The sequence below is a fragment of the Streptomyces sp. Ru62 genome (assembly GCF_002920615.1).
In the GTDB taxonomy this organism is placed as follows: Bacteria; Actinomycetota; Actinomycetes; order Streptomycetales; family Streptomycetaceae; genus Streptomyces.
Genome location: NZ_PQSU01000003.1, coordinates 173,015 through 230,685 on the forward strand (window position 1 = coordinate 173,015; position 57,671 = coordinate 230,685).

The 57,671-nt window shown below is 72.9% G+C and carries 44 protein-coding genes (2 of these 44 running past the window's edge); 23 read left to right on the plus strand and 21 right to left on the minus strand.

Annotated features, from left to right (window positions below):
* A protein-coding gene (locus C3492_RS05325; RefSeq protein ID WP_103810556.1) for a hypothetical protein crosses the window boundary here: on the minus strand, nt 1-233 show its beginning. 775 nt of this gene lie to the left of the window's left edge; the window shows 233 of its 1,008 coding nt (coding positions 1-233); the start codon lies at nt 231-233; its stop codon lies off the left edge, out of view.
* A gap of 250 nt (nt 234-483) precedes the next feature.
* Between C3492_RS05325 and C3492_RS05330 the strand changes: the two genes are divergently transcribed.
* Both C3492_RS05330 and C3492_RS05335 read left to right on the plus strand, forming a co-directional pair.
* Nucleotides 484-1,089 carry a TetR/AcrR family transcriptional regulator gene (locus C3492_RS05330; RefSeq protein WP_103810557.1) on the plus strand — a complete coding sequence of 202 codons (606 nt, stop codon included), beginning with the start codon at nt 484-486 and terminating at the stop codon, nt 1,087-1,089.
* Complete coding sequence (locus C3492_RS05335) at nt 1,086-2,099, plus strand: DMT family transporter (protein WP_258055505.1); 1,014 nt, start codon at nt 1,086-1,088, stop codon at nt 2,097-2,099. Before C3492_RS05330 ends, C3492_RS05335 begins: the two co-directional genes overlap by 4 nt.
* Before the next feature lie 123 nt (nt 2,100-2,222).
* Here the strand turns inward: C3492_RS05335 and C3492_RS05340 are convergent, their stop codons facing one another.
* Nucleotides 2,223-2,462, minus strand: coding sequence for a hypothetical protein (locus tag C3492_RS05340; RefSeq protein WP_258055506.1), 240 nt, complete (start codon nt 2,460-2,462; stop codon nt 2,223-2,225).
* Between the two features lie 156 nt (nt 2,463-2,618).
* Between C3492_RS05340 and C3492_RS05345 the strand changes: the two genes are divergently transcribed.
* Nucleotides 2,619-3,038: a nucleoside-diphosphate kinase gene (locus C3492_RS05345; protein WP_165951699.1), complete on the plus strand. Its 420-nt coding sequence runs from the start codon at nt 2,619-2,621 to the stop codon at nt 3,036-3,038.
* A gap of 74 nt (nt 3,039-3,112) precedes the next feature.
* On the opposite strand, the gene C3492_RS05350 is transcribed toward C3492_RS05345, so the two are convergent.
* From C3492_RS05350 to C3492_RS05385, 8 genes are all read right to left on the minus strand, one after another.
* Nucleotides 3,113-3,916: an ABC transporter permease gene (locus tag C3492_RS05350; protein ID WP_146075648.1), complete on the minus strand. Its 804-nt coding sequence runs from the start codon at nt 3,914-3,916 to the stop codon at nt 3,113-3,115.
* Nucleotides 3,917-3,941: 25 nt separating this feature from the next.
* Entirely contained in the window at nt 3,942-4,709 is a 768-nt protein-coding gene (locus tag C3492_RS05355; protein WP_103810561.1) for an ABC transporter permease, read from the minus strand.
* Nucleotides 4,706-5,671 (minus strand): ABC transporter ATP-binding protein, encoded by a 966-nt coding sequence (locus tag C3492_RS05360; protein ID WP_103810562.1) that lies wholly within the window; start codon nt 5,669-5,671, stop codon nt 4,706-4,708. The genes C3492_RS05355 and C3492_RS05360 overlap by 4 nt, the downstream gene beginning before the upstream one ends.
* 10 nt (nt 5,672-5,681) lie before the next feature.
* A complete protein-coding gene (locus C3492_RS05365; RefSeq protein WP_103810563.1) occupies nt 5,682-6,845 on the minus strand; it encodes a hypothetical protein in 1,164 nt (387 codons plus the stop codon).
* Nucleotides 6,842-8,020 carry a pitrilysin family protein gene (locus tag C3492_RS05370; RefSeq protein ID WP_181140211.1) on the minus strand — a complete coding sequence of 393 codons (1,179 nt, stop codon included), beginning with the start codon at nt 8,018-8,020 and terminating at the stop codon, nt 6,842-6,844. The genes C3492_RS05365 and C3492_RS05370 overlap by 4 nt, the downstream gene beginning before the upstream one ends.
* Nucleotides 8,021-8,198: 178 nt before the next feature.
* Entirely contained in the window at nt 8,199-8,801 is a 603-nt protein-coding gene (locus tag C3492_RS05375) for a hypothetical protein (RefSeq protein WP_103810565.1), read from the minus strand.
* Between the two features lie 275 nt (nt 8,802-9,076).
* Nucleotides 9,077-10,525, minus strand: a complete 1,449-nt coding sequence (locus C3492_RS05380; RefSeq protein ID WP_103810566.1) for a hypothetical protein — start codon at nt 10,523-10,525, stop codon at nt 9,077-9,079.
* Complete coding sequence (locus tag C3492_RS05385; protein ID WP_181140212.1) at nt 10,522-11,283, minus strand: IclR family transcriptional regulator; 762 nt, start codon at nt 11,281-11,283, stop codon at nt 10,522-10,524. Before C3492_RS05385 ends, C3492_RS05380 begins: the two co-directional genes overlap by 4 nt.
* 449 nt (nt 11,284-11,732) lie before the next feature.
* Between C3492_RS05385 and C3492_RS05390 the strand changes: the two genes are divergently transcribed.
* Nucleotides 11,733-13,178: an alkaline phosphatase PhoX gene (locus C3492_RS05390; RefSeq protein ID WP_103810568.1), complete on the plus strand. Its 1,446-nt coding sequence runs from the start codon at nt 11,733-11,735 to the stop codon at nt 13,176-13,178.
* 84 nt (nt 13,179-13,262) lie between these two features.
* On the opposite strand, the gene C3492_RS05395 is transcribed toward C3492_RS05390, so the two are convergent.
* The 3 genes from C3492_RS05395 to C3492_RS05405 are packed head-to-tail and all read right to left on the minus strand — an operon-like array spanning nt 13,263 to nt 15,165.
* Nucleotides 13,263-13,907, minus strand: a complete 645-nt coding sequence (locus C3492_RS05395; protein WP_103810569.1) for a 2OG-Fe(II) oxygenase — start codon at nt 13,905-13,907, stop codon at nt 13,263-13,265.
* On the minus strand, nt 13,904-14,380 hold the full coding sequence (locus C3492_RS05400) for a phosphatase (protein WP_103810570.1): 477 nt from the start codon (nt 14,378-14,380) through the stop codon (nt 13,904-13,906). The genes C3492_RS05395 and C3492_RS05400 overlap by 4 nt, the downstream gene beginning before the upstream one ends.
* Nucleotides 14,377-15,165, minus strand: a complete 789-nt coding sequence (locus C3492_RS05405; RefSeq protein WP_103810571.1) for a tyrosine-protein phosphatase — start codon at nt 15,163-15,165, stop codon at nt 14,377-14,379. The genes C3492_RS05400 and C3492_RS05405 overlap by 4 nt, the downstream gene beginning before the upstream one ends.
* 256 nt (nt 15,166-15,421) lie before the next feature.
* On the opposite strand from C3492_RS05405, the gene C3492_RS05410 reads away from it, so the two are divergent.
* Both C3492_RS05410 and C3492_RS05415 read left to right on the plus strand, forming a co-directional pair.
* Nucleotides 15,422-16,186, plus strand: a complete 765-nt coding sequence (locus C3492_RS05410) for a class I SAM-dependent methyltransferase (RefSeq protein WP_103810572.1) — start codon at nt 15,422-15,424, stop codon at nt 16,184-16,186.
* Between the two features lie 58 nt (nt 16,187-16,244).
* Nucleotides 16,245-16,820 (plus strand): GrpB family protein, encoded by a 576-nt coding sequence (locus tag C3492_RS05415; protein WP_103810573.1) that lies wholly within the window; start codon nt 16,245-16,247, stop codon nt 16,818-16,820.
* 163 nt (nt 16,821-16,983) lie between these two features.
* Here C3492_RS05415 and C3492_RS05420 read toward each other — a convergent pair whose 3' ends face one another.
* Genes C3492_RS05420 through C3492_RS05430 form a run of 3 tightly spaced genes read right to left on the minus strand, consistent with a single transcriptional unit; the run spans nt 16,984 to nt 20,140 of the window.
* On the minus strand, nt 16,984-18,384 hold the full coding sequence (locus tag C3492_RS05420) for a hypothetical protein (RefSeq protein ID WP_103810574.1): 1,401 nt from the start codon (nt 18,382-18,384) through the stop codon (nt 16,984-16,986).
* Nucleotides 18,381-19,031 (minus strand): topology modulation protein, encoded by a 651-nt coding sequence (locus C3492_RS05425; protein WP_103810575.1) that lies wholly within the window; start codon nt 19,029-19,031, stop codon nt 18,381-18,383. The genes C3492_RS05420 and C3492_RS05425 overlap by 4 nt, the downstream gene beginning before the upstream one ends.
* Complete coding sequence (locus C3492_RS05430) at nt 19,028-20,140, minus strand: histidinol-phosphate transaminase (protein WP_103810576.1); 1,113 nt, start codon at nt 20,138-20,140, stop codon at nt 19,028-19,030. The genes C3492_RS05425 and C3492_RS05430 overlap by 4 nt, the downstream gene beginning before the upstream one ends.
* Before the next feature lie 170 nt (nt 20,141-20,310).
* On the opposite strand from C3492_RS05430, the gene C3492_RS05435 reads away from it, so the two are divergent.
* From C3492_RS05435 to C3492_RS05460, 6 genes are all read left to right on the plus strand, one after another.
* A complete protein-coding gene (locus C3492_RS05435; RefSeq protein ID WP_103810577.1) occupies nt 20,311-21,024 on the plus strand; it encodes a 2OG-Fe(II) oxygenase in 714 nt (237 codons plus the stop codon).
* Nucleotides 21,021-21,836 carry a hypothetical protein gene (locus C3492_RS05440; protein WP_103810578.1) on the plus strand — a complete coding sequence of 272 codons (816 nt, stop codon included), beginning with the start codon at nt 21,021-21,023 and terminating at the stop codon, nt 21,834-21,836. Before C3492_RS05435 ends, C3492_RS05440 begins: the two co-directional genes overlap by 4 nt.
* Nucleotides 21,837-21,934: 98 nt before the next feature.
* A complete protein-coding gene (locus C3492_RS05445) occupies nt 21,935-22,156 on the plus strand; it encodes a hypothetical protein (RefSeq protein WP_103810579.1) in 222 nt (73 codons plus the stop codon).
* A 172-nt stretch (nt 22,157-22,328) separates the two neighbouring features.
* The gene (locus tag C3492_RS05450; RefSeq protein ID WP_103810580.1) at nt 22,329-23,675 is read left to right on the plus strand and encodes a radical SAM protein; all 1,347 of its coding nucleotides are present in this window, start codon (nt 22,329-22,331) and stop codon (nt 23,673-23,675) included.
* Complete coding sequence (locus tag C3492_RS05455; protein WP_103810581.1) at nt 23,672-24,880, plus strand: hypothetical protein; 1,209 nt, start codon at nt 23,672-23,674, stop codon at nt 24,878-24,880. Before C3492_RS05450 ends, C3492_RS05455 begins: the two co-directional genes overlap by 4 nt.
* Nucleotides 24,877-25,935 carry a GNAT family N-acetyltransferase gene (locus tag C3492_RS05460; protein WP_103810582.1) on the plus strand — a complete coding sequence of 353 codons (1,059 nt, stop codon included), beginning with the start codon at nt 24,877-24,879 and terminating at the stop codon, nt 25,933-25,935. The genes C3492_RS05455 and C3492_RS05460 overlap by 4 nt, the downstream gene beginning before the upstream one ends.
* 48 nt (nt 25,936-25,983) lie before the next feature.
* Here the strand turns inward: C3492_RS05460 and C3492_RS05465 are convergent, their stop codons facing one another.
* Both C3492_RS05465 and C3492_RS05470 read right to left on the minus strand, forming a co-directional pair.
* The gene (locus C3492_RS05465; RefSeq protein WP_103810583.1) at nt 25,984-26,778 is read right to left on the minus strand and encodes a GNAT family N-acetyltransferase; all 795 of its coding nucleotides are present in this window, start codon (nt 26,776-26,778) and stop codon (nt 25,984-25,986) included.
* Nucleotides 26,775-27,998 (minus strand): pitrilysin family protein, encoded by a 1,224-nt coding sequence (locus C3492_RS05470; protein WP_181140213.1) that lies wholly within the window; start codon nt 27,996-27,998, stop codon nt 26,775-26,777. The genes C3492_RS05465 and C3492_RS05470 overlap by 4 nt, the downstream gene beginning before the upstream one ends.
* Before the next feature lie 328 nt (nt 27,999-28,326).
* On the opposite strand from C3492_RS05470, the gene C3492_RS05475 reads away from it, so the two are divergent.
* From C3492_RS05475 to C3492_RS05490, 4 genes are all read left to right on the plus strand, one after another.
* Nucleotides 28,327-29,244: a JmjC domain-containing protein gene (locus C3492_RS05475; protein ID WP_103810585.1), complete on the plus strand. Its 918-nt coding sequence runs from the start codon at nt 28,327-28,329 to the stop codon at nt 29,242-29,244.
* Nucleotides 29,245-29,458: 214 nt separating this feature from the next.
* On the plus strand, nt 29,459-29,866 hold the full coding sequence (locus C3492_RS45090; protein WP_103810586.1) for a helix-turn-helix transcriptional regulator: 408 nt from the start codon (nt 29,459-29,461) through the stop codon (nt 29,864-29,866).
* 7 nt (nt 29,867-29,873) lie between these two features.
* Complete coding sequence (locus C3492_RS05485) at nt 29,874-30,563, plus strand: 4'-phosphopantetheinyl transferase superfamily protein (protein ID WP_103810587.1); 690 nt, start codon at nt 29,874-29,876, stop codon at nt 30,561-30,563.
* Between the two features lie 154 nt (nt 30,564-30,717).
* Entirely contained in the window at nt 30,718-33,780 is a 3,063-nt protein-coding gene (locus C3492_RS05490; RefSeq protein ID WP_181140214.1) for an AfsR/SARP family transcriptional regulator, read from the plus strand.
* Here the strand turns inward: C3492_RS05490 and C3492_RS05495 are convergent.
* The 3 genes from C3492_RS05495 to C3492_RS05505 form a co-directional block, all read right to left on the minus strand.
* Entirely contained in the window at nt 33,723-34,475 is a 753-nt protein-coding gene (locus C3492_RS05495; protein ID WP_103810589.1) for a thioesterase II family protein, read from the minus strand. The two genes, C3492_RS05490 and C3492_RS05495, sit on opposite strands and share 58 nt — an antisense overlap.
* Entirely contained in the window at nt 34,472-36,301 is a 1,830-nt protein-coding gene (locus C3492_RS05500) for a non-ribosomal peptide synthetase (RefSeq protein WP_219822057.1), read from the minus strand. The genes C3492_RS05495 and C3492_RS05500 overlap by 4 nt, the downstream gene beginning before the upstream one ends.
* A gap of 88 nt (nt 36,302-36,389) precedes the next feature.
* Nucleotides 36,390-37,367, minus strand: coding sequence for a TauD/TfdA family dioxygenase (locus C3492_RS05505; RefSeq protein WP_181140215.1), 978 nt, complete (start codon nt 37,365-37,367; stop codon nt 36,390-36,392).
* A 262-nt stretch (nt 37,368-37,629) separates the two neighbouring features.
* Between C3492_RS05505 and C3492_RS05510 the strand changes: the two genes are divergently transcribed.
* The 7 genes from C3492_RS05510 to C3492_RS05540 form a co-directional block, all read left to right on the plus strand.
* The gene (locus C3492_RS05510; protein WP_181140216.1) at nt 37,630-38,367 is read left to right on the plus strand and encodes a condensation domain-containing protein; all 738 of its coding nucleotides are present in this window, start codon (nt 37,630-37,632) and stop codon (nt 38,365-38,367) included.
* On the plus strand, nt 38,364-41,540 hold the full coding sequence (locus C3492_RS05515) for a non-ribosomal peptide synthetase (RefSeq protein ID WP_103810592.1): 3,177 nt from the start codon (nt 38,364-38,366) through the stop codon (nt 41,538-41,540). The genes C3492_RS05510 and C3492_RS05515 overlap by 4 nt, the downstream gene beginning before the upstream one ends.
* Nucleotides 41,541-41,548: 8 nt before the next feature.
* Complete coding sequence (locus tag C3492_RS05520) at nt 41,549-44,776, plus strand: amino acid adenylation domain-containing protein (protein WP_258055522.1); 3,228 nt, start codon at nt 41,549-41,551, stop codon at nt 44,774-44,776.
* Nucleotides 44,777-45,341: 565 nt separating this feature from the next.
* Complete coding sequence (gene fabD / locus C3492_RS05525) at nt 45,342-46,220, plus strand: ACP S-malonyltransferase (protein WP_103810594.1); 879 nt, start codon at nt 45,342-45,344, stop codon at nt 46,218-46,220.
* A 35-nt stretch (nt 46,221-46,255) separates the two neighbouring features.
* On the plus strand, nt 46,256-46,510 hold the full coding sequence (locus C3492_RS05530; RefSeq protein ID WP_258055510.1) for a phosphopantetheine-binding protein: 255 nt from the start codon (nt 46,256-46,258) through the stop codon (nt 46,508-46,510).
* A 44-nt stretch (nt 46,511-46,554) separates the two neighbouring features.
* Nucleotides 46,555-48,489 carry an asparagine synthase (glutamine-hydrolyzing) gene (gene asnB / locus C3492_RS45420; protein WP_103810596.1) on the plus strand — a complete coding sequence of 645 codons (1,935 nt, stop codon included), beginning with the start codon at nt 46,555-46,557 and terminating at the stop codon, nt 48,487-48,489.
* Nucleotides 48,486-57,671 carry the 5' portion of an SDR family NAD(P)-dependent oxidoreductase gene (locus tag C3492_RS05540; protein ID WP_258055511.1) on the plus strand. The gene runs 11,742 nt beyond the window's last position, so only the first 9,186 of its 20,928 coding nucleotides appear in the window; its start codon is at nt 48,486-48,488; the stop codon falls past the right edge of the window. Before asnB ends, C3492_RS05540 begins: the two co-directional genes overlap by 4 nt.

Sequence of the window (57,671 nt, forward strand, 5' to 3'; positions counted from 1 at the left end):
CCGGACTCGGCGAGCGGCTTCTTCGACTCCACGGTCACGGTGATCTTCGCGTCGCTGATCAGCTTGGCGGCCTCGTCCGGGATCTCCTCACCGGGCGCGGGGTCGGACTCGGCGTCCAGCGCCTTGAGGGTCGCGGCGTCGGTGTCCACGTCGAGCTCGAAGGAGAGCCTGTTCTTCTCGCCCAGCTTCTCGAAGGCCCGGTCGAGCTTCTTGCCGGCGGACAGCTGCTCCACCGTTCCGCAGGCGGCGGAACCGGCGAGTACGGCACCGACGACGGCGGTGGCGGTCAGGGTCTTGCGTATGGCGTTGATGATGGTCTCCTCGTTGCTCCGATCACCATGTGATCGATCAGAAGACTCACAAGCGGCCCACAGGGTTGTACGGGCCGGTGACCGAGTGTTCTCCGGGAAGCGCGGCGCGCGATCCGGCGTGTACCGCGGATGGCGTATTCTGGGTAGACCGACCTACCTAGTTTGGACTGCGATGACCGAGAACCCCGCGAGAACAATGGACGGCGCGCGGCGGCGCCCGGCCCGCGAACGCCTCCTCGCGGCGGCGGCCCGCCGCTTCTACGCCGACGGCGTGGCGGCGACCGGCATCGACACGATCACCACCGAGGCCGGCGTGGCGAAGATGAGCCTCTACAACAACTTCTCCTCCAAGGCCGACCTGGTCAGGGCCTACCTGGACGCCCGGCACGAGGAGTGGCTCGGCCTGTACCGGGCCCGGCTGGAGCGCGCCGGCGGCCCGCGCGACGGTGTGCTGGCGGTCTTCGACGCCTACGCCGACCACGCGGCCTTCGCCTACGAGCACGGCTTCCGCGGCTGCGGGCTGCTCAACGCCGCAGCCGAGCTGCCGGCCGGCGACGAGGGCCGTGCCGTGGTGCGCGCCCACAAGGAGGAGGTCGAGCGGCTGATCGCCGGACACCTGGAGGAGCTGCTGCCCGGGCGGCCCGACGAGGCCCGGGCGACGGCCGAGCACCTCGCCTTCCTCCTGGAGGGCGCGATGGCCCGCGCCGGTCTGGAGGGCGACGGCGACCGCCTCCGGCACGCCCGCGCCATGGCGGCCACCCTGCTGGACCGGCTGTGAGCCGGCCCACCGGGCCCGGCCGGTCCGCCGGCACAGGGGCGCTGTGCGTGCTGGCGGCCTCCGTCCTGTGGGGCACGACGGGTACGGCCGCCACGTTCGCCCCACGGGTCGGCCCGCTCGCCATCGGCGCCGTCGCCATGGGCCTGGGCGGGCTTCTGCAGGCCCTCGTCGCCGCCCTGGGGATCGCCCGCCACGCACCCCGGCTGCGCGAGCGGCGCGGCACGGTGCTGCTCGGCGCCGTCTGCGTCGCGGTGTACCCCCTGGCGTTCTACACCTCGATGCGCCTGGCCGGAGTCGCCGTGGGCACCGTGGTGTCTCTCGGCACCGCCCCGCTCGCCTCGGCCCTGATCGAGCGCGTCGTGGACGGCCGCCGGCTCACCCGCCGCTGGACGACCGCCGCCGCGCTGGGCCTGCTCGGCACCGCCTTGCTGTGCGTCGCCGAGGCCACGCCCGCGGGCGACGGCACGGGCCGGGCGTCCATGGCCGCCACGCTGCTCGGCGTGGGCCTCGGCCTGGTCGCCGCCGCCACCTACGCCCTCTACTCCTGGGCGGCCCACCGGCTCATCACCCGCCGGATCCCCTCCCGCGCGGCGATGGGCGCCGTCTTCGGACTCGGCGGGCTGCTCCTCCTGCCCGTCCTCCTGGCCACCGGCGCGCCGCTCGTCAGCTCCTGGTCCAACGCGGCGGTCGGCACGTACATGGCCCTCGTCCCCATGTTCACCGGCTACGTCCTGTTCGGCTGGGGCCTCGCGCACGTACCCGCCAGCACCGCCACCACGCTCTCCCTGCTGGAACCTGCCGTCGCGGCCGTACTCGCCGTCCTGGTCGTCGGCGAACGCCTCCCCGCGGCGGGCTGGGCGGGGACGGCACTGGTCATCGCCTGCCTCGCGGTCCTCACCGCCGCCCCTCGCCGGCGGAAGCAGTCCGAGGGCCCGCCCGGAACGGCACCCGGGGAAGCGCCACCGGCCACAGCCGGCCTCACCATGACCCCCGACCAGGCGGCAGACTGAGCGGTTCGGCGCGCGGCAGCGACCCGGCGGGCCGCGGCGCCGGGCGTCGGGGGGCATGCGGCGGCCTTCCCGTACCACTACCGCGCAGGGCGTCGGGCAGTGCGGCGGCGCGATCCCGTGCGGCTACGGCGCCGGGTCCTCCTGCGTGCGCCGGACCGCCGTCTTCACGGACTGCTCCAGCTCGTACCGCGACCCGCCCTCGCGCGTCGCATACGCCGTCAGGGCGGTCTGGAACGCCTCGGCCGCCCCTCGCCACGCCCGCCACTGGGCGTCGTACTCCGCACCGCACAGGCCGGCCAGCTTCGCGCGCTCCGCTTCGCAGGAACGCTCCAGCTCGACCAATTCGTCCGGAATGTCTGTCACACAAGGATGCTATGCACAGCATCACCGGGACGCCCGTCAGCACCTCGGAGGACCGGCGGGCGATTCTGCCGGGCGGAACACCGGGCTGTGCGGCTCCGCGGCAGTGCGGCACCATCCAGAGGTCAAGCAGGTGGCCGGCATACGGAGGAGGCACACGTGCCGAGGATCGGTGGCGCCCTGCCCGAGCGCTGTGACGTCGCACAGGACACGCACGTTCTGGTCAAGCCGGACGGGCTGGCACGCGGCCTGGCCCCCACCGTCGTCCACGGGCTGCGGCGTGACGGCCTCCTCGTCGAGACGGTCGGCGTCCTGCGGCTGAGTGCCGCGGACGCGGAACGCTGGTATCCGGAGAAGCGCGACGAGCCGGACGGCGGGCTGACCCTGGCCTACCTCTGCGAGGGCCCCGTGCTGCTGCTGGCCGTGCGGGGACCGGACGCCATCCGGCGGGCGCTGTCCACCAAGCGCCGGCTGCGCGCGGCCCTCACCCGTGATGAGCGGCGCAATGTGGTGCACTGCCCGGAGACCCTGGGCGAGCGCGACCACGAACGGACGGTCTTCGCGCCGCTGCTGCTCTGAGGACGCCGGGTGCCGCGACCGGCCGCCGCACCGGTGCCGGACCCCCCGGCGACCGGTGCGCGAGCCGTCGTCGGTCAGGCCGAGAACTCGAAGGCGCCCCGGCCGCGGCCCCGCCGCGCCATGAAGCGGAAGGCGGTCATCGCCGCCAGCAGCCACCCCGCGCCGCAGACGGCGGCGGCCGATGCCGCCAGGGTGACCGACGCGGCGGACTCCCCGGCCGCCACCGCCCGGACCGCGGCCAGTGCATGGGTGAGCGGCAGCACCGCGGCGACCGCCTGCAGCCAGGACGGCCAGAACCCGACCGGCACCTGCACCCCGCAGATGGCCATCATCGACAGATAGGCGGTGTTGGAGACGATGTTCCGCACGCCGGGAGCGCCGATGACCAGCACGGACAGGAACAGCCCGACGCTGTAGGTCGTGAACGAGGCCAGCAGCACCAGCAACGCCACCACGGGGACCTGAGCGGCGGTCCAGGAGACGCCGAGCAGGGGGCCGAGGGCGAACAGCGAGACCAGGGAGGTGGCCGCGCCGCTGATCGGCCACTCCAGACTGCGGCCGAGGAAGACCCAGCCGAAGTCGGCCGGTGCCGCCGCCAGCAGCGCCAGGGTGCCGCTGCGCCGCTCCCGGGTGCTGGTGGCGATGACGTTCATCGCCTCCACGGCACAGGTCATCACCGCGTTGCCGATGACCAGGAAGCGCACCTGCGCGTCCGAGCCCGTCAGGCGGCCCAGCAGGGCGAAGAAGGTGACCTGCGCGAGCATCCGGCCGAGCCAGCCGAACGTCCAGCTGTACCAGGTGTAGGAGGCCCGGAAGTCGGCCAGCGCGTTGGCGGCGCTGTACCGGACGATGCGCAGTGGCTGGAGGAGCTTCGTCATGAGGAGCTGGATGTCCACGGTGGCCTCAGATCTTGGACAGGGTGCCGAGGACGTGCACCCGGCGGAGGAAACGGGCCAGCAGCAGGGAGCCGCCGGCGTAACCGGCGAACCCGAGCAGGACGATGGCGGCGAGCCGTCCGGCGGGGTTCGTGACCGGGTCCGGTGCGAGCGAGCCGCGCAGCAGGTCCGCGCTCCAGGACAGGAAGACCACGTGGGAGACCGGACGCAGCCACCCGGGGAGGAACGTGATCGGGACGACGACACCGCTCAGCAGGTAGAACGGGTAGCTGAGGGTGTTCTGGACGATCCGGGCCGAGGGCGCGAGCACGAACACGGCCGACAGCGTCAGCGCGGTCCCCGCCATGGCGAAGGAGGAGGTCAGGAGACAGGCCGCGAAGAGCACCGGATGGTGGATGGGCAGCACGATGCCGAAGACTCCGAACGCCGCGGCCCAGGACTCCGCGAAACTGGCCAGACTCAGCGTCGTCACCGCGAAGATCCGTGCGGTGAGGACGGTCGCGAACGGCGCGGGCGTGGCCACCAGCGCCTCCAGCGTCCCCCACGACCGTTCCTGGCTGATCAGTTCCCCCGCGGTGAACAGCGCCATGGCCCACAGGGACATCAGCACCGGCGCCAGGATCGCGTACGGTGCCAGGTCGCGCCGTCCGGCGTACTCGCTGATCGCCAGGAAGACGACGGTGAACAGCGGTGTCGTGACGAAGACATGGACGGTGTCAGGGGTCCGCAGGGCCAGCGACACCTGGAAACGGAACGCACTCAGCGCGAGTCTCATCGGGGCACCGCCATGCCACGGCTGCCGATCATGTTCAGATAGACCTCCTCCAAGGTGGGGCGCACGGTGCCCAACGAGGTCACCCCCGCGTCCACCAGCACCGCGAGGACCTGCCGCACGGTCGCGTTGCCGTCGATGTCGACCAGCACCCGGTCGCCGGGCCGCCGGTGCACCGCAAGCACCCCGTCCAGCAGCTCGATCCTCCGCAGCACCGCGTCCGGTACGTTCTCCGCGGTGACCTGCTCGTACCGGGAGATCCGCTCGGCCAGTACGGCCGGACGCTCGGTGGCGAGCACCGCGCCCTGGTCGATGAGCGTCACCTGGTCGCAGACCGCCTCCGCCTCGCTCATGTCATGCGTCGTGATCAGGATCGTGCGGCCCTCGGCGCGCAGCTCGCCGATCAGGGCGCGGAAGTCCAGGGCGGCGACCGGGTCCATTCCGGTGGTGGGCTCGTCGAGCAGGAGCACCTGAGGATCGCTGATCAGGCCGCGGGCCAGGTGCAGCCGCTGTTTCATGCCTCGGGAGAAGCCGTCCACGGACTCCCGGTCCCGGCTCGACAGGCCGACGCGCTCCAGCAGCGAACCGGTCCGACGACGCAGCTCGGCGCCGTGCAGACCGTACAAGGCGCCCCAGAACTCCAGGTTCTGACGGGCTGTCAGTCTGCCGTACAGGCCGCGGTCCCCGCCGAACACGATGCCCAGCGCGTTCTGCACGGCGCGCGCCTCGGACACGACGTCGCGGCCGAGCACCCGCGCCGAACCGGACGTCGGGTGCAGAACGGTGCAGAGGATCTTGCAGAGCGTCGTCTTGCCGGCGCCGTTGGGTCCGAGCAGGCCCCGGACCTCGCCTCGTTCGATCCTGAGGTCGACCCCGGACAGGGCGACCACCTCGGGGGTGCCGCGCCGGGCCGGATAGGTACGGCGCAGCGCCGTGGTCACAATGGCGGCGGAATCTGCGGCCATCACTGCTCCTTCACGATGAGCCCGGCTCGCCGGGCGCGGGCGGGTCGATACGGTCCAGCTCCCGCAGAGCGGAGTGGTATTGCTCGGGGGCCACCAGGGGGCCGGTCACCAGTAGGAAGTCCGCGACTGGTGTCCGCAGCAGGGACCCGTCGGCGAAGTCGTGGCGCCGCGACGGGGACAGTCCGGCGTCGAACGGCCGGTGCCGCAGGGGCATGCCGTGCACCGGCAGACCCGACGCCAACCGGTCGTCGATGCCCAGGCAGTCCGCGGGGCGGTCGGACACGACGGCCGCCCGGCGGGCCCGCTCGGTCGCCACGGGACCTCGCAGCGCGGCGGTCACCGCGTCCAGCCGGGCAGCGGTCAAGCGGCCCAGGACTCCCGGGGGCACACGGTCGCGGCTGTACGTGAGGAGGTGCAGCAGTTCCGGCGCCAGCCGCAGCGTTCCGGCCGCGGCGGCGACGGCGGACGGGTCCGGCCGCCCGGAGTCCTCTGGCGGCGCGCCGAACAGGAAGAGCACATCCACCACGTCCCTCGCGTGGAAGGGGCGCTGGAACGCCTCCTCGGCGAGGGACAGCAGGTCGGCGACGAAGGGCTCCTCGGGCAGCCGGGCCCGAGGCGGTACGTCGGGGTGGCGTCCGGGGAACGCCAGGGTGCTGACCTCGACCCGCAGGTCACGGTCGAGCAGGGCGTCCGGCGAAGGCCAGCTGAGGCTGAGCACCAGGTGGGTACGGCTGCCGTCGTGCAGCAGGGCGAGATCGACGTCGGTGAGGTCGGCGTACGCGGTGACCGCCGCCACGACGCGCCACAGGTCCTCCTCGTCGCCGTCGACGACCAGGTCGAGGTCGCCGACGGGGCGTCGCAGTCCCTCCGGGTAGTGGGCGGCCAGGGAAGCGCCCTTGACCTGCCGGACGGTGGCCGAGGAGACGTCGGCGCAGACGGCGGCGAAGACCTCGCGGTAGGTGTCGGCGCGCTCGCCGGCCCGGCGCAGCTCGTCCGCGGCACCGGTGCCCAGCGCCAGACCGTCCCGGCGGGCGGCCGACAGCAGGAGCTGGGGCAGCGCGGTGGACACGGCCCGGGCCTTGCGCAGCAGGGCCCGGGGGTGCGTGTCGTCGTCCGCTTCCAGCAGCCGGGCCAGGAACGGCAGGTCCACCGGGTCGGCCGGGGCGGACGTCATGACGCCTCGGGACGGACGACGGCCAGCAGGCCGGCGTGCACCTCGGCAGCGGCGGCCCGGACGTCCTCGGCGGTCACCGCCCTCAGCCGGGCCAGTTCCTCCTCCAGCGTCCAGGAGACGGTCCCGCAGGCGGTGCGCTGCGCGATGAGCTGGGCGTACTCCAGAGGCGACTCGGTGGACAGCAGCAGCCCCATCTCGGCCTGCCGGCGCGCCGCGGCGAGCCCGGCCTCCGTCGGCCCCGCGTCCGCGACCTCCCGCAGCGCCGAGGCGACGGTGTCGACCAGCAGTCCGGCGTTGGCCGTCTCGACACCGGCGAGGAACCGCCAGGCCCCGGACTCCGCGTAACCGCGCGACCAGGCCTGGAAGTTGTAGGCCAGGCCCTTCTCGGTGCGCAGCCGGCGGTACAGCAGGGACGAGGGGCTGGAGCCGAGCAGCTTCGCCAGCAGTGTATGGGCCGCCCCGCGCGGATCACCCGCACGCGGTGCGCGGGCGCCGACGCAGACCCAGCAGAAATCACCGTCGGGCTTGAGGTCGTCCGTGCCCGTAGGCGCGGGCGGCAGCGGCACGAGGGCCGGCGGCGCGGCACTGGCGACCGCCGCTCCCGGTGCGTGGACGTCCGCGCCGAGCGAGGCGGGTATCGCCGGACCCACGACGACGAGGGTCATGGGGCTGTCGTCCAGGACGCGGCGGTGCTGGGCGTACAGGTGGTCCAGCGTCAGGCCGTCGAGTTCGCCGACCGTGCCGCCGACCGGGCGCCCGAGGGGATGCTCCGGGAACAGCCGGGCGAAGAACGCGTCCTGCACCGTGTCGCTCGGGTCCGCCGCGGCGGCGGCCAGCTCCTGCCGCACCACGGAGCGTTCGCTGTCCAGGAGGTCCTGCGTCCACGTCGGTTCGAGCAGGACCTGCTGGAGCTCGGCGACGGTGGCGTCGGCGTCGTCCGCGTGCACCTGCGCGTAGAACTGCATGGCCTCCAGCCTGGTCGTGGCGTTCGCGTGCCCGCCCAGGCTCTCCACGCGCTCGCTGAACGACCGCCGGCTGCCCATGGGGGCGGACATGACCAGGTGCTCGAAGAGATGGGCGATCCCGCCCTGGCCCCGGGGATCGTGCCGGGCCCCGTAGCCCACGGCCAGGCACAGCCCCGTGGTCTTCAGCCGCTCGTCTACGACGCCGATCACGGGGACGCGTCCCGAATTATCAGTGCGGTTCATGTGGTCACCGGCCAACTTTCACAGAATGCGCAGCAATGCGCCGGACCATTGCGGTTCATGAGACGGGCTGTTTCTATCAGCGGCAATTACCGGAAAAACAGGCGGTGTTCCACGTTCCGTCCGCCGGAACTCCGCCTTGTTTTTCTCACGCGGTAGCGACGGTGACGAGCAGCATGACGGCCTGGGCCTCCGTGACCGCGGCGCCCGGGAGAAACACCGACGCGACGGCCGCCAGCAGGAGCGAGGCCGCGAGCGGGGCGGACGCGCGCAGCCGGGCCGCCGCGACCGTGCGGGCGTCTCGCGCGGTCGCGGCGGCGACCATGTGCGAGTGGTGCTCGTGGGACCGTACGAGTAGCGGCAGCACCGGCCAGCCGGTCAGCTCGGGCCAGTTGTCCGGCTCCACGGCGACCCGGAGGACCCTCCGGACCGTGCGCGCCGCGTCGGCGGCCTCGCCGGTCAGGCCGACGCGAGGGGCGGCGGGCCGGACGGGCAGGAGGAGCGGCAGCAGGCAGCAGGCAAGGACCGGATGGACACTCAGCGCGGTGGCGAGCCGGACCGTACGGTCGACCGCGAAGCGGAGTGGACGGGCCGGGCCGGGGTCGCGCCGCGTGCTGCCCGCGCACCACAAGGAGCAGACGAGCCCCAGCACCGCCACACCGGGCAGACCCCGCACGCACTGCGAGGCCACCTGGCCGCTCCACCAGCCGAGGGAGGCTCCGAGCGCGCCGGCGACCAGCCCCCCGACCACGTGGAGACGCGTCGGTGACGGCGATCCGGGTGAGGGGGCGGGCAGCGGCCCGGTCGCGGTGAGGCGTGCTCGCAGGTTTGGTCCGGGGGAGGGGGCGGTGCGTGTGCGTGCCTGTTTGAGGCGGGCCGGGAGTCGCGGGCCGAGGGTGGTGGCGGCCAGTGCGCGTGCCTGTTCGAGGCGGGTCCGAAGTCGCAGGCCGGGGGTCGTGGCGGCCGACGGCCCGATCGCGGTGAGACGTGCTCGCAGGTGTGGGCCGGTGTCCCTGGCTCCGGTGCTCATGTGCCCTCCGGTTCGTCGGTGGCCGCGCTGTGTCCCAGTTGCAGGACGCACGCCCCGGCCGTCCGGGCGGCGGCGAGGACCCGGGACAGCGCGGGGTCCGGTTCGGCTGCCAGGCACACCAGTTCGGTGCCGGTGCGCAGGCGTGCGGCGACCCGCGCCGCGATCACCGTGGACCAGCCGTCGGAGTCGAGTTCCTGACCCCGCGAGAACTGCGCGGACAGCACCGTGCGCCATCCGTGCCGGAGGCCGGCCGCGATCCGGGACACGTCCGGCAGGGCCTGCGGGGCGGGGGCCAGGACGCCGCCCAGGGTCACGTTGTCGGCCAGGGACGCGAATCCCAGCCGCAGCGGAGCGGGCGGGACCAGCAACAGCGGCGGGGCGTCGCCGGAAGCCCCGCCCCGCCCGGGACGGGCGGACTTCAGCAGGTCCCGGAGCACGTCGGCGCCTCCGTCCCCGGTGCCGAGGCGCACATGGCTGCCGGGGGACAGCCGGACCTCGACGCACCCACGACCGCAAGGGCGCGGCCGGCTGATCCGGACCCGCACGTCGCCACCGGGCAGTCGGCGCGCGGACAGCCGGACCCCGGCCGCCGCGCCCGCGGACCCCGGGTCCCCGGCCAGGGAGGCGAGCCGGCGCACCCGGCGCAGCGCCGTCACGGCGCAGCGCAGCGCGGTGGCGTCCACCGACGCCGCCACGATCCCGGCGCGGTACAGCAGCACACCGGCCAGTACCGAGCCGGCCGCGAGGCCGGGCCGGCCGCCCGCCGTGAGGACCGCCGTCAGCCCCGCGGCGACGGCCCACGCCCGCGCCACCACAGGCCGCCGGCGTGCCCGCCGGGCGAGCGCCAGCCACTGGTCGCGGCCGAAGCCGGCGCGGTCGCGCGTGTGCCGCCACGTGCCGGCCCCGGCCAGGACGACGGCGCCGGCGCAGCACAGCCCGGCCGTGGCGGACACCGAGGAGAGTGCCAGGCACAGCCCGGCCGAGGCGACGGTCGTCTCCAGCAGGAGGACCACCGGCGCCACCGCCGTACCGGGCTTCGGCTCCCAGCGGACGGCCACTCCGGCGGCCGCGTGCGCGGCGTCCCGCAGCGTCCGGCGGTCCGGATCCAGCCGGCCGGAGTCCGCCAGCCGGGTGACGGCGGTCAGGACGGACCGTCTGGCCGCGCGGTCGACGGCCCGTGACACCTGCGGTACGGCGAACCCGGCCGCGGTCCGGGCCAGCCACCACACCGTCCAGCACACCGCGAGGCCGCACAGGGCACCGGGCCGGGTGATCCCGCTCCGGTCCTCCCCCAGCAGTAGGAGGACCGCCACCGTGGGCGCGGTCGCGCCGAGCAGCGTGGCCGCGAGGAGACCGGCGGTGCCGACGGCGAGCGACGGGGGCCGCCGTACGGCCCCGGCCGCGACAGCCGGTACCGCTCCCGTCGACGGGCCGGCGGGGGTCAAGGCTGGTCCTGCAACTCGGGTATCACGAGGATCCGGCGTGCCACCGCGTCCGCCGCCGTGCGCAGCTGGGCGATGAAGGCCCGCGGGTCCGGCCGCTGCACGACGACGGAGAGGGCGCCGATGAGATCCGCCTCGGCGGCGCGCACGGGAACCGACACGCCGACGGTGCCACGCCCGTCGTACGCCAGCGCGTATCCCCGCTCCGCGACGGCGGCCGGTGTCTCGGCGGAAGGGCTCGCACCGGAGCCGGCCGGCTGCCGGACCGGGCCCCCTTCCCGGTGGGCGTGCAGGACACGGCCGGCGACGATGTCGCAGACCCGGTCCGCGCCCGTGCCGGGCCAGTGCGCCGGTCCCCGCCGGTACGCCCCGACGCGCTCCAGGTGGATGACGTCCGGGCCGACCAGGACGGACAGGTAGACCGCGCCGCCGGTCGCCTCGTGCAACCGCTCCAGCACGGGGGCCGCGGCCTCGCGCAGCAGTCGCTGCCGGGGCACGCGTGAGCCCAGGGCGAAGAGCTGCTGTCCCAGTCTGACGCCCCGTACCCCCCGTTCGAGGACGCCCCGTTCCACCAGCTCGGCGACCAGCCGGTGCGCGGTGGGCTTGGGCAGCCCGGCCCGCCGCGACAACTCGGCCAGCGTCAGCTCGGTGTCTCCGGTGCGGAACACGCTGAGGATGGCCAGCCCGCGCGTCAGCATCGACCTGCCGTCCCGGCTCACGCCGCCCGATGCCGGCCGGACAGCCGTCTGAAGAGTCTGCATGGCGCCTGCTCCTTTCTCGCTCTGTTCCTTGCGGAATTTCCCTTCGGAGACATTCCGGCGGGAACACACAAGGGTGGCTCTGCGGCGCATCATTGCCACCGGCGGCCTGTTTCGGCGGAACGGCCCCACAAATCTTCTGTCGGCAGAGGACGTTCCGACACATCGAGGCTGGCAGCCGTGGGTCAACAGGCAATCTACGGTGAATAGGAGCCGCCCCGGGAATGAGCCGCGAAGCTCCCCGGGGACGGAGCGAGTGCAGGTGAACGGAGCCACCATGGCCCGGGCTGCCCCCGGCGTACACCCGCGGGTTCCACCGCACGAGACGGCCGCGACCTGAGAGTCCCCCGGGCGAAGAAGGCGTTTCGCGGAGAGAGACAGCCGGTTACCGAGCGGTGCCGTCGTCGCCCAGGATGCTCATCCAAGTGCACCGTTTCACAGAGGAGTTGACCGTGTCCGTATCCCGCAGGGAGTTCGTCAACCGCGTGGCGCTCACCGGTGCCGGCGTGCTCGTCACCGGCAGCGCCGAGGCGTTGGCCTCCGCTCCTGGCGCCGTCGCGGTACCGCAAGGCGGCTCGTCGGCCGTGGGGGAGACCACCGCCCTCGGCTACGGTCCGCTGGTACCCGACCCGGACGGCATCCTCGCGCTGCCGGAGGGTTTCACGTACCGCGTCGTCACCTACAGCGGCAGGACCGTGCTGCGCACGGGCGAGCCGACGCCGAGCAACCACGACGGCACCGCGGCCTTCCCACGGCCGGACGGGGGCGCGCTCCTGGTCAACAACCATGAACTCATGGGCCCTCGTGCCGACTGGGCCCACCCGGTGCCGTTGCTGGAGAACCACGTCTACGACCCCGGGGCGGCGGGCGGCTGCACGGTGGTCGAGGTGGACGAGGACGGCACCCCGCTCGGCGAGTGGGTGGGCATCGCCGGCACCTCGTCCAACTGCGCGGGAGGCCGCACGCCCTGGGGCACCTGGCTGACCTGCGAGGAGACCGAGGACCTCGCCGGAACGAACGGCATGACCAAGGACCACGGGTACGTCTTCGAGGTCGACCCGTACCACCCGGGTGCCAATCTCCACCCCGAGCCGATCAAGGCCCTGGGCCGCTTCGCCCACGAGGCCGTTGTGATCGACCCGAAGCGCGGCCACGCCTACCTCACCGAGGACGCCCGCCGCCCCAACGGCCTGCTCTACCGCTGGACCCCGCCGGCCGGCTTCCGTCACGGCAGAGGCCGCCTGCGCGCCCTGGCCGACGACGCGGGCGTGCTGGAGGCCTTCAAGGTGTTCGACAACCGGGGCAAGCACGTCGACGACCTCTCCCGCGCCACCGAGGTCGGAACCGTCTACGGGGTCGACTGGGTACGCGTCCCGGACCGCGACGCGCGTACCGTCCCGATCCGCCAGCAGTTCACGGACACGGAGGTGACCCGCGCCCGGAAGCTGGAGGGCATGTGGTGGGGCGACGGCGGCTTCTACTTCGTCTCCAGCTACGCCCGTAGCGAGAGCCCGGTGCCGCACGACGGCCAGGTGTGGTTCTACAACCCGGCGCGCCGCACCATCATCCTGAAGGTGATGTTCACGGGCAACCACGAGGTGTGGACCGACAACGGGAACTTCGACGGTCCGGACAACATCACCGTCTCCCCGCACGGTGGCCTGATCATCGCCGAGGACGGTCTGGGCTACCAGCACCTGTTCGGCACGACCGACGACGGCCGTACCTACCCGCTGGCGCGCAACGAGTTCAACGTGGGTACCGCGGACGAGCCGAGCTACGCGGAGTTCACCGGGGTGACGTTCTCGGCGGACGGCAGGACCCTGTTCGCCAACATCTACGAGCCTGGCATCATGCTCGCCATCACCGGGCCCTGGGAGACGGCCCGTCGGCACTGACCGGACGGGCCGTGGAAGAGCGGTCCGACGGAAGGAGGGGCACCCCGGCCGGGGTGCCCCTCCTTCCGTCGGACCGCCGAGGAATCAGGCGGTGTGGAAGACCACTTGCGCGGAGAGCCGGTCACCGTGCCCGTCCCCCGGTCCGGCGTCGCCGCGCACGCGGGCGACCGCGTGCCAGGAGCGTTCGGAGCGCACCAGCACGACACCGCTGCCGCCCAGCGGAGGCACCCGGTGCACCACGTCGTCCTCCGACGGGGAGCCCAGCAGGAGCAGATCCCCTCCCTGACCGGCCGGCCAGTGCGGGGTGAGGTACAGCACGTGGGTGACGAGCTTCTCGGGCTTGTCCACATGCGGGTCGAGCCAGCAGCCGCGCCCGTAGCGCCACAGGTTGACCTCGACTCGGGCCCTCTCCAGGGGCACGCCGGTGAGTGCGGCCAGGTCGCGCCGGTAGGCGGCACCCGTGACGTACTCGGTGAACCGCCGCCAGGGCGGGGGCGTGCGGTCACGCTCCCCGGCCCCCGCGGGGTGCAGCCTGCGCACGCGCATCGTGTACGACTTGTCCCGCCGGGTGCTGCTGGTGTCGGCGAAGCCGTCCTCGGGGAAGGACCGCTGGAGCTCCGCCAGGGTTCCTGCCGGGAAGACACCGGGAGTGTGGTGCCAGCGGAAGGGAGCGTCGTAGGAGACGGCGCTCGTCAGGGAGAGCATCGGGGTCTCGGCCGGGCCGGTCATGCGCGCGCCTCCGTCACCGCGCGCGCCGCCCGCCCGCGCTCGATCTCCTCGACGAACAGCTCCAGTTCCGTGGAGCCCACGGCGTACGGGCAGTACTCGTGGCGCGCCCGGGCGACGGCGTCCGCTGCCGTGGCCCCGGTGAGGACGTCCATGACCGCGAGCGCCGTTCCCGTACGGCCGTGGCCGCCGAAGCAGGCGATCTCGACCTGCCCACCGTCCCTCGCCACGCCGAGCGCCTCGTCGAGGACGGTCAGCAGTCGGTCCGGTGCGGTGGGGGCTTCCAGCTTCGGCCAGTCCACGAAACGGATCCGCAGGGCGTCCGCCTCCCCGTGCCAGCGGTCGTCCAGGTAGATCCCCAGGTCGGCCCTGGGCGCCGCGGCGCGCCCGGCGCGCCGCTGGTCGGAGTCCAGGGAGGTTCCCCAGACCGTGAGGGACCCGAAGTGGTAGGGAGTCCGCCAGTGCCTGTCCTTCATCGGTGTGCGCCTTTCTCGGTGGTCCGCCGTTGCTCCGAGCCCTGCTCCGGTCCGCCGTCCGCGCGCAGCGCGGCCCTGATGGCCGCCAGGTCGCCGCCGCTGACGCCACGGGCCAGCAGCGCCTCGGGGAGTCCCTGATGACGTCGCCCGACCGCGGCCAGCCACAGCCGCAGCGGCCCGGGATCGGTGGCGAGCCGCAGGCGGAAGTCCTCGGGGGTGTGGCCGTAGCGAACCCGCGTGTCCTCGAACCGGTGGGCCTTGTCCAGCAGGTCGTCCGCGCCGGCCGCGAAGTCGGCGGCCGTCTCCTCCTCTGACACGCCGGCCACCGCCAGCAGGGACGCCACCACCACACCGGTCCGGTCCTTGCCGAAGTGGCAGGAGACGAGCGTCGGTTCGTGCAAGCAGCCGGCCAGCGCCGCCCCCAGGCGGGGCCAGCACCACGGCGCGCTGTCGCGGAGGATCGCGTCGAGGTACTCCGCTCGCTGGGCGTCCGTGGGGCGTGGCGCCTCGATGGCGGTGCCGGGGTGGCCGGTCAGCGGTGCCCGCACCCAGCGCACCCCCGCTCTGAGCAGGGTGTACGGCGGACCGTACCGGGCGAGCTCGCCTTCGGAGCGCAGGTCGACGACGGTCCGCAGGCCGTGCTCGGCGACCAGCCGGTCCGCGTCGTGGACGGTGAGCGCGGTCAGGTCCCCGGAGCGGAACAGCCGGCCGGGGACCAGTCCTGACCCCCGGACCTCCCGCAGGTTCACTCCCGGGCGCCAGCCGTCGCTGTGCTGCGGACTCATCGTTTCGCCTCCGTGGGAAGTCGGGTCGAGCCTTTCGGCTGCTGGGGATCGGGTCCGGCCGGACGCCGGACCCGAGGGAGGTGGGGCTGGTGCCGTCGGTCCGTCACGGATCGTGCCGCAGGGCGGCGAGTGCCGAGAACCTCGCGTTCCGCCCGGTGGAATTCTCCGGCTGCGGCGCGGCGCGGCTGGCTAGCATCGGCAGCCCGGAAGGCCGGATGTCCGCGGCAGTTCAGTGACTTGAGAGGGAGAGGGCCGGATGACGAGGGACCGGGGGCTGACCCATGCCCGGAAGTATCTCGGAGACCTGGAGTCGGCCGTGGCCGCCCGGATCGAGCAGCAGGGCAGGGTGCGGCTGCTGGAGGCGGGCTGTGGCTATGGCATGGCCATGCTTGAGCTGGTCCGGAGGTTCGGCGACGCCGTCGAGGTGTGCGGCTTCAACTACTCGCCGATCGACGGTGACGAGCAGCGCATGCGCTCCGAGGCACTGGCCCGCGGCATCTTCTCCGCGGAGGAGCTGGAGCGGACCCAACTGCCGCGCATCGTCTTCTGTGACGCCTCGCGCCCGCTCCCGTTCGCCGACGCGTCCTTCGACTTCGTCTACAGCCAGGCCTCGTTGTACCTGTACGACGACAAGGCGGCCTTCCTGGAGGAGTGCAACCGGGTGCTCGCACCCGGCGGGCAGGCCCGGATCAGCCCGTCCCTGCACTTCGACGAGAAGGACGCCCCGGAGAAGTACCAGGGCTACTGGGAGATCTGGGACCAGGGCCGCGAGGTGGAGCTCGGCGAGTACCTCCGGCGTGTCCCCGGCATCGACCTGGTCTGGCCCGCCGGTGCCGAGCGCCCCGACCTCGCCTATCTGGATCTGCGCCGGCAGAACCACCTGGACCTGGGGCTGCGCCTGGTGGCCTCCGTGGACCTCAACTTCGTCTGGCACGAGTGGGGCGGGGTCCGGAGCATCTACTCGACCCAGGTCGCCTTCACCCCCCGCTACAAGCGCGAACTGGCGCGGCCACGGCCCTGAGCGGTCACTGCGGGAGACGCCGGACACGCCCTCCACGGCCGCCGGATAGGCTGACGGCATGAACGAGCCAGCAGCTCCGGGCCTCGGCGGTGCTCCGGCCCGCAGGATCGAGATCGTCGAGTACGACCCGCGGTGGCCGGGGGAGTTCGCCTCCCTCGGCGCCGTTCTGCGTGGCTCGCTGGGCGCGGTGCGCATCGACCACATCGGCTCGACGTCGGTCCCCGGCTTGCCCGCGAAGCCCGTCATCGACGTGCAGATCTCCGTCGCCACCCTGACACCGGACGACAGCTTCCGGCCGGCCCTGGAGGCACTTGGCTTCCGCTACCGGCCGGACAACCCCGACCTGTCGAAGCGCTACTTCCGCGAGGCACCCGGCCGACGCCGTACGCACATCCACGTACGCCGGGCCGGCAGCCTCGACGAGCAACTGGCCCTGGTCTTCCGGGACTACCTGCGCACCCACCCGGCCACCGCCGACGAGTACGCCCGCGTCAAGCGGGAACTGGCCGTGGCACACCGCGACGACGCCCACGCGTACACCGAGGGCAAGAGCCCCTTCATCTGGGGGACCCTGCGCGAGGCCGCCTCCTGGGCGCAGGAGACGGGCTGGCAGCCGGGCCCCAGCGACGCCTGAGGCCGCCGGCCGCGGGCGCCACACCCACCGGCGCGGGGGCCGTATGCGCGTCGACGCGGAGGGTCCGGCGGCACGGCCGGTGACCGGGCGTGCCGCCGGACCCTCCGCGTCACCGGGCGCTTCCCGCGCACCGGCTCGCGGGCCGTCCGGTACCCCCCTCCGCTCAAGCGGCCTCGGCCACGGCGCTCATGACGCGGGCGCCGAGCCGGGTCAGCTTCTCGGGCATGTGAGCGTATCCGCGGTGCAGGTGTTCGGTGCCCGTGATGACGCTCCGGCCGTGCGTGGCCAGGGCGGCCAGCACCGTCACCGCGGCGGCCCGGGTGTCCCCGGGGGTGAGCGGTGCGTCGGCGGCCCGCAGCGGACCGCCGTGCACGACCAGCTGGTCCGGGCCCTGCTCCAGCCGGGCGCCGAGCCGCCGTAGCTGCTCCGCGTAGTGGTACCGGCCGCTCCACACCGCGTCCCGCACTACCGACGTACCGGCCGCACGCAGCATGACGGGGGTGAACAGCGGCAGGGCGTCGGTGCACGGTCCGTCGTTCACGGCGACCACGGTCGCCGGCCGCAGCTCGGCGCGGTCGCCCTCGGCCACGGCGCCGTCCGCGTCCCAGCGGACGGGCAGGCCGAGCCGGTCGAAGACGGCCAGCTCATGGCGCATCGCCGCGCGCAGCCGCTGGGGGTGCTCGGTGAGGACGCGAACACGGCCGCCGGTGGAGGCCGCGCAGGCCATCCAGGTGGCGGCCTCGCACGGATCGGGCAGCAGGCTGACGGAGGCCGGGACGGCACGGGCCGGGCGCCCGCATACGGCGACTCCGTCGGCCGTGTGCGTCACCCGGACCCCCGCCGCGACGAGGAAGTCCAGCAGATCCCGGGTGGCCCACAGCAGCAATGGGTGACGGACGACCGAGGTCTCGGGAACGGTGGCGGCGAAGATCAGCGCCGCCTTGGTCGCGCTGGACACCCGGGGGCCGCGCAGAACCCCGGGGACGCTGCTCCACCCCATGATGTCAGGGCGTGCGCCGTGCCGTTCCGCGCACCAGCCGTGCACAGTTCCGTCGTCGGAGGTGCGGAAACGGCAGCCGAACTGTTCCAGCACCTCCAGCATCTGCGCGATCGGACGTCCCTGCCCGTGCTCGTAGCTGCCCAGGTGGTCGCCGCCGGCTCCGGGGAAGAGGACCTCGCCGAAACGGGCGAGCATCGCGGGCATCAGGTAGAGCGAGCCGTGGACCTTGCGGGTCAGCTCCGGCCGCAACTCACCGGGCCGGGCCTCCACGGTGTCCAGTACGACCCGACGGCCGGAGACCCGCGCCGAGCAGCCGAGCAGCCGCAGCTGCTCCAGGAGGATGTCACGCTCGGACACCGCCGGCACGTTGTCGATGGTGACCCGGGTGCCGAGGGCCAGGGCGGCGGCGAAGACCAGCACCATGGAGTGCTTGTGCCCGTCGACGGTCACGTCCCCGGTCAGCGGCACGCCCCCGTCGATGACGAGCGCGTCCGGGGCGAGGACGGGGCGGGAACCCGGTCCGGCCGGTGCGGACCCGGTGGGGGCGGACTGAAAGATGGTCATCTGTGGTCCTCTGATCGGGTGCCGACCGGTTCTGGACGGCAGTGTTCGGATGTACGGTCCTTGACCTGAGCGGCGGCGCCGAGCAGCGCCCTGACGTCCTTGCGGGAACGCAGCCGGATGACGGTGCAGCCCGGGGGACGGCGGTCGAGCTCCTCGACCACGGCGGGGCGGACCCGACGCCGGAAGGTGGCGATGAAGTACAGGAAGCCCGGGAGCTCCGGGGGCAGGCGCACTCTGCCGTCGCTGCCGGTCGCATAGGCGGGTGCTCGGCCGCTGACCACCCAGCGGGTGCTGCGCCGCAGATACCCCCAGAGGCAGTGCCGGGTGGGGAGGTCGAGCCAGATGACGACGTCGGCCCTGCGCAGCCGCCCCTCCAGGGTCGAGGCGTGGTTGCCGTCCAGGATCCAGGCGGGCCGCTCGGTCAGGGCGTCATGCGCCGTGGGCCAGGCGTCGTACGGCTGGCGCAGCTGCCACGCGCGGTCGTAGTAGTGGTCGTCCAGTCCCAGGTACGGCAGTCCGGTCAGCGTGGCCAGCCGGCGCGCCAGGGTGGTCTTGCCGCCGCCCGGGCAGCCGATCACGGCGATGCGGCGGGCCGCCGCCAGACGCGTCGGCCACAGTCCGCCCCGCCCGGTTCCGGTCGCTGTCACCGTGCGTCCCGCAGTGTCCGTACCACCTCGTCGAGGACGTCGCGGGTGGCCATGCTGACCCGCACGACGGGGCCGAGGACACCGAGGGGACGCAGATCTCGGACGGCGATCAGCTCCCGGTCCAGAGCGGCCAGCACCCGGTCGGCTGTGGCGTCGTCACCGGTGTGCACGCACACGAAGTTGCCCTGCGAGGGCAGGGCGGTCAGCCCGGGAACGGCGCCGACGGCGCCGGTGAACCACGCCCGGTTCGCCCGGATCTCGGCATGGACCTCGGCTACCCGGCGCCGGGTGCGCAGCAGGTGTGCGGCGGTGTGCAGGGCCGGACCCGAGACGGGGCTGGCCGTGTTCCACCGCGCCAGGTAGCCGATCAACTCGGGGTGGGCGAGCAGATAGCCGAGCCGGGCGCCGGCGAGTCCGTAGCCCTTGGAGAAGGAGCGGATGCGCACCACGTGCTCCAGGCCGTCCAGGGCGCCGGTGGTGTCCTCGTCGGCGAAGTCGCGGTAGACCTCGTCGACCACGAGCAGGTTGCCGCTCCGGGCAGTCTCCTGGGCGAGGAGGGCGAGTTCGGCGGTGGAGAACGCGCTCCCGGTGGGGCCGTTCGGCTGCGAGATCCAGACGATCGCGGCGCCCGGGCGCAGGCCCTGCTCCCGGACCAGGTCCGCGACGTCGAAACCGTGCCAGGGCCGGTAGGGGACCTGTACGACGGGCAGCCGCCGCAGCACGGCGAAGTGCGACAGCGAGGCATAGGTGGGGTGCTGGGCGACCACCGTCACACCCCGCGCCGGCGCCTCCCGGGGCAGCGCCTCCAGCAGCAGCCGGTAGGCGTCGTCGGACCCGGCCACCAGCAGCAGCGACTCGGGGCTCACCGACAGGGCGTGGGCCAGTTGCTCGATGAACGGGGGCCAGGACGGATACCCGGACAACTGCCCGGTGCGGAAGGCCTGCGTGGCCTCTTCGATCAACGAGGCGAGAACCGGGTGGTGGAGTTCGTTGTTCGCGAGGTTGACCACGTCCGTGCGCCGCACCCGCCGATGGGGCGCGAGGGCCAGCACGGGTGAGCGCTTGAACGTCGACAGCCAGGGGCCCGACGGCGGGTCGGTCATCGTCATGGAGGCCGATCCTGGACGACCGCCGCACACGGCCGTAAGCGACCGTTCCTCCTGGCGAAACGTCTCGACCGCCGTCTCACGCGGTGGAATCCGCGGATGTGCTCCCGCCACCTCCCCGGCAAGGGTGGACCCCGTCGTGTGACCGCCCCACCCTCCGAGGAGCCACGGTCATGTCTGAAGGACACGAGCCCAGCATCCCCGCCCCGACCACCGCGAACGGCCGCCCGCTGCCCGTCGGCTGGGACACCCTGCGCCGTTCCCGGCCCGCCGCAGAACCGTTCGACTGGCGGACGGTCTCAGGCATGTTCCCCGCCGAACTGCTGGCCACCCTGGAGGCGGAGTTCCCCCGCGGCGGCTTCACACTCTCCGAACGCCCCGACGGGATCCCGGGAACCAAGGGCTACCGCACCTACAACCTGCCGCTGGTACACGATGACGCGCCCTTGTCCGACAACCTCGCCCGGCTGTCACCGACCTGGTGCGACCTGGTCGGAGAGCTGCGCTCCGAAACGTACCGGTCGGCGGTGGAGCAGGCGACCGGTCGCGACCTGACCGGCTGCCTCCTCCAGATCCGCGCGATCCGGTACGCCCCCGGATGCTGGATCAGCCCGCACACCGATCGCGCCGACAAGATCGCCACGCAGACCTGGTACTTCAACTCCGGCTGGCGGCCCGACTGGAGAGGAGAGCTGGTGGTGCTGAACTCGCCGGGCATGGACGACGTCGCAGACTCGGTACTGCCGGATTCGGGAGAGTCGGTCCTGCTGTGCCCCTCCGAGCGGTCCTGGCATGCCGTCGTCCCGGTGGCGGAGCACGCCGCCGAGGATCGCAGGACACTGCTGGCCCATTTCGTCGCGCCGGACCCTTCCCTCGTCCGGCAGTGAGCACCGACGTCTCGCCCCACGAAGCCACCGTGACCTGCTGGGGCCCGGTGAGCTGGGAACTGCGCACGCCCGACGCCGGCGAATGCCGCTGGTTCACCGAACACCTGTCGGTCACCCACAGCCGCCTGTCACCGCCCTTGGTGCCGCGCCGCCACTTCCGCGTCGAGGTCCGCCCGGGACCGCTCCCGGGGCGCGGCACCGCGGAGCCGGGGCAGCCGGTCGTCCGCATCCGCGACGAGTCCTACCGCCGGAGCGTGTTGGGCGGCCTGCCCGCCTGGACCTGGGAGGAGCGCGCCGACACGGCCCTGCCGCCCCACGCCTTCGTGCGGCGCGGCGACGACGACTGGCTGGTGCTGCGTGCGCGGTCCGGCGGCCCGGACCGCCGGACCGGCCGGGAGGACGGCCGCCACCGGCCCGCCGAGATCCTGGCGCGTGAGTTCCTGACCGGCGTGCTGTCCGCCCGTGGCGGACTGACCGTCCACGCGTCGGCCGCGTACTGGACGGGAGGCCCGGGCATCGGTGGGTCCCACCCTCCCGGAATCACCTTGTTCTGCGGGGCGTCGGGTGCGGGGAAGAGCACGCTGGCGCTGGCCCTGGCCACCGCGGGTGGCTCCTTCGTGGCCGGGGACCGCTGTGTGCTGCTGCCCGGACGGGACCGCTGGGACGTGGTGGGCGCCGCGGTCGCCGCGCGTTTCGGCTGGGGCACACTGGCGGGAACCGGCCGTGCCGGACTCGTCCGCGCCACGCCACTGCTGCGGCACGGCGGGACCCCGGTGGGTTCGCTGCCCCACCCCCGGCCAAGGCACTGCTGACCCGGACGGAATTCGAAGAGCTGCTGGGAGCGGCCACCGCGGACGGTGGCCCGCTGGCGCGCGTCGTCTTCCTGGAGCGCGGCGCGCCGAAGAGGCCGGTGCTGGAGGTCGTCCCGCCGGAGCGGGCCGCGGCCATGCTCCGTGCCAATCTCCTCGCCGACGCCGACCCCACCTGGTGGCAGGAGCCGCCCGCGACGGCACGTGCCGCACCGGACCATCCCGCACCGGCCCTTCCCGTCCCCGCGCTCCGGCTGCGCTGGGACCCGGCCGCGCACGCCACCGGGACGGCACTGGACCTCATCGCGCAGGCCGCCGCCTGACCGGACCGGCGCGGTTCCCGCCGGAACATCCGCGTTCCGTCCCGAGGAACGACGGCTTCACCCCGGAAAACCCCGCTGCGAGGCTTGCCGGAGCCACCGGCATACCGAGCGCTCCCAGGCCTTCAGCGGCCCGGACCCGACCACTCTCATCCCGACCAAGGAGTCGTGCGCCGTGAAGGTTCTCGTCATCTGGCCACCGCATGTACCCAGCTACTTCAACGCCGGCCACCACACACCGCTGTTCATGACCGCGGGCCACCTGCGGACCCTGGAAGGCGTCGAGCAGGTCGACGTCTGGGACACCGGGGTGGTCGCGACCAACTGGAAGGAAGTCGGTGACCGTCTCTTCCAGGGCCGCTACGACGTCATCGCGATGATGAACGACTTCGACGCGGTGGACGGCTTCGAACGGTTCGTCACCTACGCCCGCGAACTGTCCCCGGACAGCCGCCTGGTCACCTTCGGCCGGCTCAGCAGCATGAACACCGGCTTCTTCACCCAGTTCGACATCGATGCCATCGTCCAGTCCGGGGACTACGAGTGCGGGGTCGCCGCCGTGGTCACCGCGCTGCGCGACGGCGAGCTGGACCGGCCGCTGCCGGGTGTCGCCGTGCGGTGCGCGGGCCAGTGGCAGACCCAGAGCGCGCCGGGCGCCGCGCTCGACGCGCAGGACTGGATCCTGCCGGACCACGCCGACATCCCGCACGCCGTCCACGACCAGCTCTACGCCAAGGACGAGAACAAGTTCTGCGGCATCCCGTTCCGCAGGGAACTGGTGGTGCCCGTCTCCCGCGGGTGCCCGATCGGCTGCGACTTCTGCGACGTCCCCCGGATCTTCGGCAAGGCGGAGCGACGCCTGTCGGTGGACCGGACGGTGGAGTACATCGAAAGCAGCTTCGCCCAGGAGCCGTTCGAGTACGTCTCCTTCTACGCGCCCACCTTCACCCTGGACCGGCGCTGGGTGCGCGAGCTGTGCGCCCGCTTCCAGGCGGGCCCTCTCTCGCCCCGCTGGAAGTGCAGCACCACCATCCACCACCTCGACGAGGACCTGGTGCGCACCATGGGCGCCGCCGGATGCTTCCGCATCTCCGTCGGCCTGGAGACCCTCGAACCGGACGCCCACGGCGGCCTGCCCCGGGTCAAGCACACGGAGCAGGAGCGCTTCCACCAACTGGCCCAGTGGTGCCGCGAGGCCGGCATCGAGCTCAACGTGTTCGTCATCGCCGGGCTCCCCGGGACGAGCCCGGCGGGCATCCAGCGCACCGTGCGGATCGCCCGCGCGGCCGGCGCCCGGATCCGCCCGACCATGTACACCCCGTTCCACCGCATGCGACCGACGATGACGACGGCCGAGATGGGCCGCTACAACCGTCAGCTCCTGCCCGAGGACGCGGCACCGGCCGATCCCGCCGAACGCGCGGAGCTGTACGACGTCCTCTTCGGTCACGAGGAACACCCCACCACGGTGTACGAGAAGATCCCGCGGCACGTGTCGACGACGGCCGGGGCGGCGGTGTGAACCACACTGCCCACCCACCGGCCCGGGCCGCCACTCGGGCCGGTACGGACACGGAGACGTTCTCGCTGTCCTGCCTGGGGGCACGCGTCGACGTCACCTCCACCGTCGCCGGGCTGAGGAGCGCCGCGACCCGCGCCTTCTCCCCGATGTTCGCCGTGGGACCGCGTGGCGGCGACGCTCCCGTCCGGCTCCGCTTGCGCACCCGGACCGCGTTGCCCGCCCCGTCCGACTCGGCGCCCCGCCTGCGCCTGGACCACGACGGACCATGGCTGTACGTCCTCGACCGCACCTCCGACACGACCGTGGTGCTGAAGTGCGCCGACGATCCCCGGCAGGCGACGCTGCTCATCACCGCCACACCGCGGACAGGCGACGTACTCGTCGAGACGGGCCCGCACCAGGACGGCCACACCGCCCTGCTGCGTTTCCTGTCCTTCGCCGTCGGGGCCCAGCTGCACGCACACGGAACGCCGTGGCTGCACTGCTCCGGGGTGGCCCGCGACGACTGCGCGGTGCTCATCCTGGGGCCGAGCGGCAGTGGCAAGTCGACGCTCGCCTTCCTGGCCGCCACCCGCGCCGGGTACGACTTCCTCTCCGACGACACGATGCTGCTCGACGAGGACGACCCGCACGGATCGATCCGGGCGGTGGGGTGGCCACGGCGGGTCGGCATCGGAGTGAGCGCGCTCGCCGGCCACCCCGCGCTGCGACGGCTGGAGAGCGCCGCGCTGCGCCGTCACGCGGGACCGCTCGGGAAACTGGACACCCGCGACTCGCGGCCGTGGACCAGGGAGGGCAGGTCCAGGATCTTCCTCGACCCCCATGAGCTGACCAGCCTGACGGGCGCACGCATCACGGCCGGGGCCCGGCCAGCCGCGCTGGTGCTGGCCGAGGCGGTCCGTGATCTGGAGGGCTGGAGCGTCGAGCCGGTCGCCCAGCCCGACCTCTGGCGGGCGGAACCGCTGATCACCGGAGCCCGGCAGAGGCACGTCGTGGACTACCTCGGACTGCTGCCACGGTCCGGACCGCCACCGGCCCCGCGCCTGGGGCTCCTCGACCGCATCGCTCAACTGCCGTGCGTACGTGTGCGCTACGGGCCGCAGGTCAACGAGCGCTTCCCCGAGTTCTGGGCCGAGGTGACCGGGCGAGCGGGCTTCCCGTCCGGGAAGGCGCGGGCAGCCGGCACACCGGGGGCGGACCGGTGACCCCGGCAGACCGCCGTCCGTACACGGTCATCACACCCGTACCCCGCCGGACCTGGGAGGAGGCGGTACGCGACGACCCCCTGGCCCTGCCGACACAGACGCCCCAGTGGGCGGACGCGGTGCGCGCCACGCGCGGGTACCGCGATGCCAGCCGGCTCTATGTCTGGCCGGACGGTACCCGTCTCGTGCTTCCGATGGTCCGCCGCTCGCCACTACCGGCCCCGCTGGCGCAACACCTCTCCTGGCCGCTCGACTTCGGCCTCGGCGGAGTCCTCGCCCCGGACGGCGAGGTCACCCCTGCCCAGGCCGGTGCGGTCATCACCGACCTGGCCCGCCGCTCACTGCGGCCCACCTACCTGCGTCCGAGCCCGCTGGCCGACCGGGTGTGGCTGGACTGCGCGCCCCCCGGGGTGACCCGCAGACCCCGCGTCACCCAGATCCTCGACCTGTCCGGAGGGTTCGAGGACGTGTGGCGCAACCGGTTCCGCGGCGCGGTGCGCAATCAGGTACGGCAAGGAGAACGCGCCGGGCTTGACGTCGAGCGGGACTCCACCGGCCGTCTCGTGCCCGTCCTGTACGGCCTCTACCAGATGTCCGTCCAGCGGTGGGCCCGGCAATCGGGCGAGTCGCCGCGTGCCGCACGGCGGGCCGCGGAGCGCAAGGACCCTTACCGCAAGTTCGACGCCGTCGCTCGGAACCTGGCCGGAAACTGCCACGTCTGGGTCGCCTCCTACCAGGGAGCCCCCGCCGCGGCCATCATGGTCCTCCGTCAGGGCGAGCACGCCGTCTACTGGCGCAGCGCCATGGACAAGGAACTGACCCGCCGCACCAGGGCCGTGCACCTGCTGATGAGCCGTGCCATCCAGGACGCCTGCACCAGCGGCGCCCGGTACTTCCACCTGTGTGACGACCATCCCGGATCCTCGGTCGAAGCCTTCAAGGCGAGCTTCGGCCCGCAGCGCTACCACACCGCCGGACTGTGGCTCGCCCGATCCGGACTGCGCGACGCCCTGCCCCGAGCCCGGACCACGCGGTCCGCCTCCCCGACCGCGTAGCCGCGCGAACCGCTCCCAGCGCCTTCGCGGCGCTGGGAGCGACGGCCGTCACCAGGCGCACTCCCAGAAGGAGTGGTCGACCGACCATCCGGAGCGCACCAGAGCGTCGAGCACGGCCCCGGCACGGGCCGCCTCCTCGGGTGGGTACGGATGCACGACATGGCCGCGCAGCGGCAGGCCGGGCGTCGCCGCCACCGCGGCGGCGACCAGCGCCGACGTCGCGGCGCGCCGGTGCTCGGGCGGGTCCACCAGGATGTCCACCAGCTCGGCGTAGGGCTCCTCGGTGACCTCGTCCCGCTCACCGGTCAGCACGGTGCCGTGGCCCACCGGCCGGCCCCCCGCCTCGGCGATGAACGACAACCGTCCGGGGTTCTCCATGACGGCCGCGATGTCGGGGTGGTCCGGATCGACCTCCCCGTCGTAACCGGTGCGGAACGCGCGCACCAGCCAGGCGTGGACGCGCGCGTCGTCCGCGGGCGTGGCGGGACGCACCCCGAGCCCGTCGCCGTCGGCTGCTCCCGGGGCCGGGTCGGACGCGGACGCCGGACCACGGCCGTGCTCGATGTACGTCAGGCGCGGCCGCCAGGGCGCCGGCAGACGGACCGGGCCGGTCACGCGCAGCAGGACGCTTCCGCACGAGGGGTGCCGCAGCCGCAGCCGGGCGCGCAGTGCCTCCAGGGCGCGGGTCTCGGACACCAGCGCGGGATCGCAGTACTCGACCAGGACCTGGGGCCGGCCGGTGATGGGATCGTCGTACCGGTCCGCCACGTACGGGCGGCCGAGGACCTCGTCGACGAGGCCGGCCTCACCGGCGCGTGCCAGGTACTGCGCTGTGTCGTTCATCGGGCCTCGGCCTCCGGGCGTACCACGACGCGCAGTCCGGCGAGGGTCTGTTCGGCGGCCCGCCGGATGTCGTCGGCGTCGATCCCGTCGATGCTCTCGATCTCGCGGGAGGGCGACCAACCGGTCGCTCCGCCGCTGTGCACGGCCAGGTAACGCGCGCATTCCAGGGGGTTGTCGAGGGTGGTGAGGACGCTCATCCGCGCCTGGCGGAGCGCCGGGGCCAGGTCGTCCGGCTTCGGGCCCCGGTCCGCCAGCTCCTCCAGCGTGGCCCGCACGACGTCGACAGCGGCGTTCCCGTTCTGCGGCTCCACCCCGGCCAGCAACCGCCACGCCCCGGTGTCCGCGTACCCCCGGTGCCAGGCCTGGAAGGCGTAGGCCAGCCCGGCCTCGCCCCGCAGCCGGCGGTACAGCAGCGAGGACGAGCTCGAACCGAGCAGATGGGCGAGGACGTCGAAGTGCGGGCGCCGTACGTCGTGCTGGGGCACGGACCGCGCAGCCGCGCAGAACCAGGAGAACTCTCCGGGCCAATTCGGCTCGGTCACGGCGACGGGTTCGGCAAGGGGGGCCGGCAGGTCCGCGGCGGTGCCGACGCGGGCGAGGGTGTCCGCGGCGACGGCGGCGATCGCCGGATCGATCGCGGCGGGAGCCCGCGGCCCGACCACCACCGCGGTGAGCGGCGCCGTCAGGAGCCGCTCGGCATGCCCGGCGGCGAGGGAGGCCAGGTCGAGTGCTTCGACATCCGCGGTGGTGCCGCCGACCGGCTGCCCCAGCGGGTGGCCGGGGAACAGGGCCGCGAGGGCGGCATCCTGAACGAGGTCCGCGGGGTCGGCGGCGGCTGCCGCCAGTTCCTGGAAGACCGCGCGCTTCTCCCGCACCAGGGTGGGCTCCTCCCACCGCGGCTCCAGCACCGCCCGGTAGAGCAGGCCGGCGATGTCCTCGGCGTCGTCGGGATGCACCTGGGCGTAGAAGAGCATGCGGTCGGGGCCGGTCTCCGCGTTGGCGTGGCCGCCGAGGCGTTCGACGTGTTCGCTGAGCGACGGCACGTCCCCGGAGGGGGCCGACATCAGCAGGTGCTCCAGCAGGTGGGCGGAACCGCACCGGCCCACGGGGTCGTGCCGCGCGCCGTACGCGGAGGCGAGGCAGATGGTGGTCGTGCTCAACCGCTCGTCGATCAGCGTGACGACGGGGACGGGACCTTCGGTGATCGTGTAGTGATCCACAGCTGTCTCCTGGGCCGAAAAGTGCCGCATCAAGCGGAATGCCGCCACCCGAGGGTGGCGGCATTCCCGGTCACGCTGTTGTTCAGCGGTCCTGCGGCTTGATCTTGTCGAGACGCGGACGCAGGATGGAGGCGTGGTTCTTCATGGTGATTCCCCTTTCATCGAATGGGTGGAACGAGAACGAAGTTAGGCTCCCCGCCGGGCAACCGGCAACAGATCCTTCTGTATTCGGAAATTCGTCTGCTGAATTCGGAAGAGAAGATTCCTGGGTGGTCCCACCTGCTGTTACGTTGCGGAGCCGACCTGTACCCATGGAAAGGAAATCCTCATGAAGCCAGCCATACTCGGCCGATGGGTCGGTGACACGGGAGAGTTCTTCGCCTCCCGCTGGCACCGCGAGCCGGGGGTATTCACGCCTGCCGGAGGTGCGTACACCTCTTTCGGTCTCGCCGATGCCGAGGACGCGCTCAACACCGGATTGTTCCGCGTTCCGTACATCGAGATGTGGGAGGACAACGCCCTCCTGCCGGCCAGGAAGTTCACGGCGGCCAGGACCGTCGCCCGGGAGAACCCGGCGGGCTTCGCGGACCACGAGAAGATCCGCGCCCTGCTCGACCGGGGCGCGACCATGCTGCTGCGCTGCCTGGACCAGTGGCACCGGCCCACCCAGGAGATGCTGGCCGGCCTGGCGGAGGAACTCGGCCGACCGGTCGAGGCCTTCTTCTTCGTCACCCCGGCCGGACAGCCGGGTCTGCCGCTGCACCGGGACGACGCGGACGTCCTCGTCATCCAGGTGGCGGGTGCCAAGAGGTGGCGGATCCACGAGGGGCCCGCGGACGGGAACTGGCGTGCGGGCCGGATCAAGGACGACGAACCACAGCCGGCCGAACTCCTGGAGACGGTGATCCGTCCGGGGCAGGTCCTCTACATCCCGCGAGGCTTCGCCCACCGTGCCGTCGGCCAGGAAGGACTCTCCGCGCACCTGTCGCTGACGATCCGTGAGGCCGGCACGGCGGACCTGACCGACGCCCTCGCACGACACGCGGTGGCAGGCGCGGGACTCGACGCCCTGCCGGTGACCGCGGACGCCCTCACCGGCACGGCCAAGAAACTGCTGGAGAACGCGGTGCGCCGGCTCTCCGAACTGACACCGCAGGAACTCGTGGACAGCGCGCGGCGCCACCGCATGGCGCACATGCCCGCCGCCACCGCACCTCTGTCGCTCACGGAGACGGCCGGGCGGTGACGCGGACACCGTGCCGCCACGACCGGGCATGGGCCCGTGCCGCGCGCGGGCGGGCCGGGGCGGGACCGTGCGCGATCCGCGTTGACCCGGCGGCGACCTCCCGCAGATCGAGCCCTGCGAACCTCGGTCCAGTGCGATCCGGCGCCGTCCCCCGACGGAGCCGGAACACTCCGCCCGGCACCGCCGGCGGACTCGCACTGGGACCTGACGACGCATGGGAGTCCTGGTGAAGGATAAGCCGAGCCTGGGGCCAGATCTCCGTCCGCGCAGCAGCAGGACGGAACAGAGATCCACGCTTCACCTGCCGCTGGACGAACGACAGCGCATGCTCATCCATCTCCTGCTCGCCGGGCACACGGACGCCAGCGCGGCCGGCCGGCTCGGCATCAGTTCCCGCACGGTGACCAACATCCTCAGAAGCCTCATGGACCGCCTCGGCGTCGACAACCGCTTCCAGCTCGGCGTGGCCCTGGGCACGCGGATGCACCCGCGGGACAACCCGCACCGCGTCCAGGCGGCGCGCGGACCAGCCCTCCGCGGCACCGTGGCGCGGCCCGAGAAGCCCCTCTCCCTGACGCCCCGTCCGCCGGCCCACCCGCGCGACAGCACGGACGCGGGATGAGACCGGCATGGGGATCGTCGTAGAGGCATGGCTGGCGGACGTCACCGAGGTGCGCGAGGACGCACTCGACCTCCAGGTGCTCGACGCCGCCGAGCGCGAGCGCGCCGACGCCTTCCTGCGGCCCGCGGACCGGGTGCGCTACCTCGCCGCCCACGTCCTCCTGCGCCACCTGCTCGGCGGGCGGACCGGCCGGGCCCCGCGGGAGGTGCGGTTCGCGCGGCTGGCGTGCGCCGGCTGCGGCGGACCGCACGGCCGCCCGGTGCTCGACGACCCGTGCACCGGCGTCCACTTCTCCCTGTCGCACGGCGGGCGCCTGGTCATGGCCGGACTCGCCGGCGTCCCCCTCGGCGTCGATGTCGAGCCGTGCCCGGAACCCGGCACGGTGGACAGGCTGAGCAGGCTGCTCCATCCGGCCGAACAGCACGATCTGGCCGCGGTGCCCGCGCCGCGGCGACCCGCCGCCCTCGCCCGGCTCTGGACCCGCAAGGAGGCCTACCTCAAGGCCCTGGGCACCGGCCTGACACGCGGCCTCGCCGCCGACTACACCGGTGAGACCGGCCGCGCCCCGGCACCGCCCGGCTGGACGATCACCGGCGTGGACGCCGCACCCGGCCACGCGGCGGCCGTCTGCTACGCGCACGACCGCCCGGCCCGCCTGCTCCTGCGGCGGGCGGAGCACCTCATCGGCCCCCCATGACCCCACGGCGCGGCGCCGGCGCCCGGCCGCCGCGCACCACACCGCACACACACCCACTGCCCGGGCGCGCTGTCCGGGACGAATCGACCGAGCACCATCAGCAGGCGGGAAGAGTTGTATGCAGCCGAACGTCACTTTCCGTGTCCTTGGCACAGTGCAGTTCGGGAGCGGTGACCACTGGCGGCGCGCCGGCTCGCCACAACAGCAGGCCGTACTGGCCGTGCTGCTCCTGCGCGCCGGGCGGCTGGTCACCGCGGACGGACTGGTCGACGCGGTGTGGGGCGACGCGCCCCCCTCCAGCGTCATCACCGTCCTGCGCACCAACATCTGGCGCCTGCGCCGGATCCTGGAGGCCGTCGGAGCCCGGGACAGCCTCGTGTCCGTCGCCGACGGCTACCGGCTGGACGTCGAGCCGGCGGCCGTGGACGCGCTGCGGGCCGAACTGCTCCTGTCCCGGGCCGAGGAGCTGCGCCGCGAACGGAGCTTCGCGGACCAGCGGCGCACACTGCTGGAAGCCCTCGCCCTGTGGCAGGGGGTACCGCTGGCCGGGGTGCCGGGTCCGTTCGCGGAACAGCAGCGCAGCAGGCTGGAGGAGCTGCACTTCGCCGTGCGTGAGGAACTCTTCAAGGCCGAACTGGCGGAGGGGAACGCGTCCTCGGTCATCCCCGGCCTGACCGCGCTCAGCGCGGAGAGCCCGCTGCGTGAGGGCCCGTACGAGCTGCTGATGCGCGCGCTGTACGAGGCCGGACGGCGGTCCGACGCCCTCATCGTCTACCGGCAGGTGCGGGAGCGGCTGCGCGGGGAGCTGGGCATAGAACCCAGCAGTGAGTTGCGTGACCTGCACGTCCGTATCCTCGCCGACACCATGGAGGTGCCCGCCCGGCCGGGGGACGGGCCGGCGGCCGGCGAGGCGCGGGAGCGCGTGGTCACCGCCGCGTCGGCGGCGGCCGGTGCCCCTCCGGCGGCGGGCGCCGCTCCCGCGGTGCCGGCCGCCACCACCGACACGCCGCCCACGGCGCACACCCCCGACTTCACCGCGACGCCCGCGCAACTCCCCTCCGGCATCCCCGACTTCGTCGGCAGGGACGCCACGCTCCGCCTGCTGGAGACCGCCGTGGACGCCGGTGAGGGGCACACCCCGCTGATCGCCTCGATCACGGGCATGGGCGGGGTGGGCAAGTCGGTGCTGGCCCTGCGCTTCGCCCATCAGGTCAAGGCCAGGTTCCCGGACGGTCAGCTCTACGCCGATCTCTACGGCACCGCGGACGACCCCGAGCGCCCCAAGGTGGTCCTGGACGGCTTCCTCACCGCCCTCGGCGTGCCCCGCAGTCATCTGCCGCCCGACCAGGACGGCGCCTCCCGGCTGCTGCGGACCATGCTCGCCGACCGCCGGATCCTGCTGCTGCTCGACGACGCGCGGGACGCGGCACAGGTACGGCCGCTGCTGCCCGGCTCGACCGGTTCCGCGGTCGCCGTCACCAGCCGCACCAAACTGATCGGGCTTCCGATCGGCGTCCAGGTCGACCTGGACGTCTTCACCCGGGAGGAGGCGTGGGAGCTGCTCACCCGGGTCGTCGGCGCGAAGCGGGTCGCCGCCGAACCGGCCGGTGCCGAGCGGCTGCTCGCAGCGTGCGGCCAGTTGCCCCTGGCCGTGCGGATCGCCGCGGTCCGGCTGGCGGCCCGCCCGCAGTGGTCCATCGGCCGGCTGGCCGACCGGCTCGCGGACAGCCGCCGCCGGCTGTCCGAGCTGCGGGTCGGCGACCTGGCCGTCACCAACGCGTTTGAGCTCAGCCACCGCATGCTGTCGCCCGCGCAGGCCAGGGCGTTCCGGCTGCTCGCCTGCGTGACCCGCTCGACCAGCCTGGAATCCGGCTGTGCCGTCCTCGGACTCCCGGAGGGCCAGGCCGAGGAACTGCTGGAGTCACTGGTGGACGTGGCCCTGCTGGAATCGCCCCAGCCGGCCTCCTACCGGTTCCACGAGCTGGTCCGCTCCTTCGCCGCCGAACTGCCGGCCGAGGAGGAGAACGAGCGCGTCGAGGCCTTCGAACGGCTCATGGACCATCTGCGAGCGGGCGCGTACCGGGCCTTCCAGGCGATCCTGCCCGGTGACCCCGTCGCCGATCTGCTGGTGCCCAGCGGACCGTTCCGCCCTGCCTTCGCGAGCCTCGCCGACGCGCGCGCCTGGGTGCACTCGGAGTTCGTGACCGCCGTCGACGCGATCCGGTCCGCCGCCCACGGAACACCGGCGAACGAGGGCGCCCTCGCGGCGGCCGCCGACCTCGGCGTCCTGCTGAGCGCCTTCGGCCGGGAGATCCCGTACGACCAGCTCGCCGACGCGGCCGAACTGGTCGCCGGGGCCGCCGAGCGCGCGGGTGACGATCTCACGGCCGGCCGGGCCCGTTTCGTGTGCGGCAACGCGCACCTGCAGAACCTGCGGCTCGACACGGCCGAGGAGCACCTGCTCGCCGCGCGAGGGGCGCTGCACCGGGTCGGGAAGCCGGCGCTGATCCACCAGGTCCTCAACGACCTCGGGCTGATCTCCCAGCTCCGGCAGCGCTACGCGGAGGCCGGACGGCGTCACGACGAGGCGGCGGCGCTGGCCCGGGCGGTCGGGCACCGTCTCGGTGAGCTGGTGTTCGGCCTCAACGCGGCCCTGGCGCGGCTCCACGACGGCCGGCCGGACGAGGCCCGGGTCGCCGCCCGGGCCGCGCTCGGGCCGTTGCGTTCCCTGGGCCACGCTCCCGGCCTCTCGTTCGGGTTGTACGTGTACGGGCTGGCACTCCACGAACTGGGCCGGCACCGGGAGGCGCTGTCCGCGTTCGAGGAGTGCCTGCAGATCTGCACGGAGGCCGGCGTCCCCGGCCGCGAGGGCATGTGCCGCGCCCGCCTGGCCGACACCCTGCGTGCCCTCGGCAGGCCGGAGCAGGCCCTGCCGCACGCCGTGCGGGGCCTGGAGCTGTGCCGTGAGCGGGGCGACGGCCGGGACACCGGCCGGGCCCGGCTGATCCTCAGCAGGGTGCTCGGCGCGCTGGGCCGCTGGGACGAGGCAGCGGCCCGTACGGCCGAGGCGCTCGCGGAGTTCCGGAGGCTCGGACTGGCCGAGGCCGCCACGGCACAGGCGCAGCTGCGGGAGCAGGAAGGAGACCGGGCCCGGCAGCGTCAGCAGTCCAGCCCGGCCATCCGCGTCGGCAGTGAGCTCCAGACTCCCGGCGTGTAGAAGTGCGCGCCGGGGAGAAGGTCGTGCCGGAAGCCGCCGACGGCGACCTTCTTCATCCGCTCACCGGCGTCCGGCGGGATCACCGTGTCCGACAGGCCGGTCAGCAGCTGCACCGGCAGGTCGACCGTGACGTCCCGCTCACACGTGTAGGAGTCCCGCACCCGGATGTCCGCGCGCATGATCTCCACCGCCATGTCCCTCAGGTCCGGCTCGTCGAGCGCGTAGCCGGGCAGGATGCCGAAGGTCCGCATCCACTCCAGGATCTCCTCGTCGGAGGACTCCAGCCAGGGGGTGCCGGGGAACATGTCCTTGGCCGGCAGACCGGGACGCGGGGCGCCGACGGCCGACAGGACGAGGGAGCGGGGAGCCGGGACGTCCCGCTCCAGCAGCCGGACGGTCACGTCGAGCGCCAGGAGGCCGCCGAGGCTGTGCCCGAACAGGACGTACGGCCGCTCGGTGAGGGTGGCCAGCGCGGCGAGCACGTCCTCGGCCAGCGCGTCCCAGTCCTGGGCGTACTCCTCCAGGTAGCGGCCGTCCCGGCCGGGGTAGCAGATCGTCGCCAGGTCGGTCCCCTGGGGCATGGCGTTCGCCCATCCCGCGTAGGCGCCCGCGCCGCCTCCGCAGAACGGGAGGCAGACGAGGTCCTGCCGCGCGTCCTCGGACCGGGACGGGCGTACGACGACGGTGTCGTTCACAGTGTGCTTCCCGATCCCTCGGTGGTGGTCCGTTCGCGGGTCTGTCCGCCGGTCTGTTCGCCGCGCATCGACTCAAGGCGGTCGATCAGGTCGGCCAGCTTCGGGTGCCGGTAGATGTCCCTGATCGACAGGGGCAGGTCCAGGGTGTCCCTGAGCTGCTTGAAGGCCGCGAGGGCGGTCAGCGAATGGCCGCCCAGCGCGAAGAAGTCGTCGCCGGGCCGGATCTGCGCGCGTCCGAGGACCTCGGACCACACCCGGGCCGTCACCTCGGCGACACCCGACGGCTGTTCCGCGCCGCCCGTCGCGCCCTTCGCGGGCTCCGGCAGGGCGGCTTCGTCGATCTTCCCGTTCACGGTGAGGGGCATCCGCTCCAGGACCACGACGGCCGACGGAAGCATGTGGTCCGGGAGCACGCGTGCCGCGAACGCGGTCAGTTCGCCGGCCGGGACGGCGGAGCCGGCCGTCGTCGCGTACAGCACCAGATGGGCCTGTGCCGTGCCACGTCCGCGCACCACGGCGTGGGCGGTGGTGACGTCGGGGTGACCCTCCAGGACGCGTTCCACCTCGCCGAGTTCCACGCGGAAACCACGTATCTTCTCCTGGCGGTCACGGCGTCCCAGGTACTCCAGGGTGCCGTCCGCTCTCCTGCGGGCCTGGTCGCCGCTCGCGTACATGCGCGTCCCGGGCGGGCCGAAGGGGTCGGCCACGAAGGACGCGGCGGTGAGCGCCGGGTGGCCCGCGTACCCGTTCGCCACCCGGTCCCCGGAGATGAAGATCTCGCCGGCGGCGCCGTCCGGCACGGGGCGCAGCCGGTCGTCGAGGAGGTGGACCCGGCCGCCCGGCAGCCCCCGGCCGATCGTCGGAGTGTCGCCGGTCACGGGGGCCGAGGTGGCGTCGACGGTCGTCTCGGTGGGGCCGTAGAGGTTCAGCGCCTCCAGGACTCCCCGGTCGGTGGCGGCCGCGATCTCCCGCCAGGTGCTCCGCGGCACCGGCTCCCCGCCCATGAACAGCCGGAGCCGGCGCCCGTCGGTCCTGGGCGTGAGCAGGACCTCGCGCAGGATCTCCCAGTGCGAGGGCGTCAGATCCAGATCGTCCACCCGCCGGTGCTCCAGGACGTCCGCGAGGCGCTCGGGACGCAGACGGTCCTCGTCGTCCAGCACCACGACGGTGTCGCCCCGGCAGACACGCGTCCACTGCTGCACCGAGGCGTCGAAGCCGACGCTGGCGTTCCAGGCGACCACGCGAGGCAGGGGGGCGTAGGCACCGGCCTGCTCCAGCGCCGTGATCAGCGACGCGACGCCGCCCCGGGTGATTTCGACACCCTTCGGCGTACCGGTGGAGCCGGAGGTGAACAGGACGTACGCCGGGTCGAGCGGCGACGGCGCGGAATCCGGCCGGCCGTCCGCCTCGGGCTCCCGCGTGCACGCCTCGTCCAGAGCGACGACCTGCACCCCTTCCGGGGCGAGGGCCGTACCGCCGTCCGTGATCAGCAGGTCCAGCCGTGCCTCGGCGGCCATCCGCTCCAGCCGCAGCCGGGGATAGCGGGGGTCGAGGGGGACGTAGGCCGCTCCGGCGCGCCACACCCCCAGCAGGGCGACCACGAGCCCGGTGCCGCGGCCCACGCACACACCGACCCGGCTGCCGCGCCCGGCCCCCCGGGCGCCCAGCCGCGCCGCGACGCGGCGGGTGCGCAGATCGAGCTGGGCGAAATCCAGCTCACCGTCCGAGGCCGCGACGGCGATCCGCGTCGGACACCGGTCGACGGCCGAGCGGAAGCGGTCCAGCAGGTCGGCCGGCTCAGGGGCGGCGCCACTCATGCCGCTCATGGGCGAACTCCTTTCACACGGCGGTCCGCTGACGCGCCGCGCAGGCATCGAGGGAGACAGGACGAACTCCGGGCACGCACGACAGGACCTAGCGGAACGCGCCGGCGCGGTGGGTCGGCGCCGCCATCGCGACGACGATCTCGCGTTCCCCCGTGTAGGGCTCGCGGGCGTGCGCGGTGAGCATGTTGTCGAGCAGGAGGATGTCGCCCCGGCGCCAGGGCACGCTGACGGTCTCGGCCTCGTAGGCGGCCCGGAGCGCGGCCACGGTCGCGGGGTCGATCGGTGAGCCGTCGTGGTGGCGTGTGTCGTAGGGGAACTGGTCGGCGGGGAACGCGGCCAGCAGATGCTCCTGCACCCGGGGGTCCAGCGTCGTCGGGTGGAAGAACGTCAGGTGATTGAACCAGAGCCGTTCACCGGTGACCGGGTGCGGCTCCATGACCGGCCGCAGCTGGCGGGTGCGCAGGAGACCGTCCGGGAGCCACTCGCACTGGATGTCGTGCCGCCGGCACACCTCTTCCAGCTCCTCCTCGGTCCGGCACCCGAACGCCGTCTGCCACGACAGGCCGAACCCCTCGTGGAAGTGGCGCACGAGCTGGTACCCGCCGGCGAACCGGTCCACGATCCCGGGCGCTATGCGGCGCGTCACCCGGCGCACGTCGGCGATCGGGGTGGCGCCCCCGGTGCCGGGCTCGGTCACACAGTGGAAGGCGATGAAACCCGGCCAGGTGTGCCCGTACGACTGCTCGTTGTGCAGGAAGATGGCCTGGTCCGCCGGATGGTCCGTGGACGTGTAGACGTTGTTCGAGACCGCGTGGCGCGGGGACGAACGCAGCTCGTAGGGCAGGGGCTCACCGACCGCCGAGCGTACGAACGCCTCGAACACGTCCACGGACGGCACCGACCACCCACGGAACAGCAGCGCGCCGTGTTCCAGCAAGCCGGCCCGGATATGGTCCCGCGCACTGGACGTCCAGGCGAGCAGATCGGTGCCGGGCGACGGCGGGGAGACCAGAAGCGGCAGGGAGGACGCCGGGGCGGGCGCTGACCCGGTCGGAGCTGAGTTCATGGGAGTCGGCTTCCTTCGCATGGTTCGTCACGGCGGTCTACCGCGGTCATCGTGCAGAACCCGGATCTCCATCCGATCCGGGCCGCGGTGGCCGCGGTGTTGATGGGCCGCACATCGCATGCGGAAGCGGCCGGGAGAGGCTGTCCGCGCGAGCGGATGCGAGCGGTTGCCGACAGCGCGTTCTTCCCGGCCCCTCGCGTTCATCCCCGGCCTTGCGCATTTCTTCCCGGCCACTCGGCCCATTTTCGAGGGAGTGACACCCATGATTCCCCTGTCTCCTGGTCAGCAGCGGTTGTGGTTTATCAATCGGTTCGAGGGGGCGAGTGGGGCGTACAACAGTCCGGTGGCGTTTCGTTTGCGGGGCCGGGTGGATGTGGGGGCGTTGCAGGCGGCGTTGATGGATGTGGTGGGCCGTCATGAGTCGTTGCGGACGGTGTTTCCGGTGGTGGACGGGGTGCCGTGCCAGTGGGTGGTGGAGGGTGCGGATTCCTTTGTGGAGTTGGTGGTGGAGGAGTGTGGTGTTTCGGGGGTGGGTGAGGCGGTTTCGCGGGAGGCGGGGCGTGCGTTCGATGTGGAGCGGGATCTGCCGGTGCGGGCGCGGTTGTTCGTGGTGGGGCCGGATGAGTATGTGTTTTTGGTGGTGTTGCATCACATTGCGGTGGACGGGTGGTCGGTGGCCCCGTTGTTGCGGGATCTTTCGGTGGCTTATGGGGCGCGTGTGGGGGGTGGTGTTCCGGGGTGGGTTCCGTTGCCGGTGCAGTATGCGGATTACACGTTGTGGCAGCGGGAGGTGCTGGGTTCGGAGGCTGATCCGGAGAGTGTTTTGTCGCGTCAGTTGGAGTACTGGCGTGGGGTGCTGGCCGGTTTGCCGGAGGAGTTGGCGTTGCCGTTCGATCGGTCGCGGGGTGGGGTGGCGTCGTTCGAGGGTGGTGTGGTGTGGGGTGGGGTGGATGCGGGGGTGGGCCGGCGGTTGGCGGGGTTGGGGGTGATTGTGGTGTGACGTTGTTCATGGTGGTGCAGGCTGCGGTGGCGGTGGCGTTGTCGCGGCTCGGTGCGGGTGGGGATGTTCCGTTGGGTACTCCGGTGGCGGGTCGTATGGATGACGCGTTGGAGGATCTGGTCGGGTTCTTTGTGAATACGTTGGTGTTGCGGACGGATGTGTCGGGTGATCCGTCGTTCCGTGAGGTGTTGGGGCGGGTTCGTGAGGTGGATCTGGGGGCGTTCGAGCATCAGGATGTTCCGTTCGAGAAGTTGGTGGAGGTGTTGAATCCGGCGCGTTCGGTGGCGCGGCATCCGTTGTTCCAGGTGTTGGTGCAGATGGAGGACGCGGGGGGTGCCGGGGGTCTGGAATTCGCCGGCGTGGAGGCGGTGCCGGAGCGGTGCGGCCCGGTGGCGTCGAAGTTCGACCTTTCTTTCTGTTTCTTCAGGAATTCCGTGCCCGGAGCCGGGAATGAGGACGGGCTGACGGTTTCGCTGGAGTACGCGGCGGATCTGTTCGATCGTTCGACGGCGGAGCGGATTCTGGGGTGTCTGCTGCGGGTGCTGGAGTCGGTGGCGGCGGATCCGGATGTCCGGGTGGGGGAGCTGGAGGTGCTGTCGGCGGGGGAGCGGCGCCGGCTCCTTGAGGACTGGAACGGCACCGTCTCGGCGGTGCCGGAGGGTTCGTTGCCGGAGGTGTTCGCGGCGCGGGTGGCGTCGGTGCCGGACGCGGTGGCGGTGGTGTGCGGGCCGGAGTCGGTGACGTATGCGGAGCTGAACGCGCGCGCGAACCGGCTGGCCCGGCTGCTGCTGGAGCACGCAGTGGGTCCGGAATCACTGGTCGCGGTCCTCATGGAACGCTCGGTGGAGACGGTCGTGGCACTCCTCGCCGTACTCAAAGCCGGCGCGGCCTATGTGCCGCTGGACGTCCGGTCGCCCGCCGAGCGGCTGAGCAGGGTGATGGCCGACACGGGCGCCTCGGTGCTGCTGACGGACCGGGCGTCGCGGGGCGTGGAGTTCGCGCACGCGGCCCGAGTGCTGGTCGTGGACGACACCGGGCAGCCGGTGGCCTCGCCGTCGGACGACCCGGGGATCACCAGCCGTCCCGAGCAGCTCGCCTACGTGATGTACACCTCCGGTTCGACGGGTGTGCCGAAGGGCGTCGCGGTCACGCACGCGGATGTCGTCGCGCTGGCGGCGGACCGTCGCTTCCGGGAGGACGCGCACCGGCGGGTTCTGATGCACTCCCCGCACGCCTTCGACGCCTCGACGTACGAGATGTGGGTGCCGCTGCTGTCCGGCGGGACCGTCGTCGTGGCTCCCCCCGGCGACCTGGACGTGCGTGCGCGGGAGCGGGAGATCCGCGACCGGGGCGTGACGGCGCTGTGGCTGACCGCCGGTCTGTTCCGGCTGCTGGCGCAGGAGGCGCCCGGGGCCTTCACCGGCGTGCGCGAGGTGTGGACCGGCGGCGACGTGGTCCCGTCGGCCATGGTGCGTCGGGTGCTGGAGGCCTGCCCCGGGATCGTCGTCACCGACGGCTACGGACCGACCGAGACGACGACGTTCGCCACCTGCCATCCGCTGCGGTCGGTGGCCGAGGTCACCGACACCGTGCCGATCGGCCGGCCGATGGACGGCATGCGGGTCTATGTGCTGGACGCCGGTCTGCGCCTCGTACCCGTGGGGGTGGCGGGCGAGCTGTACATCGCGGGTACGGGACTGGCACGCGGATATCTGAACCGCCCCGGGCTGACGGCGGAACGGTTCGTGGCGGACCCGTACGGTGGGCCGGGGACGCGGATGTACCGGACCGGTGACGTGGTGCGGTGGAGCGCCGACGGACGGCTGCTGTTCGTCGGCCGCGCCGATGACCAGGTCAAGCTGCGCGGGTTCCGGATCGAACCGGGCGAGATCGAGGCCGTACTCGCCGGGTGCGACGGCGTGGCACAGGCCGCCGTGGTGGTACGCGAGGACGCTCCGGACGTGAAGCGGCTGACGGCGTATGTGGTGCCCGAGGGAGGGACGGCCCCGGACGCGCAGTCCCTGCGGGCACGCGTGGCCGCGGTGCTGCCCGACTACATGGTGCCGTCGGCGTTCGTGGTGCTGGAGGCGTTGCCGTTGACGCCGAACGGGAAGCTGGACCGCAAGGCGCTTCCCGCCCCGCGGGTGGTGGCCTCGGCGGAGGCGCGGCTGCCGCGCACGCCGCGCGAGGAGATCCTGTGCTCGCTCTTCGCCGAGGTCCTGGGTGCGCAATGGGTCGGCGTCGACGACGGCTTCTTCGACCTGGGCGGCCACTCGCTCCTCGCGATGCGGCTGATGAGCCGCGTCCGCAGCGTGCTGGGTGCCGAGCTGACCATCCGCGACCTGTTCGCCCACCCCACCGTCGCCGAACTCGCCGCACACCTGGAGAGTGCCCGCGACGCTCGCCCGGCACTCGCCGCGGGGCCGAGGCCCGAGCACGTTCCCCTGTCTCCTGGTCAGCAGCGGTTGTGGTTTATCAATCGGTTCGAGGGGGCGAGTGGGGCGTACAACAGTCCGGTGGCGTTTCGTTTGCGGGGCCGGGTGGATGTGGGGGCGTTGCAGGCGGCGTTGATGGATGTGGTGGGCCGTCATGAGTCGTTGCGGACGGTGTTTCCGGTGGTGGACGGGGTGCCGTGCCAGTGGGTGGTGGAGGGTGCGGATTCCTTTGTGGAGTTGGTGGTGGAGGAGTGTGGTGTTTCGGGGGTGGGTGAGGCGGTTTCGCGGGAGGCGGGGCGTGCGTTCGATGTGGAGCGGGATCTGCCGGTGCGGGCGCGGTTGTTCGTGGTGGGGCCGGATGAGTATGTGTTTTTGGTGGTGTTGCATCACATTGCGGTGGACGGGTGGTCGGTGGCGCCGTTGTTGCGGGATCTTTCGGTGGCTTATGGGGCGCGTGTGGGGGGTGGTGTTCCGGGGTGGGTTCCGTTGCCGGTGCAGTATGCGGATTACACGTTGTGGCAGCGGGAGGTGCTGGGTTCGGAGGCTGATCCGGAGAGTGTTTTGTCGCGTCAGTTGGAGTACTGGCGTGGGGTGTTGGGGGGTTTGCCGGAGGAGTTGGGGTTGCCGTTCGATCGGTCGCGGGGTGGGGTGGCGTCGTTCGAGGGTGGTGTGGTGTGGGGTGGGGTGGATGCGGGGGTGGGCCGGCGGTTGGCGGGGTTGGGGGTGATTGTGGTGTGACGTTGTTCATGGTGGTGCAGGCTGCGGTGGCGGTGGCGTTGTCGCGGCTTGGTGCGGGTGGGGATGTTCCGTTGGGTACTCCGGTGGCGGGTCGTATGGATGACGCGTTGGAGGATCTGGTCGGGTTCTTTGTGAATACGTTGGTGTTGCGGACGGATGTGTCGGGTGATCCGTCGTTCCGTGAGGTGTTGGGGCGGGTTCGTGAGGTGGATCTGGGGGCGTTCGAGCATCAGGATGTTCCGTTCGAGAAGTTGGTGGAGGTGTTGAATCCGGCGCGTTCGGTGGCGCGGCATCCGTTGTTCCAGGTGTTGGTGCAGATGGAGGACGCGGGGGGTGCCGGGGGTCTGGATCTCGTGGGTGTGGAGGCGGTGCCGGAGCGGTGCGGCCCGGTGGCGTCGAAATTCGATCTCTCGGTGTGTTTCTTCCGCGAAACTGAAGAAGGGCTGACGGTTTCGCTGGAGTACGCGGCGGATCTGTTCGATCGTTCGACGGCGGAGCGGATTCTGGGGTGTCTGCTGCGGGTGCTGGAGTCGGTGGCGGCGGATCCGGATGTCCGGGTGGGGGAGCTGGAGGTGCTGTCGGCGGGGGAGCGGCGCCGGCTCCTTGAGGACTGGAACGGCACCGTGTCGGCGGTGCCGGAGGGTTCGTTGCCGGAGGTGTTCGCGGCGCGGGTGGCGTCGGTGCCGGACGCGGTGGCGGTGGTGTGCGGGCCGGAGTCGGTGACGTATGCGGAGCTGAACGCGCGCGCGAACCGGCTGGCCCGGCTGCTGCTGGAGCACGCAGTGGGTCCGGAATCACTGGTCGCGGTCCTCATGGAACGCTCGGTGGAGACGGTCGTGGCACTCCTCGCCGTACTCAAAGCCGGCGCGGCGTATCTACCGGTCGACCCGGAGTATCCACGGGAACGCATCGAGTACATGCTCGCCGACGCCCACCCCGCGCTCCTCCTCACCGACACGTCCTGCGGCACCACCTCGGCGGCCCCGGCCGGAATCCCCCTGGTCGTCACGGACGGCCCGGAGACCGCCGCCGCACTCCTGCGGTACCCGGACGGCGACCCCACCGACGCCGACCGCACCCGCCCGCTCCACCCGTCGCATCCCGCCTACGTCATCTACACCTCCGGATCGACCGGCCGGCCCAAGGGCGTGGTCGTCCCGCACCGCGGCCTGCTGAACTTCCTGGCGGCGATCGAGGAACGGACGGCACTCAGCCCGAAGGACCGGCTGCTCGCGGTGACCACCGTGGCGTTCGACATCCACGTGCTGGAGCTGTTCGCCCCGCTGCTCGCCGGGGCCTGCGTCGTCCTGGCGGACCGTGCCGCCGTGCGCGACCCGGCGGCCCTGGCCCGCATGGCCGAGCGGCACGAGGTGACGGTCATGCAGGCCACGCCGACCCTGTGGCAGGCGCTGCTCGCCGAGCACGCCGCCGCGGTCCGGGGACTGCGCATGCTCGTCGGCGGCGAGCAACTGTCCTCGGCCCTGGCCGAACGCATGCGGGAGACGGCCTCCGAGGTCGTCAACCTGTACGGCCCCACCGAGGCCACCGTGTGGTCGACCCAGGCCCGGGTGACAGCGGAGCACCAGGGCAATCCGCCGATCGGGCGCCCCCTGGACCGGACCCGCGCGTACGTCCTCGACGAGGGGCTGCGGCTCGCGCCCGTCGGAGTGGCCGGCGACCTGTATCTGGCGGGCGACCAACTGGCCCGTGGATATCTGAACCGTCCCGGACTGAGCGCCGAGCGGTTCGTGGCGGACCCGTACGGCCCGGCGGGGACACGGATGTACCGCACGGGGGACCGGGCGCGGTGGACGGCGGACGGGACTCTGGAGTACCTGGGCCGGACCGACGACCAGGTCAAGGTGCGGGGCTTCCGGATCGAGCTGGGCGAGGTGGAGGCCGCGCTGGCCCGGGTCCCGGGCGTCCGGCAGGCGGCCGCGGCGGTGCGTGCGGATGCCGGGGGCGGTCAGCGGCTGGTGGGTTACGTGGTGCCGGCCGAGGAGGGCGCCGTCGACCTGGCGACGGTCGCGCGTGCCGGGGTGGCGTCGGTGCTGCCGGCGCACATGGTGCCCTCGGTGGTCGTGGTGCTGGAGGCGTTGCCGCTGACGCCGAACGGGAAGCTGGACCGCAAGGCGCTTCCCGCCCCGCGGGTGGTGGCCTCGGCGGAGGCGCGGCTGCCGCGCACGCCGCGCGAGGAGATCCTGTGCTCGCTCTTCGCCGAGGTCCTGGGCGCGCAATCGGTCGGCGTCGACGACGGCTTCTTCGACCTGGGCGGCCACTCGCTCCTCGCGATGCGGCTGATGAGCCGCGTCCGCAGCGTGCTGGGCGCCGAGCTCACCATCCGCGACCTGTTCGCCCACCCCACCGTCGCCGAACTCGCCGCACACCTGGACGACGGCGCCCGGAGCGACCCGCTCGACGTGCTGCTGCCGCTGCGCACACGGGGCTCGGCCACGCCCCTGTTCTGTGTGCACCCGGCCGCCGGCATCAGCTGGGTCTACGCCGGCCTGCTGCGCGACCTCGATCCCCGGTGCCCGGTCTACGGTCTTCAGGCCCGCGGGCTCACCCGTCCCGAAGACCGCCCGGCGACCGTCGCCGAGATGGCCGCCGACTATCTCGCCCGGATACGGGCCGTCCAGCCCGAGGGCCCGTACCGGCTCCTGGGCTGGTCCTTCGGCGGACTGGTCGCCCACGCCATGGCCGTCGAACTCCAGGCGGCGGGCCAGCAGGTCGAGTTGCTGGCGCTGCTCGACAGCTACCCCGGCGGAGCCGGGGCCGACGAACCGGCCATGACCGCCGACGCCCCCGAGACCCTCGCCGCGCTGCTGGTGTCCCTCGGGTGCGAACCCCCCGCGGCGCCCGACGGCACACCCCCGCTGGACCCCGCCCGGTTCCTCGACACGCTGCGCGCGGCCGGCCACCCGCTGTCGGGTCTCGACGAGCGGCAGGTCCGGAGGATGGCCGAGGTGTTCGCCGCCAGTGACACCCTGATGCGCGCCGGGGCGCGGGGCGTCCACGCCGGCGAGACGCTGCACTTCACCGCCGCGCACGGCAGGGCGGCGGACGCGCCACGGCCGGAGGACTGGCGGCCGTACGTGTCCGGCACCCTCACCACGTACGAGGTGGCCTGCACGCACGGGGAGATGACCCGGCCGGAGCCGGTCGCGTTCATCTGCGCCGTGCTCAACCAGCGCCTCGCCGACCCGGCCCCGGAGGACATCGCACCGGCGAGCTGACCGGCTCCTCCGCCGCGGCGGCGCGCGGGTCCACGGAGGTTCAGGACCAGGCAGGGCACCCCCGGGCGTCCGCGGAGGCCCAGGCCCAGGACCAGGCAGCGCACCCCCTTGGGCGCCCACGGAGGCTCAGGCCAGCTAGGAACCCCCTGGGCGTCCGAGGCAGCTCAGGGGCCTGGCCCGGCGCTCCCGGCGTGCCCGATCCGCCACCCCCGGCACCTCTCCCGGCGTGCCCGATCCGCCACCCCCGGCACCTCTCCCGGCGTGCCCGATCCGCCACCCCCGGCACCTCTCCCGGCGTGCCCGATCCGCCACCCCGGGCACCGCTCCCGGAATGGCGGCCCTCCGCCTCTCCGGCCGCTCTCCCCTCGATCCGCAACCGGATCTCCGCCCCCCGAAGGCGCCCGCGCCGGCCGCGCAACGGATCCGCGAAGCGCCGACGTGGAGATCCGGAGTCGAGAGCCGGTGAAGATGGGCCGCCGATCCCGGTCACCGAAACTCACCCCATCACGTAGTCCGCGGCAGTCGCTCGACGACTGGTCGTCATTTCGCCGATCTGAGAGACACCATGGTCTTCGCAGTGCTTTTCCCCGGGCAGGGCGCGCAGATGAAGGGAATGGGGACGGAGCTGTTCGGCCGTTACCCCGGGATCACGCGTTTCGCCTGCGACCTTCTGGGATACGACCTCGTCGCGCTGTGCCGCGACAACCCTGACAACCGGCTCGCGCGCACCGAATACACGCAGCCGGCGCTGTTCACCGTGAACGCACTGCACATGTTCGAGCGCACCCACCGGGAAGAACGGGAGCCGGACTTCCTCCTCGGCCACAGCCTCGGCGAGTACAACGCGCTCCTGGCCGCCGGTGCGTTCGACTTCGAGACGGGGCTCCGCCTCGTCCAGAAGCGAGGCGAACTGATGGCCTCGGCGTCCGGCGGCGGGATGACCGCGGTCATGGACGTCCCGGCGAGCCGGCTGCTGGACATGCTCGGCGCGGACGGGATCGAGGGCATCGACCTCGCGGGGTTCAACAGCCCGGGCCAGACCGTCATCGCCGGCCCCGCCGAGGAACTGCGCGCCGCACACGACGTGTTCCGGCGCAGAGGGATCCGATTCGCCCCGCTGAACGTCAGCGCGCCCTTCCACTCCCGCTACATGGAGCCGGCCCGCGCGGAGTTCGAGCGTCATCTGCGCCGGTTCACCTTCCGGGAACCCACGGTGCCGGTCATCGCCAACGTGACCGGGCGCCCGTACGCGCGGGGATCGATCGTCCAGACCCTGTGCGACCAACTCGTCGAGCCGGTGCGGTGGGTGGACAGCATCCGGCACCTCCTGGCCGTCGACCCCCGGGTGACGTGCGAGGAAATCGGCGGCCGCGCCCTTCTCCGCATGGTGGACCGCATTCGGGACGACTTCGTCCCCGATCGACTCAGCGAAGCGAGGAATTAAGGACTGTGGACAGGAAAGAACGGATTCGCCAGTTCATGGAGGACCAGTTCCTCATCGACTTCGACCGGGACGTGGCGGCCGACACCGATCTCTTCAAGGCAGGGGTCATCGACTCCTTCGGATACATCCAGCTGATGGCCTTCATCGGGGACGAATTCGGCTTCGAGGTCGCCGCCGAGGACATGCTCATGAACGTCCTCGTCTCCCTGGAGGCGATCGAGGAATTCGTGGCCGGCAGGACCGCCGAGCTCGCTGCCGCGCGGCAGGGGGACGTCACGTGTGCGGAATAGCAGGATTCCTCTCGCCCCGGACGAGCGCCGGTGCGGCCCCGGACGTGATCACCTCCATGCTGGGTCTCATCCGGCACCGCGGACCGGACGAGGCGGGGTACTACCTCGACGACGGGTGCGCGATGGGCACGGTCCGCCTGGCCGTGGTCGACATCGCCGAGGGGGCACAGCCCATGGCGGACCCGGCGCAACGCTACTGGATCTGCTTCAACGGCGAGCTGTACAACCACCGTGAACTGCGCGCGGAACTGGAGCGGCTGGGCCGCGTGTTCCGCACCCGGTCGGACACCGAGGTGGTCCTCCAGGCCTGGGCGCAGTGGGGCCCCGCGTGCCTGCCGCGCTTCAACGGCGCGTTCGCCCTCGCCGTCCGGGACGCGGTCACGGACGAACTCGTGCTGGCCCGGGACCGCTTCGGCAAGCGCCCGCTGTTCTACACGGAGTGCGGCGGCGACTTCCTCTTCGCATCCGAGATGAAGGCCTTCCATGCCTTCCCCGGCTTCCGCTTCGCCCTCGACCCCGCGCAGCTCCTGTCGATCTACGCCGCATGGACGCCACTGCCCGACGGCACCCCGTTCGCCGGCATCCGCCAGCTCCCGCCGGGCAGCCTGCTCACCGTCCGGGACGGGCGACGACTCCTGGAGACGTACGAGGAGTTGCGGCTGGACGTACCCCCGTTCGCGGGCACCGAGGCGGAGGCGGTCGCCCGCGTCCACGAGACGCTGCGCGAGAGCGTCGAGCTGCGGCTGGGCGGCGACGTCGAGGTCGCCGTCTACCTGAGCGGCGGACTGGACTCCACCATCGTCACCCGGCTCGCCGCCGAGCTCTCACCCGGCCGGCTGCGCACCTTCTCGGTCGCCTTCGACGACCCGGCCTTCGACGAGTCGGACAGCCAGCGCGTGGTGGCGTCCCGCTTCGGCACCCGGCACTCGTCGCTCAGGGTGACGGACGCCGACATCGCCCGGCACTTCCCGTCGGCGGTGCGGCACGCCGAGGTCCCCGCGTTCCGCACCGCCTTCGTGCCCATGTACCTGCTGTCGCGCCAGGTCCGGGACGAGGGCATCAAGGTGGTCCTCAGCGGGGAGGGCGCCGACGAGGCGTTCCTCGGCTACTCCCTGTTCCGCGAGACCCTGCTCCGGGCGGCCTGGAACGAGCTGTCCCCGGACGAGCGGGCGGCCCGGATCGCCGGCCTCCACCCCGAGCTGAGCCACTTCGGCCCCGCGCACCGGGCGAGCGTCATGGGCCTGATGCACCAGTTCTCCACCGAGCGCCTCCCCGGTCTCTTCTCGCACGAGATGCGCTACCAGAACGGCCGGTTCGCCGCGCGCCTGCTGAAGGACCGGGGCGACCCCTTCGCCGGCCTCCTCGCGCTCGTACGGGAGACACCCGGCTACGCGGAACTGACCCCGGTGCAGAAGGCGCAGTGGCTGGAGTACAAGACCCTCCTCCCCGGATACCTGCTCTCCACGCAGGGGGAGCGGATGAGCCTGGCACACGGCGTCGAGAACCGGTGCCCGTTCCTCGACCCGGCCGTCGTGCGGCTCGCGGCGTCGGTGAACCTCCGCTTCGACGACGGGTCCGACGAGAAGGCCATCCTGAAGAAGGCCTTCCGCGGCGAGCTGCCGGAGTCCAGCCTGACGCGTCCCAAGCAGCCCTACCGCGCGCCCGGGAGCGCCGTCTTCAAGGACCAGCGGCCGGACTACCTGGAGCTGCTGCTCTCCGACACCGAACTCCGCGCGCTCGACTGCGTCGAGCCGGTCTTCGCCAGAAAGCTGACCGACAAGATCATGTCCACTCCCGCAGCCCAGATCAGCACCAAAGAGGACCAGGCGTTCGTCTACCTGCTGTCGACGGCGGTCCTGAACCAGCAGTTCGTCACGAACCCGGAGAGCCACATGGGCACGCCCTCCCGAGCCGCCGTACCGATGCGGACCGTCGCCGACCGGCGCGACAGCAGCAAGCTCGCCGGAGCGCTGCGATGAGCGCCCCGACGCCGACGCCCGGCGAGGGCGACATCGCGGTCATCGGCCTGGCGCTGCGCCTGCCCGGCGCGGAGACGCTGGACGAGCTGTGGCGGCACCTCGTCGCGGGCCGCTCGCTGATCAGCGAGGTGCCGGCCGAGCGCTGGTCGAAGGAGCGGTACTTCGGCGACCCCAGGACGGCGAAGGACAGGACCAGCAGCATCTGGGGCGGCTTCATCGAGCAGGCGGACTGCTTCGACGCCTCCTTCTTCAACATCTCCCCGCGCGAGGCGGAGTCCATGGACCCGCAGCAGCGCTTCGCGCTGGAGCTGTCCTGGAAGGCGCTGGAGGACGCCGGATACCCCGCGAGCCGGCTCGCCGGCACCGACACGGGCGTCTTCATGGGCGTCTGCCACGCGGACTACGCCGAGCTGATGGAGAGCCACGACGTCCCCACCGACGTCTACTTCCCCACCGGCACGGCCTACTCGATCATCTCCAACCGCGTCTCGTACTTCTTCGACCTGCACGGGCCCAGCATCACCAACGACACCGCCTGCTCCAGCTCCCTGGTCTCGGTGTACGAGGCGGTCAGCGCGCTGCGCAACGGCGAGTGCGGCCTCGCCCTGGCGGGCGGTGTGAACCTGTGCTGGTCGCCGAAGCACTTCATCGCGTTCAGCCAGGCCAACATGCTCTCGCGCACCGGCCGCAGCCGGGCCTTCGACCGGTCGGCCGACGGCTACGTCCGCGGCGAGGGCGGTGCCGTCCTGCTGCTCAAGCCGCTCGCGCGGGCCCTGGCGGACGGCGACCCCGTCCACGCCGTCATCAAGGGGATCGCCACCAACCACGGCGGACGCACGAACTCCCTCACGGTCACCAACCCGGCGGCGCAGGCGGATTTGATCGAGGGCCTCTACACCCGCGAGGGCATCCGGCCCGAGACGGTCACCTACATCGAGGCACACGGACCGGGAACGCCGGTCGGCGACCCGATCGAGACCACCGCGCTCACCCGCGCGTTCCAGCGCCTGCACGCCGCCCAGGGCACCACGGCGGAGCCGGATACCTGCGGGATCGGCTCCGTCAAGAGCAACATCGGCCACCTGGAGGGTGCCGCGGGTGTCGCCGGGATGGTCAAGGTGATCGCCGCGATGACGGGCCGTACCCTCCCGGCGACCGCCGGCTTCGAGGAGCGCAACCCGCTGGTCAGACTCGACGGCAGCCCCTTCTACATCGTCGGTGGGACCCGCCCCTGGACCGCGCCGCCCACCGACGCTGACGGCCGGCCGGCACCCCGCCGCGCCGGCGTGAGCTCCTTCGGGTTCGGCGGCACCAACGCCCATGTGGTGCTGGAGGAACACCCCCTCGGCGAGGACGAGCGCGCCGCGGCGCCCACGGGACCGCAGGTCGTACCGCTCTCGGCCAAGAGCCCCGAGCAGCTGCGCGTCCTGGCGGGCCGGCTCCGTGACCGCCTGCGCGCGGCCGGGCCGGACGAGGTCACGCTGGAACGGCCGGAGGAGCTGGCGGACGTCGCCCACACCCTGCAGACCGGCCGGGAGGCCCTGCCGGTACGGGTGGCCTTCCTGGTCGCCGACACCGGCGAACTCCTGGAACTGCTGGACGCCTTCGCGGCCGGCGACCTGCCGGAGTCCGAGGTGCACACGGGCACCCGGGCGGCGGAGGGCGACGACACCGACGAGGCCGGGCCGGCCCGGACCGCCGCCCGCTGGGCCGGAGGTGGAACGGTCGACTGGGCGCGGCTGCACCAGGACGCGGCAGCGCCTCCGCGCCGCGTGCGCCTGCCCTCGTACCCCTTCGCGCGTGAGCGCCACTGGTTCTCGGCACCCGGCACGCCGTCGGCCCCGGGCGAGCCGCCGACCTCCGCACGGCTGCACCCGCTCGTCCACCGGAACGTCCCGGACCCGGACGGACCGCGCTACACCTCGACCTTCACCGGGGACGAACCCTTCCTCGCCGACCACCGGGTGCGCGGCCGGCGCGTACTGCCCGCGGCAGCCCAGATCGAGATGGCCCGGGCCGCGGCCCGCGAGGCCCGGCCCGCCCTCGGGGACGCGGAGTTCTTCCGCCTGCGCGACCTCGCCTGGCTGCGCCCCCTCAAGGCCGGTGATGCCCCGCTCGACGTGCAGACCTGCCTGACGGCGGCCGACGGCGGCCACCACCGGTTCGAGGTCCGCACCACCGCGCCCGACGGGGACGGGGCGGCTCCCGTCGTCCACAGCCGGGGCACCGTGGAGGCGTGCGCGTCCGCCGCCCCCGAGACCCTCGACCTCCAAGCGCTGCGCGCCGCCTGCGCCACCGTCCGCGAGCCGGCCGACGCCTACGCGGCGTTCCGGGCCGCCGGGCTGGAGTACGGCCCGGCGATGCGCGGGCTGCGGGAGATCCTGATCGGCGACGGCGCCCTGCTCGCCCGCATCGCGCCGCCCGCGGAGGCGGACGCGGACGGCGGCCTGGTGCTGCCCCCGAGCGTGCTGGACGCGGCCCTGCAGGCCTCACTCGTGCTGATGGACGCTGAGGACGCCGGCCCGGCCCTGCCGTTCACGCTCGACCGGATCGACATCCACGGGCCGTGCACGGGCGAGACCTGGGCATGGGTCCGGCGGCGCGGGGGCGGCAGCGGCTTCGCGACCTTCGACATCGACCTGTGCGACGCCGACGGAGTCGTCGGCGCCCGACTGCGCGGGCTGACCCAGCGCGTGGACGAGGGACCGGCCGTCCCGGGCGCCCCGCGCGTGGTCACGGCCACCTCCCGGCTCGCCGAGGCACCGCTCGGCGCGGGCGGCACACCGGCCGCCGTCGTCCACTGCTACGTGCTGGGCGGCGACTCCGCGACCCTCGCCGACGTGGCGGAGAGCACCGGGGCGGTGTTCACGCGGCTGCCCGGGCCCGCCTCGGGAAGCGGCCCCGAGGACGCGGAGGCGGCCCTGGAGTTCGTCTTCCGGCGCGTGCAGGAGGTCATGACAGCGAGCCCCCGGCAGAGCAACCGGTTCCTGGTCCTCGTGGACGACCAGGTGCCGCGCCCGGTGCACGCGCCCCTCACCGGTCTGTTCCGTACCGCCGCCGTGGAGAACCCCCTGGTCTCCGGGCGGGTGGTCCGCGTGGCCGGGCTGGACACGGCGACACCGCAGCGGCTGGCCGGGATCGTCCGGGGCGAGGCGGCGGACACCGGGCGGACGGTGGAACCGCACCACGCCGCCGACGGAACCCGCCGCGCCTGGGAGATCGCCGACACCCCGCTCGCCGAGGGACCGCGGGTCCCGCCCCTGCGGGACGGCGGCGTCTACTGGGTGACGGGGGGCCTCGGCGGGATCGGCCGCCACGTCGCCCGGTACTTCGGGCGGCATCCGGGGACGACCGTCGTGCTGAGCGGGAGGAGCGCCGCCGACGCGGACACCGAACGCGCCGTGGCCGAGCTCCGGGCGGCCGGCGTCGACGCCCACTACCTCGCCGTCGACGTGTCGGACCGCGCGGACACGGCACGGGCACTCGGCGTCATCGCCGACCGGTACGGGCCGCCGAACGGCGTCGTGCACGCGGCGGGTGTCCTGCGGGACGCCTACATCCTGCGCAAGGACCCGGCGGACCTGGCCGAGGTGACGGCGCCGAAGACACACGGCACGGTCAACCTCGACGCGGTGACGCACGACCTGGACCTCGACTTCTTCGCGGTCTTCTCCTCGGTCGCGGGCGTCTACGGCAACGCCGGGCAGGCCGACTACGCCGCGGCGAACGCCTTCCTGGACGCCTTCGCCCGGCACCGGCAGGACCTGGTCGACCGCGGCGAGCGGTCCGGCCGGACCGTCGCCGTGAGCTGGCCCCTGTGGGCCGACGGCGGGATGACCGCCGACACGGTGACACGCGACCTGATGCGCAGGCAGCGGGGCTGGGAGCCGCTTCCCACCGAGGAGGCCCTGCGGCTGCTCGGCCGGGTGCTGACGGACGGACCCACGCACGTCATCGCCGCGTTCGGCAGCGAGGCCACCCTCGCCCTCCAGGGCCGGGAGCCTGCCGCCCCCACGGCGGAAGGCACCACCCGGCCCCCCGCCGACACGCCTCCCGCCGAGGGTGCGGCGCTGTCCGAGGACGCGCTGACGGAGCGGGCCTCGACCCTGCTGAAGCGCCATGTGGGCGAGGTGCTGCACCACAGCCCCGCCGACCTGGACGGCTCCACGAACCTCGTCGAGTACGGCATCGACTCGCTCAGCATCCTGGAACTGACGGCGCGTCTGGAGGAGGTCTTCGGCCCGCTGCCCAAGACGATCTTCTTCGAGTACCTGACCATCGAGGAGGTCGCGCGCTACTTCGCCGAGGCACACCGTGCCCGGCTGGAGACGGTCCTCGCCGCCGACCGGGCCCCGAGGGAACCCGAGGCGGCACCGGCGCGGCCCGCGTCCGGGGCCGGGCAGCCGGCGCAGGACGGCCCCACCCCCGCCGTCGGCACCGGTGCCGTCGTCCATGACCGCCCCGGGCGGGACGCCTACCACGACATCGCGGTGATCGGACTGTCCGGCCGCTACCCGGGCGCCGAGACGACCGAGGAGTTCTGGACGCTGCTGGCCGAGGGCCGGCACGCGTTCGAGGAGGTCCCGCGCGACCGCTGGGACCACGACGCCCTCTACAGCCGTGACCGCGGCGTCCTCGGCAGGAGCGTCATCCGCACCGGGGCGTTCCTGCGCGACATCGACCGGTTCGACCCCCGCTACTTCCGCGTTTCCAAGCGCGAGGCGGAACAGATGTCACCCGAGGTCCGCCTCTTCCTCCAGGCGGGGGTGGAGGCGCTGGAGGACGCGGGCTACTCGCGCGAGACGATCCAGCGGCGGTACCAGGGCGACGTCGGCGTGCTCGTCGGCACGATGAGCAACCACTACAACCTCTACGGCTTCCAGAACAACCTGGTCCGGGGCGCCCCGGCCAGCGGCAGCTACACCGGGACGCTGCCCAACATGCTGTCGTACTACTACGGGCTGACCGGGCCCTCGATCTTCCTGGACACCATGTGCTCGGCCTCCTCCACCTGCATCCACCAGGCCGTGCAGATGCTCCGGGCCGGCGAGTGCAAGATGGTCGTGGCCGGCGGGGTCAACCTGCTGCTGCACCCGTACAACCTCGTCACCTCCTCCCAGGAGCACTTCACGACCGCCACGTCGGACGTGATCCGCAGCTTCGGCCGCGGCGCGGACGGCACGATCCTGGGCGAGGGGGTCGGCGCCGTCGTACTCAAGCCGCTGGTCGAGGCCGAGCGCGACGGCGACCACATCTACGCCGTCATCAAGGGCACCGCGATCACCAACGCGGGCGTGCGCAACGGGTTCACCGTGCCCAGCCCCCGCATGCAGGCCCGGGCCGTGGAGAAGGCCCTCGACGACGCGGGCGTCGACCCGCGGACCATCTCCTACGTCGAAGGCCACGGGTCGGGCACCGCGCTGGGTGACCCCATCGAGGTCAAGGCGCTGACCACCGCCTTCCGCGCGCACACCGACGACTCCGGGTACTGCGCCCTCGGCTCGGTCAAGTCGAACGTCGCCCACCTGCTCGCGGCGGCCGGCGTGGTCGCGTTCACCAAGGTGCTCCTGCAACTGCGCGAGGGCAAGATCGCGCCCTCCCTGCACAGCTCCGAACTCAACCCCGACATCGACTTCACCGACACCCCCTTCCACGTCCCGCAGCAGCTCACCGACTGGAAGCCCGCGGTGACCGTGGACGAGGACGGACGCACCCACGTCCACCCGCGGCGTGCCGGGATCACCTCGATCGGCGCCGGCGGGATGAACTCCCACATCATCGTCGAGGAGTACCGGGGCGGTGAGCCGGCACCCCGCGGCGCCGGGAACGAGGGCCGGGAGGAGCTGTTCGTCTTCTCCGCGATGACCGACCAGGCCCTGGAGGCCGTCCTGCTCCGCTTCCGGGACTTCGTCCGCGCGGCGGACCGGCCCGGTCTCGCGCCGATCGCCTTCACGCTCCGCGTCGGCAAGAACGAACTGCCGCGGCGCTGGGCGTTCGTCGCCGCGGACGTCCACGGGGTGTGTGCGGCCGTCGAGCGCTACCTCGCGGGCGACCGCGATCTCGACACCGCGCTCGCCGGCCAGGACCCGCGGTCGGCGAAGGCCCGGGAGCTGGCGCGTGCCTGGGTGGGCGGGAAGAGCGTCGACTGGGGCTCGCTGGACGGGCCGGAGACTCCCGGACGTGTCTCGCTCCCGGCCTACCCGTTCGAGCGCGTGCGCTGCTGGGTGCCGCGGGAGACCGGTGCCCCGTCGGTCACCGCGCCGCTGGCCCTGCGCGAGAAGGCACACCCCTTCCTCGGCCGCAACGAGTCCGACGTCGACGGCCTGCGCTACGGTCTCGACCTCCACCTCGACGACCTGGCCGACTACGCCCACCAGCGGGACAGGGCCGCCGAGATCGCCTCGACCTACTGTGTCGATCTCGCCCTGGCCTGCGCCAAGGTCTCGGGCTTCGCCGCCGACCCCGTGGTGCACGACCTGCGGGTGCTCGACGAGGTCCCGTGGACGTCCGCCGCCCGCCTGGTGACTTCCCTCTCCGTCACCGGACCCGCCGCGGCCCGCGGCACGGTGTTCGCCGAGGACGCCTCGGGACGGCGTACGGCCGTCCTGGAGTTCGGTGCGCGTCCGCACGACGGGCGGACGTCCCCGCACGAGCCGGTCCGGGTGGAAGCGCTGCGACGGCAGGCGGTGAGCGTCCTCGACACCGCCGGGTTCCTCACCGCGCTCGCCGACGGCGGGGTGATCGCGCCCGCGGACCACTGCGGTGTCCGGGCCGCGAACCGGCTGCCGGACGGGCGGCTGCTGCTCGAAGTGGGCGCCCCCGAGCGCCGGCACGACCAGGCCGCGCGGAACACCACCGTGGCCCCGCACGTCCTGACGGCGGTGGCCCAGGGCCTGATGCTCACGGCCGAGCGGGCGGGCACCCCCGGCTGGGAGCTGACCGCCATGCGGGAGGCCGACGAGATCCACGTGACCGGTGACCCCGGCGACGTGGCGTACGTCCTCCTGGAGCCGGCCGCGGAGCCGGACGGGCCGAACGGCGGCGTCCTGCTGCTCGACGCCGCCGGACTGGTCCTCGGCCGCCTGGACGGGGTGCGGTGCGGCACCCCGCCACCGGGCGCGCGGGTGAGCCCCGTGCCGCCCGCCGAGCGGCCCGGCGCCAGGCCCGCGGAGGGCGACGGCACCGCCGCGTTCGCGGTGGAGGTCCTGCGGGAGATCGCCGCCGGCATCCTCAAGTTCGACACCGGGGAACTCGAAGGCGACACCCGGTTCGACGCCTTCGGCTTCGACTCCGTCTCGCTCGTCGCGTTCTCCGACCGCGTCAAGGACAGGTTCGGCATCGAGCTGAGCCCCGCGGTGCTGTTCGACGTCAACACGCTGGACGCGCTCGGCGGCCACCTCGCGGCCGAGCACCCGGAGGAGGTCCGCGCGGAGCGGGAACGCTCGCTCCCCTCCGCCGGACGGCCGTCCGGGCGCCCGGAGCGCGGGCGCGTCGGCACGGAGCGGGCGCGTGCCGCGTCGGCGCCCGGCCGGCCCGCCGGGACCGGGCAGCCCATGCCCATCGCGGTCGTCGGAGCCGCTGGCCGTTTCCCCGACGCACCCGACCTCGACACCTACTGGGCCAACCTGATCGCCGGGCGGGACTCGGTCACCGACTACCCCACGCACCGGCACGGCGACGCCTACCGGAAGACCGTCGACTCCTCCGACTTCCCCAAGCGCGCGGGCGTCCTCGACGACGTCGACGCCTTCGACGCCGGCTTCTTCGGGATCTACCCGCGCGAGGCCGAGCTGATGGACCCCCAGCACCGCCTGGCGCTGGAGACCGTGTGGAACGCCCTGGAGGACAGCGCGCACCGGCCGGCGGACCTGCCGCGGAACACCGGCGTCTTCCTCGGGGTCTCGGGGCACGACTACGAGACCCTGCTGACCACCCACGGGGTCCCGGCGGACGCCTACACCTCGACGGGCAACGCGCACTCGATGCTGGCCAACCGCGTCTCGTACGTCCTGGACCTGCGCGGGCCGAGCGAGCCGGTGGACACCGCGTGCTCCAGTTCGCTCGTCGCGGTGCACCGCGCCATGGAGGCGATCCGGTCCGGAGCGTGCGACGCCGCGATCGCCGGCGGTGTCAATCTCCTGCTCAGCGTCGACACGTTCGTCAGCGCCCACCGCGCGGGCATGCTCAGCCCCGACGGCCGCTGCAAGGCGTTCGCGAAGGACGCGGACGGTTACGTACGCGGCGAGGGCGTCGGCGCCGTCGTCCTCAAACCGCTCGCCGCGGCGGAGCGGGACGGCGACGCGATCCTCGGCGTGCTCGTCGGCAGCGCCGAGAACCACGGCGGCCGGGCGAACTCGCTGACCGCACCGAACGCCGACGCGCAGGCCGATGTCGTGACCCGGGCGATGGGCTCGGTGGACCCCGGCACGGTCGGGTACGTCGAGGCCCACGGCACGGGAACCGCGCTCGGCGATCCCGTCGAGGTGCGCGCCCTCCAGACCGCCTTCCGGCGCCTGGGCGCGACCGGCCCGGGCACCGTCGGGATCGGCTCCGTGAAGGGGAACATCGGCCACCTGGAGGCCGCGGCCGGGATCGCCGGCCTGCTGAAGGTGCTCCTGGCGATGCGCCACGGGGTCATCCCGGCGACGCTCCACTGCGCGGAGATCAATCCGTACATCCAGCTCGGAGAGGGACCGGTTCGCATCGTGCGCGAGAACGAGCGCTGGCAGTCCCCGCGCGACCGCACGGGCGACCGCGCACCGCGGCGCGCCGGGGTGAGCAGCTTCGGCTTCGGCGGCGCCAACTGCCACGTCGTGGTGGAGGAGTACGTCGGGGAGCACCTCGCGGAACACGTCGAGCAGCACCTCGCGGAGTACGCCGAGGAGCCCATCGTCCGCGAGGGCGCCCCCGGTACCGGACCGGCCGTCGGCGAGGCGGTGGTCGTACCGCTCTCCGCCCGCACGGACGAGCAACTGCGGCAGCGCGCCGCCGACCTGCTCCGGTACCTGGAGCGCTCACGCCCGCCGGCCCCGCTGCCCTCGATCGCCTGGACCCTCCAGACGGGACGCGAGGCGATGGCCGAGCGTGTGGGCTGGGTGGTCACCTCCCACGACCGGCTCGCCGGCTGCCTGCGCGCCTTCGTCGCCGGTGACGACCGGCTCCGGGACGGCGCCCGTGGCCGG

What these genes read in the sequence shown, in the direction of transcription:
- C3492_RS05385 (WP_181140212.1), bottom strand. Translation starts at nt 11,283, where the DNA reads ATGCAGACTCTTCAGACGGCTGTCCGGCCGGCATCGGGCGGCGTGAGC.
- C3492_RS45090 (WP_103810586.1), top strand. Translation starts at nt 29,459, where the DNA reads ATGGGAGTCCTGGTGAAGGATAAGCCGAGCCTGGGGCCAGATCTCCGT.
- C3492_RS05410 (WP_103810572.1), top strand. Translation starts at nt 15,422, where the DNA reads ATGACGAGGGACCGGGGGCTGACCCATGCCCGGAAGTATCTCGGAGAC.
- C3492_RS05430 (WP_103810576.1), bottom strand. Translation starts at nt 20,140, where the DNA reads ATGACGATGACCGACCCGCCGTCGGGCCCCTGGCTGTCGACGTTCAAG.
- C3492_RS05365 (WP_103810563.1), bottom strand. Translation starts at nt 6,845, where the DNA reads ATGACGTCCGCCCCGGCCGACCCGGTGGACCTGCCGTTCCTGGCCCGG.
- C3492_RS05505 (WP_181140215.1), bottom strand. Translation starts at nt 37,367, where the DNA reads ATGAACTCAGCTCCGACCGGGTCAGCGCCCGCCCCGGCGTCCTCCCTG.
- C3492_RS05475 (WP_103810585.1), top strand. Translation starts at nt 28,327, where the DNA reads ATGAAGCCAGCCATACTCGGCCGATGGGTCGGTGACACGGGAGAGTTC.
- C3492_RS05330 (WP_103810557.1), top strand. Translation starts at nt 484, where the DNA reads ATGACCGAGAACCCCGCGAGAACAATGGACGGCGCGCGGCGGCGCCCG.
- C3492_RS05500 (WP_219822057.1), bottom strand. Translation starts at nt 36,301, where the DNA reads ATGAGCGGCATGAGTGGCGCCGCCCCTGAGCCGGCCGACCTGCTGGAC.
- C3492_RS05530 (WP_258055510.1), top strand. Translation starts at nt 46,256, where the DNA reads ATGGAGGACCAGTTCCTCATCGACTTCGACCGGGACGTGGCGGCCGAC.
- C3492_RS05520 (WP_258055522.1), top strand. Translation starts at nt 41,549, where the DNA reads ATGGTGGTGCAGGCTGCGGTGGCGGTGGCGTTGTCGCGGCTTGGTGCG.
- C3492_RS05510 (WP_181140216.1), top strand. Translation starts at nt 37,630, where the DNA reads ATGATTCCCCTGTCTCCTGGTCAGCAGCGGTTGTGGTTTATCAATCGG.
- C3492_RS05355 (WP_103810561.1), bottom strand. Translation starts at nt 4,709, where the DNA reads ATGAGACTCGCGCTGAGTGCGTTCCGTTTCCAGGTGTCGCTGGCCCTG.
- C3492_RS05485 (WP_103810587.1), top strand. Translation starts at nt 29,874, where the DNA reads ATGGGGATCGTCGTAGAGGCATGGCTGGCGGACGTCACCGAGGTGCGC.
- C3492_RS05420 (WP_103810574.1), bottom strand. Translation starts at nt 18,384, where the DNA reads ATGACCATCTTTCAGTCCGCCCCCACCGGGTCCGCACCGGCCGGACCG.
- C3492_RS05395 (WP_103810569.1), bottom strand. Translation starts at nt 13,907, where the DNA reads ATGACCGGCCCGGCCGAGACCCCGATGCTCTCCCTGACGAGCGCCGTC.
- C3492_RS05415 (WP_103810573.1), top strand. Translation starts at nt 16,245, where the DNA reads ATGAACGAGCCAGCAGCTCCGGGCCTCGGCGGTGCTCCGGCCCGCAGG.
- fabD (WP_103810594.1), top strand. Translation starts at nt 45,342, where the DNA reads ATGGTCTTCGCAGTGCTTTTCCCCGGGCAGGGCGCGCAGATGAAGGGA.
- C3492_RS05465 (WP_103810583.1), bottom strand. Translation starts at nt 26,778, where the DNA reads ATGAACGACACAGCGCAGTACCTGGCACGCGCCGGTGAGGCCGGCCTC.
- C3492_RS05400 (WP_103810570.1), bottom strand. Translation starts at nt 14,380, where the DNA reads ATGAAGGACAGGCACTGGCGGACTCCCTACCACTTCGGGTCCCTCACG.
- C3492_RS05405 (WP_103810571.1), bottom strand. Translation starts at nt 15,165, where the DNA reads ATGAGTCCGCAGCACAGCGACGGCTGGCGCCCGGGAGTGAACCTGCGG.
- C3492_RS05360 (WP_103810562.1), bottom strand. Translation starts at nt 5,671, where the DNA reads ATGGCCGCAGATTCCGCCGCCATTGTGACCACGGCGCTGCGCCGTACC.
- C3492_RS05350 (WP_146075648.1), bottom strand. Translation starts at nt 3,916, where the DNA reads ATGACGAAGCTCCTCCAGCCACTGCGCATCGTCCGGTACAGCGCCGCC.
- C3492_RS05435 (WP_103810577.1), top strand. Translation starts at nt 20,311, where the DNA reads ATGTCTGAAGGACACGAGCCCAGCATCCCCGCCCCGACCACCGCGAAC.